The organism is Desulfobacterales bacterium (assembly GCA_034520365.1).
Lineage (GTDB): Bacteria > Desulfobacterota > Desulfobacteria > Desulfobacterales > Desulfosalsimonadaceae > M55B175.
Genome location: JAXHNP010000006.1, coordinates 1 through 50000 on the forward strand (window position 1 = coordinate 1; position 50000 = coordinate 50000).

39 protein-coding genes and 1 pseudogene are annotated in these 50000 nt (G+C 53.0%); 29 read left to right on the forward strand and 11 right to left on the reverse strand.

Going from position 1 to position 50000, the window contains the following annotated elements; all coding sequences use genetic code 11:
- Positions 1–117: 117 nt before the first annotated feature.
- Entirely contained in the window at positions 118–4050 is a 3933-nt protein-coding gene (locus tag U5L07_07930; GenBank protein MDZ7831667.1) for an InlB B-repeat-containing protein, read from the forward strand.
- Between the two features lie 84 nt (positions 4051–4134).
- On the opposite strand, the gene U5L07_07935 is transcribed toward U5L07_07930, so the two are convergent.
- Complete coding sequence (locus U5L07_07935; GenBank protein MDZ7831668.1) at positions 4135–4275, reverse strand: hypothetical protein; 141 nt, start codon at positions 4273–4275, stop codon at positions 4135–4137.
- On the reverse strand, positions 4275–4520 hold the full coding sequence (locus U5L07_07940; GenBank protein MDZ7831669.1) for a hypothetical protein: 246 nt from the start codon (positions 4518–4520) through the stop codon (positions 4275–4277). Before U5L07_07940 ends, U5L07_07935 begins: the two co-directional genes overlap by 1 nt.
- A gap of 1075 nt (positions 4521–5595) precedes the next feature.
- Here U5L07_07940 and U5L07_07945 point away from each other — a divergent pair.
- From U5L07_07945 to U5L07_07985, 9 genes are all read left to right on the forward strand, one after another.
- The gene (locus tag U5L07_07945; GenBank protein MDZ7831670.1) at positions 5596–5721 is read left to right on the forward strand and encodes a hypothetical protein; all 126 of its coding nucleotides are present in this window, start codon (positions 5596–5598) and stop codon (positions 5719–5721) included.
- A gap of 16 nt (positions 5722–5737) precedes the next feature.
- A complete protein-coding gene (locus U5L07_07950) occupies positions 5738–8908 on the forward strand; it encodes a hypothetical protein (GenBank protein MDZ7831671.1) in 3171 nt (1056 codons plus the stop codon).
- Between the two features lie 185 nt (positions 8909–9093).
- The gene (locus tag U5L07_07955) at positions 9094–9861 is read left to right on the forward strand and encodes a DUF3450 family protein (protein MDZ7831672.1); all 768 of its coding nucleotides are present in this window, start codon (positions 9094–9096) and stop codon (positions 9859–9861) included.
- On the forward strand, positions 9858–11189 hold the full coding sequence (locus U5L07_07960; GenBank protein MDZ7831673.1) for a MotA/TolQ/ExbB proton channel family protein: 1332 nt from the start codon (positions 9858–9860) through the stop codon (positions 11187–11189). The genes U5L07_07955 and U5L07_07960 overlap by 4 nt, the downstream gene beginning before the upstream one ends.
- On the forward strand, positions 11186–11812 hold the full coding sequence (locus U5L07_07965; GenBank protein ID MDZ7831674.1) for a MotA/TolQ/ExbB proton channel family protein: 627 nt from the start codon (positions 11186–11188) through the stop codon (positions 11810–11812). Before U5L07_07960 ends, U5L07_07965 begins: the two co-directional genes overlap by 4 nt.
- A complete protein-coding gene (locus U5L07_07970; protein MDZ7831675.1) occupies positions 11802–12209 on the forward strand; it encodes a biopolymer transporter ExbD in 408 nt (135 codons plus the stop codon). The genes U5L07_07965 and U5L07_07970 overlap by 11 nt, the downstream gene beginning before the upstream one ends.
- Positions 12209–12862, forward strand: coding sequence for an energy transducer TonB (locus U5L07_07975; GenBank protein MDZ7831676.1), 654 nt, complete (start codon positions 12209–12211; stop codon positions 12860–12862). The genes U5L07_07970 and U5L07_07975 overlap by 1 nt, the downstream gene beginning before the upstream one ends.
- A gap of 110 nt (positions 12863–12972) precedes the next feature.
- Positions 12973–14250, forward strand: coding sequence for a hypothetical protein (locus U5L07_07980; GenBank protein ID MDZ7831677.1), 1278 nt, complete (start codon positions 12973–12975; stop codon positions 14248–14250).
- Positions 14251–17439, forward strand: a complete 3189-nt coding sequence (locus U5L07_07985; protein MDZ7831678.1) for a carboxypeptidase-like regulatory domain-containing protein — start codon at positions 14251–14253, stop codon at positions 17437–17439.
- Between the two features lie 15 nt (positions 17440–17454).
- Here U5L07_07985 and phoU read toward each other — a convergent pair whose 3' ends face one another.
- The 4 genes from phoU to U5L07_08005 are packed head-to-tail and all read right to left on the reverse strand — an operon-like array spanning position 17455 to position 21430.
- Positions 17455–18144, reverse strand: coding sequence for a phosphate signaling complex protein PhoU (gene phoU, locus U5L07_07990; GenBank protein MDZ7831679.1), 690 nt, complete (start codon positions 18142–18144; stop codon positions 17455–17457).
- Positions 18145–18175: 31 nt separating this feature from the next.
- Positions 18176–18937, reverse strand: a complete 762-nt coding sequence (gene pstB / locus U5L07_07995) for a phosphate ABC transporter ATP-binding protein PstB (GenBank protein ID MDZ7831680.1) — start codon at positions 18935–18937, stop codon at positions 18176–18178.
- Positions 18938–18967: 30 nt separating this feature from the next.
- Positions 18968–20746 carry an ATP-binding protein gene (locus U5L07_08000; protein ID MDZ7831681.1) on the reverse strand — a complete coding sequence of 593 codons (1779 nt, stop codon included), beginning with the start codon at positions 20744–20746 and terminating at the stop codon, positions 18968–18970.
- Positions 20747–21430, reverse strand: coding sequence for a response regulator transcription factor (locus tag U5L07_08005; protein ID MDZ7831682.1), 684 nt, complete (start codon positions 21428–21430; stop codon positions 20747–20749).
- A gap of 370 nt (positions 21431–21800) precedes the next feature.
- Between U5L07_08005 and U5L07_08010 the strand changes: the two genes are divergently transcribed.
- The 4 genes from U5L07_08010 (at position 21801) to U5L07_08025 (ending at position 24935) form a co-directional block, all read left to right on the forward strand.
- Positions 21801–22625: a phosphate ABC transporter substrate-binding protein gene (locus U5L07_08010; GenBank protein ID MDZ7831683.1), complete on the forward strand. Its 825-nt coding sequence runs from the start codon at positions 21801–21803 to the stop codon at positions 22623–22625.
- A 43-nt stretch (positions 22626–22668) separates the two neighbouring features.
- Positions 22669–23559 (forward strand): phosphate ABC transporter permease subunit PstC, encoded by an 891-nt coding sequence (gene pstC / locus U5L07_08015; protein ID MDZ7831684.1) that lies wholly within the window; start codon positions 22669–22671, stop codon positions 23557–23559.
- Positions 23560–23576: 17 nt separating this feature from the next.
- The gene (pstA, locus tag U5L07_08020; protein ID MDZ7831685.1) at positions 23577–24467 is read left to right on the forward strand and encodes a phosphate ABC transporter permease PstA; all 891 of its coding nucleotides are present in this window, start codon (positions 23577–23579) and stop codon (positions 24465–24467) included.
- Between the two features lie 210 nt (positions 24468–24677).
- The gene (locus U5L07_08025; GenBank protein ID MDZ7831686.1) at positions 24678–24935 is read left to right on the forward strand and encodes a hypothetical protein; all 258 of its coding nucleotides are present in this window, start codon (positions 24678–24680) and stop codon (positions 24933–24935) included.
- Here U5L07_08025 and U5L07_08030 read toward each other — a convergent pair.
- The 4 genes from U5L07_08030 to U5L07_08045 all read right to left on the reverse strand — a co-directional run bounded on the left by U5L07_08030 (position 24930) and on the right by U5L07_08045 (position 28533).
- The gene (locus U5L07_08030; GenBank protein MDZ7831687.1) at positions 24930–26198 is read right to left on the reverse strand and encodes a radical SAM domain-containing protein; all 1269 of its coding nucleotides are present in this window, start codon (positions 26196–26198) and stop codon (positions 24930–24932) included. The two genes, U5L07_08025 and U5L07_08030, sit on opposite strands and share 6 nt — an antisense overlap.
- A gap of 30 nt (positions 26199–26228) precedes the next feature.
- Positions 26229–27455, reverse strand: a complete 1227-nt coding sequence (locus U5L07_08035; protein ID MDZ7831688.1) for a U32 family peptidase — start codon at positions 27453–27455, stop codon at positions 26229–26231.
- 151 nt (positions 27456–27606) lie between these two features.
- The gene (locus tag U5L07_08040) at positions 27607–27951 is read right to left on the reverse strand and encodes an Mth938-like domain-containing protein (protein MDZ7831689.1); all 345 of its coding nucleotides are present in this window, start codon (positions 27949–27951) and stop codon (positions 27607–27609) included.
- 27 nt (positions 27952–27978) lie between these two features.
- The gene (locus U5L07_08045) at positions 27979–28533 is read right to left on the reverse strand and encodes a hypothetical protein (GenBank protein ID MDZ7831690.1); all 555 of its coding nucleotides are present in this window, start codon (positions 28531–28533) and stop codon (positions 27979–27981) included.
- A gap of 496 nt (positions 28534–29029) precedes the next feature.
- Here U5L07_08045 and U5L07_08050 point away from each other — a divergent pair, with 496 nt between their 5' ends.
- The 11 genes from U5L07_08050 to sppA all read left to right on the forward strand — a co-directional run bounded on the left by U5L07_08050 (position 29030) and on the right by sppA (position 42390).
- Entirely contained in the window at positions 29030–30151 is a 1122-nt protein-coding gene (locus tag U5L07_08050; protein ID MDZ7831691.1) for a 2-hydroxyacyl-CoA dehydratase family protein, read from the forward strand.
- A gap of 74 nt (positions 30152–30225) precedes the next feature.
- Positions 30226–31464: a 2-hydroxyacyl-CoA dehydratase family protein gene (locus tag U5L07_08055; GenBank protein MDZ7831692.1), complete on the forward strand. Its 1239-nt coding sequence runs from the start codon at positions 30226–30228 to the stop codon at positions 31462–31464.
- A 199-nt stretch (positions 31465–31663) separates the two neighbouring features.
- Entirely contained in the window at positions 31664–32431 is a 768-nt protein-coding gene (locus U5L07_08060) for an acyl-CoA dehydratase activase (GenBank protein MDZ7831693.1), read from the forward strand.
- 20 nt (positions 32432–32451) lie between these two features.
- On the forward strand, positions 32452–33474 hold the full coding sequence (locus U5L07_08065) for a (Fe-S)-binding protein (GenBank protein ID MDZ7831694.1): 1023 nt from the start codon (positions 32452–32454) through the stop codon (positions 33472–33474).
- 5 nt (positions 33475–33479) lie between these two features.
- On the forward strand, positions 33480–34859 hold the full coding sequence (locus U5L07_08070; GenBank protein ID MDZ7831695.1) for an FAD-binding oxidoreductase: 1380 nt from the start codon (positions 33480–33482) through the stop codon (positions 34857–34859).
- A gap of 170 nt (positions 34860–35029) precedes the next feature.
- Complete coding sequence (locus U5L07_08075) at positions 35030–36184, forward strand: (Fe-S)-binding protein (GenBank protein MDZ7831696.1); 1155 nt, start codon at positions 35030–35032, stop codon at positions 36182–36184.
- Positions 36185–36460: 276 nt separating this feature from the next.
- Positions 36461–37345, forward strand: a complete 885-nt coding sequence (locus tag U5L07_08080; GenBank protein ID MDZ7831697.1) for a lysophospholipid acyltransferase family protein — start codon at positions 36461–36463, stop codon at positions 37343–37345.
- 24 nt (positions 37346–37369) lie between these two features.
- Positions 37370–38482 (forward strand): histidinol-phosphate transaminase, encoded by a 1113-nt coding sequence (gene hisC / locus U5L07_08085; protein MDZ7831698.1) that lies wholly within the window; start codon positions 37370–37372, stop codon positions 38480–38482.
- The gene (cmk, locus tag U5L07_08090) at positions 38479–39150 is read left to right on the forward strand and encodes a (d)CMP kinase (GenBank protein ID MDZ7831699.1); all 672 of its coding nucleotides are present in this window, start codon (positions 38479–38481) and stop codon (positions 39148–39150) included. The genes hisC and cmk overlap by 4 nt, the downstream gene beginning before the upstream one ends.
- Before the next feature lie 133 nt (positions 39151–39283).
- Positions 39284–41290, forward strand: a complete 2007-nt coding sequence (locus tag U5L07_08095) for a 30S ribosomal protein S1 (GenBank protein MDZ7831700.1) — start codon at positions 39284–39286, stop codon at positions 41288–41290.
- 203 nt (positions 41291–41493) lie between these two features.
- A complete protein-coding gene (sppA, locus tag U5L07_08100; protein ID MDZ7831701.1) occupies positions 41494–42390 on the forward strand; it encodes a signal peptide peptidase SppA in 897 nt (298 codons plus the stop codon).
- A gap of 98 nt (positions 42391–42488) precedes the next feature.
- Here the strand turns inward: sppA and U5L07_08105 are convergent, their stop codons facing one another.
- Complete coding sequence (locus U5L07_08105; protein MDZ7831702.1) at positions 42489–43097, reverse strand: L-threonylcarbamoyladenylate synthase; 609 nt, start codon at positions 43095–43097, stop codon at positions 42489–42491.
- Positions 43098–43281: 184 nt separating this feature from the next.
- On the opposite strand from U5L07_08105, the pseudogene guaB reads away from it, so the two are divergent.
- From guaB to U5L07_08125, 4 genes and pseudogenes are all read left to right on the forward strand, one after another.
- Positions 43282–44744: pseudogene (guaB, locus tag U5L07_08110) on the forward strand (IMP dehydrogenase).
- 15 nt (positions 44745–44759) lie between these two features.
- The gene (dnaE, locus tag U5L07_08115) at positions 44760–48293 is read left to right on the forward strand and encodes a DNA polymerase III subunit alpha (protein ID MDZ7831703.1); all 3534 of its coding nucleotides are present in this window, start codon (positions 44760–44762) and stop codon (positions 48291–48293) included.
- Between the two features lie 75 nt (positions 48294–48368).
- The gene (locus tag U5L07_08120) at positions 48369–48758 is read left to right on the forward strand and encodes a hypothetical protein (GenBank protein MDZ7831704.1); all 390 of its coding nucleotides are present in this window, start codon (positions 48369–48371) and stop codon (positions 48756–48758) included.
- A gap of 74 nt (positions 48759–48832) precedes the next feature.
- On the forward strand, positions 48833–49966 hold the full coding sequence (locus U5L07_08125) for a DegT/DnrJ/EryC1/StrS family aminotransferase (GenBank protein ID MDZ7831705.1): 1134 nt from the start codon (positions 48833–48835) through the stop codon (positions 49964–49966).
- Positions 49967–50000 lie beyond the last annotated feature (34 nt).

Genomic DNA, 50000 nt, shown 5'->3' on the forward strand with positions numbered 1-50000 from the left:
TCTGGTCAGTGAACCGAAAGATCACATTAGGTGGATGACATGAGACATTCTTCAATCCGTTCTGCATTGGTGGGAGCATGCTGTTTTGTTGTTCTTTTTGTTTTTTCGAAGGCTGTCATGGGAGAGGCTCCCATCGAGTGCCTTGGTTGTTCCCTCCCCGCGGAACAGGCAGAAATACAGCAGTTCAAGACAGACGGTCATGTCCTGGGTTTCGGCTCCGACAGGGTCTACATGGTTGGACTCGGCTACGCCCTGATAGAGGAGTTTGTAGGTGCCTCCGGAGTGAGGCCCGTTGCAGGTAACTCTAAAAAGCCGCAGCCGTTGCGTGATTCCGACGCAAAGGATATGGGGGCTCCGGCCTTCCAGGGTGTTACGTATCCGGAGCTCTGGGAAGGGATCACCCTGCGGTATGACCGGGCCGCAGGTGGCCTTGCGGAAAGTGTGTACGTGGTCCAGCCGGGAGCGGATGCTGGAAATATCAGGATCCGGTACAATGCTGACTTTGAGATTGAGAAGGACGGCGGGCTTCGATTTCAGCATCCGACCCAAAAAGGCTATTTCAGGCTGACCAGGCCCATAGCCTGGCAGGAGGTTGAGGGCAGGCGAGTGCCTGTGGAGGTTGCCTTTAAAGATCATGGAGACCGCACCCTCGGATTCACCCTGAGAAATTGGAATTCGGACTATGCCCTGATCATTGATCCGGTTTACCAGTGGCACACCTTCTACGGATCAGCAAGCAATGATGAGGGTTATGGTATAGCCGTCACGGCGGATGCAGTGTACATAACAGGCATCAGCGCCGCTACTTGGAACGGGGAGGAGGGACAAACTCCGAAGCATCCCCATAGCGGCGGCTTTACAGACATTGTAATCGTGAAGCTCAACCTTGCTGGTGCCTACCAGTGGCACACCTTCTACGGGGCTGCATCGAGTAGTCACAATGGCCGTGGCATAGCCGCCACAGGAGATGCGGTGTATGTGACCGGCATGAGCCAGGCCACCTGGAACGGGGACGATGAGCAAGCTCCGAAGCATCCCCATAGCGGCGAATATTTTGACATCGTTGTCCTAAAGCTAAATAGCGCCGGCGCCTACCAGTGGCACACCTTTTACGGAGCTTCAGACCATGGCTATGACATAAAAGTCTCGGGAGATGCGGTGTATGTGGCTGGCTACAGCGGTTTAACATGGAATGGAGACGGCGCGACAGCTCCGAAACATGCCCATAGCGGCGGGTATTATGACATTGTGGTCTTGAAGTTAACCAGCGATGGGGCATACCAGTGGCACACCTTCTATGGCTCTGACGACCGTGACTATGGCTATGGCATCGCAATCACGGGGGATGCGGTGTATGTGACGGGCTCTAGCACACAATCCTGGGACGGGGACGGGTCAACAGTTCCGAAGCATGCCCATAGCGGGAGCAGCGACATCATAGTCCTGAAGCTAACCAGCGATGGCGTCTACCAATGGCACACCTTCTATGGGTCCGCAAGCGGTGACAATGGCAACAGCATCGCAGTCACAGGGGATGCGGTATATGTGACGGGCCTTAGCGTGGCCACCTGGGACGGCGACGGTTCAACAGTTCCGAAGCATGCCCATAGCGGGGGCAGCGACATCATGGTCCTGAAGCTAACCAGCGATGGCGTCTACCAGTGGCACACCTTCTATGGGTCTGCAAACGATGACTATGGCTATGGCATCGCAGTTACGGAAGATACAGTTTATATGACAGGCTTTAGCAAAGCTGCCTGGGACGGGGACGGGCCAACAGGTCCAATCCATGGCTACACCGGTTCGTATGACATCGCAGTCCTGAAGCTTGACACCGCTGGCGCTTACCAGTCCCATACCTTTTACGGATCTGCAGACAGTGACTGGGGCCATAGCATAGCAGCCACAGGGGATGGGGTATTTGTGGCGGGCAAAAGCGGTAGTACGTGGAATGGGGATGAGGATGAAGAACCGATTCATTCCCATAGCGGGAGTTATGACATTGCGGTCATGAAATTATCCAATTTGCCATATTATATGGCCAAGAACAACGGCAACTGGAGCACCTTTGGGACCGTCTGGTTCACCAGCGCCACCGGCGGCACAAACCCTGCCGACTACACCACCCCGGCCGCTGCACCCCCCAATGCGGCCAACAGTTCAGGAATCATCGTCAATGCCGATGTGATCGTGGATGAGCCGGTGACCATCGACCAGACCACGGTCAACGTTGATAATACGCTGACCGTGAGTGACGCAGTGACCCTGATCGTAAATGATGGAGCGGAAACAGACCTGGATGTAAACGGAACTCTCACCATTGCCGGCGGAGGGTCTGTTGACTGCCAGGGGAGCTTTGACGCCACGGGCGGAGCTATAGCCTTTACAGGTCCTGGAGAGCTGTACCTGAGCGGCGATGTGGTCAGTCTGGGGGCACTGACTGCGGGCGAGGGGACCGTTGGTTTTGCCGGCGCAACCGCCCAGATCATCACCGGGGCCAATACGTTCTACAACCTGGTTATCGACAAGGACAACCCAACCGACACGGTTAACGCCACGGGGAGCACCCTGGTCGTGGCCAATGCCCTGTCGGTCACCCAGGGCGTCTTCACCAGCGCCTCAACATTCAAGGACGTGGTGATCTCTGCGCCCGGGACCCTCAATCTGTCCGGCGATATCACGGTGAGCGGAGACTGGATGGTCTCGTTGTCCGGAACATTTAATCACAACAACCACACGGTCGTCCTGAATGGAGCTGACCAGTATCTGTCCGGGACCACCACCTTTTACAATCTGACCAAGGAGATTGACACTGCCGCCACCCTGGAGTTCGAATCGGAAAGCACCACCACCATAACTAACGCCCTGACCCTCAATGGCGCGGACGGACAGTTGCTCTTCCTGCGCAGCGATGGTCCTGGAACTCAATGGGACATCGATGCCCAAGGCGGAAGGGATATAGCTTATGTAGACGTCCAGGATTCGAATAACACCAACGGCACGGTCATCAATGCTCAGGGGACAAACAGTGTAGATTCAGGCAACAATTTAAACTGGCTTTTCGATCCCACGGTGGCCTACGACGGCAACGGCAATACCGGGGGCGCGCCCCCTGTGGATCCGAACAATCCTTATGCGCCGGGCGCTATTGTCACCGTGCTCGGAAACACTGGCGACCTGGTCAAGACCGGCTACACCTTTATCGACTGGAACACTCTGGCAGGAGGCGGCGGCTCAGTCTATAATCCGGGCGATACCTTTGCCATGCCCACGACCGACGTGACCCTCTACGCCCAGTGGGCCCTCAACACCTATGCGGTGACCTACAACGGCAATGGCGCCACCAGCGGAACGGCCCCGGCCGATCAAATCAAGACCCACGGAGTGGACCTGACCCTGGCTGAGAACACCGGCAACCTGGCCCGGACTGGCTACACCTTTGCCGGCTGGAACACCCAGGCCGACGGGTTGGGCACGGACTATGCGGAAGGCGCTCTATACACGGTAAACGAGGCGGTGACCCTCTATGCCAAGTGGATCAGCAACCACACCATAACCGTATCCGCCGCCCCCACGGACGGGGGCACGGTCACCGGAAGCGGCACCTATGTTGATGGTTCAACCGTTACAGTGAATGCATCAGCCGAGTCCGGATATGTCTTCGTCCATTGGACCGAGGGGAATACCGTTGTCTCCTGCAGCCAGCAGTATATGTTCACGGTCACGGGCAACCGCACTCTGCAGGCAAATTTCAGCCAGATGCAAAACAGTTACGACATTACAGGGTCTGCCAGACCATCAAACTACGGAACGGTCACAGGTTCTGGATCCTACAATCACGGGGCGGCCGTGACCATGACCGCCTTGCCGAACCAGGGCTTTGTCATGACCAATTGGATCGAGACCTGGCCTGGGCTGGCGGGATATTGCGTGGTTTCAACCGATGAGCAGTATTCCTTTTCGGCAACCAGAAACCGTAACCTTACGGCCGATTTCCGTCCCAAGGCCCTGCCCGGAGTGCTCATGCTGTTGCTTCTGGATGATGAGTAAGGTGGATATGTCTGGATATGGGGTCACCCATTAAAAGGCCGGGGTCACCTTTAATCTTGATAATGTGTCGGCCATATCCTCAAACTACTGGTTTAAAGCGGCATCCGATTCCATTCTGAGGCGTAACCGCTTTCGGGCGACGCTCACGGCGCTGTAGTCAATTCCAACGGCAAGCCTTACCACCTCAGCCTGGGTAATATCGCAAAACCGGTATAAAAGCTCCATTAAAATGGCGCGATCCTTGGCGTTTTTACCCCGCCGGCAAATTTCATCTTCGTCTTTTCCGAGAATTTGAGAAACTTTTTGATCAGATCTTCCGGCATCCAATAATTTCTGGCAACTTTTAACTGGGGTGGCTCCCTGTGAGATTTTCCGGAATCCTTTTCCAGATAGGTTTGCCGGATATGTTCCACAAAATCCGAATCGCCGATGATTCCCATTTTGTTTACCAGAGCCGAAATTCCTTCCATGTTGTCTCCTTAAACGCAAAATAAAAGTTATTGGTAGAGTTCGGTTAGTTTCAGCGAGCAATTACGTTCCGGTTTTATTAATCTGTCATCTCTCCGTGACCTTTCCGTTTAGAAATCGTCAGCTACTTATCATTTCAATGCAATCAAACCGTCACAATTATCCTTCCTGCTTTATAAAATTTCCGGTGAGCAGATTTCCGAGCTGGGCACCTTCGGCCGGGCGGATATCTACCAGCAGCCGGTGTCCCGTCTGGATTTCGTGTATCGCCAGGAGGTTGGCAAAAACTGGAGCAAAGAGATTGAATCTCAGGCGCAATGCCGCAGGTTTGATCAGATTGATAATTTTGGCGGTATTTTAGGGGGGAGCTTTGACGATTCCATGACAATTGCATGATTAATTGTCAAAGATACAAAAACAATCCGGTGACAATGAACTCGAACGAATCATGGGTTTCAGGTGTCAGGTTTCAGGTGTCAGGAAATATTATGCGAGCGAGCTAAAATTTTTAAAAGCCTGAACACTGAACACTGAAACCTGAACCCTCGCTGATTCGTACTCGTGCTCGTACTCGTACTCGTCATCGACTTTTGATTTTTTCGAGTACGATTAAGTTACTTAGAAGAAGTATTCCCCCCGGGCCGTTTGCCCGGGACCGAGCCTAAAAATAACTTTAAAAGCACTGAGGCACGGTAAATTTGTTCTATCTATTTTTCAGGCGGGCACGGTGGCCCGCCCTACGAATGGGGAAAAACCCGATTCATCGTAGGGTCGGCCACCGTGCCGACCATAAATCATTGATTTCATTAACCTAATACATAATACCCAAAACCTAATACCCGTGAAGTTACTTAGAAGTATTCCCCCCGGCCCGGTGCTGCCAGTTTTGACCCCCTGTCTCATATCCTGAATTCTTTTGTCACCTCTTCGTAAAGAAATCGTCGGTTATTTATTATTTTGTTGTAATCAAACCGTCACAATTTTTCTTCATATAATGAAACTTTCTAAGAAGCGATTGTATCGGATTGATTACATTAACTGGATGTCTAAACGGATTTTAAAACGGAAGTTCGAAAAATGAAGATCAAGCGTAAATTTGTTCAATTAACCATCATGGCGCTCCCTGTCGTTATGCTATCTGGCTGCAATGGCGGATCGAGCGGCAATGGTTCGGATGAAGCCAACAACAACGAAGGATTTTAAAATGGAGGTTCAAGGTATGAAGATCAAGCGTAAATTTATTCAATTCACAATCATGGCACTCACTGTCATTATGCTATTTGGCTGTAATGGCGGATCGAGCAGCAGTGGTTCGGATGACGACAACAACGGGGGAACGGAGCCGGTGGATTCGGTCCTGTCAGGCGATATCACCAGTGACATGACCCTGACGGCGGACACGTTGTGGGAGCTTTCCGGCCTGGTCGTTGTTAAAGACGGGGCAACCCTGACCATCGAGCCGGGCACCACCATTATCGGCCAGAGCGGTACCGGCACAAACACCAGCTACATGATCATCGACAAGGGGGCCCGGATCATTGCGGACGGCACGGCCGCCAACCCCATTGTCTTTACATCAAAAATCGCCCATGACGGCGGCGCAGAGGCGCCCGGCCAGTGGGGCGGTTTGACGATTATCGGTAATGCGGCTGATGTCGGTGTTTCAGCCGGCGAGGCACAGGTTCAACCCTATGAAGTCAACACCGAGTTTGTGCCCGGCAGCACGGATGCCGCGGATAATTCCGGTGTGCTGCGCTATGTCGAGATCCTGAACTCCGGTATCACCATGGAGCAGGACAAGGAGATCAACGGGCTCTCCTTGGTGGGTGTGGGCAGCGGCACCACAGTCGACCATGTCACCGTAAAACGCAGTGATGACGACGGCATCGAAATCTGGGGCGGTACGGTCAATCTGAGCAACTGCACGGTAGAGTACACGACGGATGACCAGTTTGACATTGACGACGGCTACTCCGGAACGGTCACCAACCTGACCATCAATCAGGTGACAGACGGCAATGCCGGCATTGAAATGTCGGGTACCACGGCCGCCACCTTCAAAGGGTTAAAGCTCACCCAGAACTTTTCAGACAAGGAAGGGGCCATCTTCTTTAAGAAGGACGGGATCGGCGGTCATTTTGAGAATTGTCAGATTATCGACAACGTGGATGACGGCCAAACCATCGTATCCCAGGGAGCCGCGGATGAGTTCAACATCTCCTTTGAAAATGTGACCATCACCAGTCCGGATGCCGCCACCAACTTTGCCGATCTGGAGGGCGGCACCGGCAGCGCCGACATAATTGAAGCCCGTTTTGATGCCGGAGTCGGCAATGAGGAGATCAGCAATAAAACCGAACCGTCTGACCTTGAGATCCTGGCGGGCGACATCATTGATGACATGACCCTGACGGCGGACACGGTGTGGCAGCTCTCCGGTCTGGTCGTGGTGACAAACGGCGCAACCCTGACCATCGAGCCGGGCACCACCATTATCGGCGAGAGCGGCACCGGGGTTAACACCAGCTACATGATCATCGACAAGGATGGGCAGATCATGGCCGACGGCACGGCCGCCAACCCCATTGTCTTTACATCAAAAATCGCCCATGACGGCGGCGCAGAGGCGCCCGGCCAGTGGGGCGGTTTGACGATTATCGGTAATGCGGCTGATGTCGGTGTTTCAGCCGGCGAGGCACAGGTTCAACCCTATGAAGTCAACACCGAGTTTGTGCCCGGCAGCACGGATGCCGCGGATAATTCCGGTGTGCTGCGCTATGTCGAGATCCTGAACTCCGGTATCACCATGGAGCAGGACAAGGAGATCAACGGGCTCTCCTTGGTGGGTGTGGGCAGCGGCACCACAGTCGACCATGTCACCGTAAAACGCAGTGATGACGACGGCATCGAAATCTGGGGCGGTACGGTCAATCTGAGCAACTGCACGGTAGAGTACACGACGGATGACCAGTTTGACATTGACGACGGCTACTCCGGAACGGTCACCAACCTGACCATCAATCAGGTGACAGACGGCAATGCCGGCATTGAAATGTCGGGTACCACGGCCGCCACCTTCAAAGGGTTAAAGCTCACCCAGAACTTTTCAGACAAGGAAGGGGCCATCTTCTTTAAGAAGGACGGGATCGGCGGTCATTTTGAGAATTGTCAGATTATCGACAACGTGGATGACGGCCAAACCATCGTATCCCAGGGAGCCGCGGATGAGTTCAACATCTCCTTTGAAAATGTGACCATCACCAGTCCGGATGCCGCCACCAACTTTGCCGATCTGGAGGGCGGCACCGGCAGCGCCGACATAATTGAAGCCCGTTTTGATGCCGGAGTCGGCAATGAGGAGATCAGCAATAAAACCGAACCGCTTGATATCGAGATCCTGGCGGGCGACATCATTGATGACACGACCCTGACGGCGGACACGGTGTGGCAGCTCTCCGGTCTGGTCGTGGTGACAAACGGCGCAACCCTGACCATCGAGCCGGGCACCACCATTATCGGCGAGAGCGGCACCGGGGTTAACACCAGCTACATGATCATCGACAAGGATGGGCAGATCATGGCCGACGGCACGGCCGCCAACCCCATCGTTTTTACGTCAAAGACGGCCTATGACGGCGGCGCGGAAGCTCCGGGCCAGTGGGGCGGGCTGACGATAATCGGTAACGCCGCTGATGTGGGGGTGGCGCCCGGTGATGAGCAGGTTGAGCCCTATGAGGTCAACACGCTCTTTGTGCCCGGAAACACCGATGCCGCGGACAACTCCGGTATCCTGCGCCATGTTCATATCGTAAACTCCGGCATCACCATGGAACAGGACAAGGAGATCAACGGCCTTTCCTGTGTGGGTGTTGGCAGCGGCACGGTTATTGATCATGTCAGCGTAATACGCAGCGACGATGACGGCATCGAGCTCTGGGGCGGCACCGTGGATGTGAGCAACGCCTACATCGAGTACACCACGGACGACTATTTTGACATTGACGACGGCTACTCCGGAACGGTTACCAACCTGACAATTAACCAGCACACGGACGGCAATGCCGGCATTGAAATGTCCGGCTCCACGGCCGCTACCTTTGAAGGTTTAGAGCTCACCCAGAACTTTTCAGACAAGGAAGGGGCCATCTTCTTTAAGAAGGACGGGATCGGCGGCCATTTTATCGATTGTGAGATTATCGATAATGTGGATGACGGTGTGACCATCTATTCCCAGGGAGATGCGGATGAGGCCAACATCTCTTTTGAAAATGTGACCATCACCAGCCCGGATATCGCCGCCAACTTCGCGGATGCAGACAGCGGCGGCAGTGCGGCGGATATTGAAGCGGCTTTTGATGACGGCGTGGGAAATAGCGAAAATCTCAATTAATTTGGCTTTTTATGAAATACCCGCGGGCAATGACCCGCGGGTAAGATTTTCCCGATACGCGTGGGGCGAAAGATGTGTGCAAAGTATCAGTTGCCAGCGGCTGTTTGCACTGACAACTGATACTTTTTTGACTAAAATCAACGATAATTAAGTGATGACAGCTATTTGAGGTATCGATTGTGAGAATGCATATCAAAATTTTTACCGCTTTTGTGTGCTTAACGGCCTTGCTCTCCCCCGCTTTGGGGCTGGCCGATGATGCGGAAATGGTTAAATCCATCATGGCATTGCGGGCTGATGTGGAAGCGCTTTATACAAAGATAGACGGGAATAAGCAAGATTATAAGGCGCAGATGAGATCGCTTTCCCTGCAGATTTCAGACACTGAAGCACAGATTAACCGGCTTGAAACATCAATTAAACTAAAAGCGCAGGAACTTCAGAAGATTCAGGACAAAATCGCGAACAAGTCAACAGATAATGTTGAGTTGAAGCCGGTGTTAAATGACGCGTTTGCCATGCTGGAAAAAAACATCAGGGAAGGACTTCCCTTTAAGGTGCCGGAAAGGCTGGCTGCGCTAAAAAAGATCAAAACAGACCTTAAGACGGGAACCATAACGGATGAGAGGGCACTGGCGCTGCTCTGGTCAAACTATGCGGATAATATCCGGCTGACCAGTGAAATCGGGCTGTTTAAGCAGAAAATAGAAATCGACGGGGAAAACGTGTTGGCGCAGGTCGCCAAAGTGGGTACCGTCATGCTTTTCTTCTCCACCCCGGATAACCGCGTTGGATATGTGACCGAAGACGGCGCCGGATACACCTATAAAACCGTCAATAACGAAAAGAAAAAAGAATCGATTGCGGCGCTTTTTGATGCCCTCAATAAGCAGATACGAACGGGATACTTCACGATTCCGAATGCGCTCGTTTTGACAGGAGGTGCCCGATGAGATCGCTTATCACCCCTTTCATCATTTCGCTCATGATCTTTTCCATAACGGGTCCAGCCGCTGCAGAGGCGCTTTCGGATCCCTACATGAAGGAGTATACGTTCCTGAAAGCCCAGAAAGAGGAACTTGCCCAGAGACTGGAAAAAGAAAAGGCCCAACAGGCAGAAGAGATCGCTAAGGCCAGGAGGGAAGTTCAGAGCCTTCAGGACCGTCAGGTGGCGTTATCAAATCAGCTGCAGCAAAAAGAGCTTGCGATAGAAAAAGCGCAGCAAAAGCTCCAGGACACCACCAGCAACAAGGAAATTATCAACAGCGTTATTGTCCAGGCAAAGGCGGGGCTCGAGAAGTACGGCATCGAGGTTGATGATACCGCCGAATCCAAAGTAGACACCATGAACCGGGCGTTTCTGGACTCAGCAAACCTCTATCAGAATCTTTCCTCAATTCACGCGGAAAACGGCCGGTTTTATCTTCTCGACGGCACGTCCACAAGCGGTGAAATTGTCAAGATCGGCAACATTGCCGCTTATGGTATATCCGCAAAGCAGAGCGGCGCCCTGGCGCCGGCCGGAAACGGCGAATACAAACTATGGAACCAGCCCGGAAGCAGCGATGATGCCAAGGCGTTGTATGGCCGGGAAATGCCGGAAATGCTGGATATCTTTGTGTATGAAAATATGGACCAGGATGTTGCGTATCAAGAAGAAAAAACGGTAGCAGACACCATGGAAAGCGGCGGGGTCATCGGCTACATTATCCTGGGACTCGGGATATCCGGCCTGTTGCTGATCCTTGCCCGGGTGCTTTTCCTGCTGAGGGCCGGAAGCCGGGTGAAGCGGATTACCCGGATTGTCTACAAGGAGATCGAAAACGGCAAAGGGGCGCATGCCTATGACGCCGTAAAGGATTTCAAAGGCTCCACCGCGCGGGTGATCCGGGCGACGCTCAGAAACATCACCGCCGACAGAGAACATATAGAGGATATCATTACTGAAAGTATCTTGAATGAAAATAGGGCGCTTGACCGGTTTTCGAATTTTATTCTGGTTATCGCCGCCGTGGCCCCGCTTCTGGGTCTGTTAGGGACGGTGACGGGGATGATCAACACCTTTGATATCATCACCGTTTACGGCACGGGTGATCCCAAACTGTTGAGCGGCGGCATCTCCGAGGCCCTGGTCACCACCATGCTCGGGCTGATGGTCGCCATCCCCCTGCTGCTCCTGGGCAACCTTTCCAATGGTTGGGCTGAAAACATCAAAGACTCGATGGAGCAAAGCGCCCTTCATGTCGTCAACCTATATGAAAAGTATTCAACTGCATCATGATTGAAAGCATAACGACAAACCTGGAAATGTTTGCCGCCATCATGAACAATGGCGGCCTGGCCATGTGGGTACTCTTTTTTTTAAACCTGATGCTCTGGTATGGCCTTGGATACCGTCGATTGACCCTGCGCAGAAGGTCCCTGGATAGCGTCCGGCGAATGGTCAGCAAGCATATGAAAGACCGCGATAAAATCAAATGCCGGAGTATCATGGATTTTGCCATTGCGGAGGCCATTCAGGCCGCTTCCGAGGCCCGGGCCGTGGGTGAAAGGCCGCGGAAATTTATTCAGGACGCCTTGTGGCCCTATTTTAGGAGCATCAAAAGATATTCGGTCCTGGTTAAAACGATCGTCGTTTTAGCGCCCCTTATCGGCCTGCTGGGCACGGTGATCGGCATGATCGAGACATTTGACGCCCTTCAAACCAACGCCATGTTTTCCCAGGGTGTTAGTATCTCCGGGGGCATTTCCAAAGCCTTGTTCACGACCGAGCTGGGCCTGATCGTCGCCGTCCCGGGGATGATTATCGGGAGATCGCTGGATAAGCAGCAGCAGCAGCTGGCCCTGGCGTTTGAGCAGATTAAAGATATTATTAGCGCAAAGGAATCAATAGATGAGGCTTAAGAGAAAAGATCAGACCGTCGACCATATTGATATTTCACCGCTCATCGACATGGTTTTTATCCTTCTGATTTTTTTCATGGTCACCACGACATTTGTTAAGGATATGAAACTGGACCTGAACCGGCCGAGTGCGGCGTCATCATCAATTGTGAATGACGAAGTGATCCGGGTCCATATAGACAAAGACCGCCAGGTCTACATCGATAACCAGCCGATCAAGATATGGGCCATACAGAGCAAATTACGGGACCTTCTCAGAAGTTCCACGAATAAGGCTGTTCTTGTGGTAACCGACTCGGCGATACCCGTTGAATCAGTTATCGACGTGATCGATGAGTGTAAAATGAGCGGCGCCAATGATGTTGCCGTATCCACGACCAAGGAGCTGGGGGGATAATGCTGACCACCGGTATTTACAGTTCTAAGTCCCGTATTATCGGTGCGTTTCTTTACATGCTGTTGGGCGGCATGTTGATGGTTCTGCTAATCGTCGCCCTTAATAAGTCGGTGGATAAAGAAGAGGATGCTTTAAAAAAGCAGACACGCATCGTTAAGGTGAATAAGACCGAGAAAAAGGTTGTTAAAAAGGAAAAACCAAAAACAAAAAAGAATGTACGACGCACAAAAGCCACATCCAAAGCCCCGCCTCCGGATTTGAGCGCCATGATCGGCGGGATCGAAATGAATATCCCCGAGTTCGAAACCGCCGCCGTCATGGAAGGTGACTCAAGGGAACTGCTTGATGATATCGCCGAAGATACCGTTATGAGTGAGGGCACTGTTGACAGCAAACCCCGGGTGACGCACCGGGCAGACATTGCGTATCCGGCCGATGCCGCAGAAGAAGGTATCGAGGGGTATGTGGTTGTCCATCTTCTGATTACAAAGGATGGGCGTGTACAGCTTGCCAAGGTGCTGGAAGCGGAACCCCGGGGTGTTTTTGAAAAAAACGTATTAGACGGTGTAAGGGATTGGCGATTTATGCCGGCCAGATATAAGGGGGAACCGGTGCAGGTATGGGTGAAGCAGAAAATCCGTTTTAATGCGTGATTCCCTCCTTTATTCCCCATGACGCGGAACTCGATAGCGATAGCGAAGCCATGGCGAGAGGTTCGGGGCAAACCGTTTTTACGACTTTATCAAGAATAGAGAGTTGATCAATGAAAAAAATCATATCAATAAGCATGCTGTTCATCGCATTCATGGTTGTTGCCGGGCATGCTCAGGATGCCGAAGAAGCTGTAGAAATTGATCATCTGGCGCTGGCCAGCCTCATGGTATATGACGGCCGGCTGGAGAAGGCGGAGGCTGAACTCGCCAAGGTGGATAAGGCCGGCGAAACATTTGACGCGGCTAAGTATTACACCATACGCGGGGTGCTGGCCGCCAAAAAGGAAAACTATGAAAAAGCTATTGAAAATTACCTGATGGCCCTTGATGCCACAAAAGCCAAAACCTTTGAAGCACCCAAGGTGGAGAAAAAGAAAAAATACCTTTTTTCTCTGGGAAAAGGCAGGGAGGTGAAAGATGAACCGGCACCTGAGTTTGACGCTGAAAAAGTAAAAAAGGAGAAGCTGGAGAAACTTCACATGCAGCTTTCCCAGGCATATTATCAGCTGGCGGATTATGCCCATACCGTCAAACATCTTGATCTGGCGGGAGATCGCGGAAAAGAACGGCCTGCGCTTTTTGCCATTCGCGCCGAATGTTACTGGAAGACTGAAAAGACGGATGATGCCATAGGAGCGCTGAACCGGGGTCTGGACCTTTTTGCCGAAGAAGCCATGCTTCTGAAGCAGAAATACCATTATTTCGCAGAACTTGGGCTTTATCAGGCCGCAATTGAAAATGCCAAAAAATATATGACGGTAATCGACGCCGATGCCAATGAGTATATCCTTCTGGCGCAGCTCCTGATCGAGGCGGATCAGTCGGATGAGGCCGCTAAAATTCTTGAACTGGCCAGGGGAAAATTTCCGCAAAAGGCAAAGATCAAGATGTTGCTCGGTCATATTTATATGGAAAAAGATATGAATTTCACCGCGGCCCGCCTATTCAAGGAGGCGGCCTATACGGATAAAAAATACCTCAAGGATGCGGTGGAAATACACAGAAGGGTAAAAAATTTTTCCCATGCCATCTATTTGAACACCCAAATGAGTGACAAGGTCGAGAAGCTGAAACAGAGAGTGGCGATTTATCTGGACCGCGGCGAGTTCGAAAAGGTGATCGGCTTAAAGGACGGCCTGAAGCGGTATAACCTCCTGGAGGATGACAATCTGCGCTATGCGCTCGCCTATTGCTACTATATGGCCAAAGATTATCCAAAAGCCGAAATGCATGTGCAAAAAATACAAGATAATGACATTTTTGCCAAAGGGACCGTGATACTTAAAAATATTGAAAAGTGCCGGGAAAACAGTACGGAGTGCTTCTAAATGAAACGAATATGCAGGCGTTGTTGGTGGGTATTGATCGTTTTGATGCTTACGCCGTCCGTTCTATCCGCAAGCGAAGGAACGGGCAGCTTAAGCGTATTTGCGTTTTCAGAGGGCAGGCCTTTGGCAAATATTGAAATCGTTATTGACGGGAAATCCGCTTACCGGACCGATTCAGATGGTTCCCGGAAAATTATCCTGACCGTCGGCCGCCATCAGGTTCAGGTGGTGGGAAAAAGTGAAGACGGGCAAAACTTAGGCTATGTCAAATCCCCCGTTGAAATCAAGAATGGCAGGGACACCCTGTTTGCGGCAAGGTTTGTATCTGATGATGACGATCTCATCATGATCGACACCCCCCTTGAAGGCCGGGAGACGGTAAAAAAAAAGACCTTTAAAAAAGGAAAGGCCTATCTGCACGGGACGATCCTCTCCAGCGAGACAAACCGGCCGATTCGAAATGCCCGGGTTTTTGTCAAGGGCACTTCGGTGGATGCCCGCACCAACGAAGACGGCTATTTTATGGTTGAGGTACCGGCCCATATCCCCATAACCATTTCCCTGGTGCATTCGGAATACGCCTCCCATACGCTGACTGATATTTATTTGCTGAAAAATGAACATGTGTCAAAGGAGTTTAAGCTCGCCCCCGCCAGTATGGAGCTGGAGGAGTATGTCGTCCTGGCCCCGGAAGTGAAGGGAAGTATCGCCAGTATCGTGGTCGAGGAGAAAGAGGCCCATTCCATTTCCAATATTTTGGGCGCCGAGGAGTTCGGTAAAAAAGGGGACAGCTCGGCGGCCAGCGCATTGAAGCGGGTCACCGGCGTCACCCTTATCGATGGCGAGGACGTGTATGTGCGGGGTCTGGGTGAGCGCTACGCCAACATTGAGATGAACTCCATGCCCTTGCCCTCCCCGAATCCCCTTCAAAGGGCTGTGCCCTTAGATATTTTTCCGGCCGGGGCCATCAGCTCCATGAAGGTTCAGAAAAGCGCCACGGCGGATATTCCCAGCAATTTCGGGGGCGGATATATCAACATCCGCACAAAGGAAAGTTCAAAAAAGACGGATGATTATTTAAAACTATCGGTTGAAGCCAAAGCCAATACCAACACCGGGGATGATTTTTATACCTATGAAGGCAGCGATACGGACGTCTTCGGTTTTGACGACGGCTACCGGGAAATTGATGCCGACATCCGGGAAAAGTCCAGGGTGAGCGTGGGGGAACGGGTTACCGGGTTTACAAGGGATAACTTCACCGACGAGGAGTTGTCGCAGTTCACGCAGGATTATGTAGATAGAGACTATAATGTGGAAAAAGAAGAGCAGCCTTTCGGCGGCGGATTCGGCATTGAGGGGGCCAAAGCGGCGGAGCTGGCGGATACGCATCATCTTACGTTTTTCGGTAAATATGGATATGAGACGGATTCTGAATCCAGAACCGAAACCTACAACCGATACGACATGGAAAAAAGTACCGGAAAACTGTATCAGGACCCCACCCAAACCGGAACGATAGACCGGTCCTTGACCGGGTATGAACACAACGCATTGTTAAATATCGGTTATAATCATGCCGATGTCTTTAAACTGAAATACACAAAACTTTTTACCCATAATGCCGAGGATGTCACCCGGGTGGTGGACGGCATCATGGGATCAAACGACGAGGACATGACCAAGTACTATCTGGACTGGGAAGAACGGACGTTAAATGTCGACCAGATCAACGGCGCCTTTGACTACGCGCTGTTCGGCAATGAAAGCAATTTCCGGTACGGTATTGAAAAAGCAACGGCCGAGCTCTACCAGCCCAACAACTTTCAATACACGTTCAGAAATGAGGGGGAGCCGTTTCTGGACAATAAAATATCCAACAGTATTGCCAAAAATCTCGAGTCAGACGACGACTTGACGGCGTTTTATGTAAAAAACAAGTTCAATTTTGACCTGCTGAGCGAAGCGGACTATATCGATATCGGCCTGTCCATGAGTTCAAAAGAGCGGGAATCCAGGCAAAACAAGTTTTTTCTCCAGAAGCAGGGCGCCGGGACCATCGTGGATGACAGTAAGTTTACGGGCACCATCGAGGAGATTTATGATGAATATGTCCGGGCGGATATCCCCTATGATGAGAGAAGTTTAGTGGTTAATCAACTGTTTTCTCCTGCGGACCACTATGATGCCGAGGTTGAGGAAACCAATTTCTACATCAATACCTTTTTTAAACCCGGGGAAAAAGTGGAAGTGCTTCTGGGCGCCCGGGCGGTTGATTTTTCCCAGACGATTTATCAGTTCGTCGAGGATCGCGACAATCCGGATATGTCTAAAAGACGGCTGATTACCCGGGTACCCGAAGAGCTGGCCGTCAATGAAATTTTCCCGAGTATCGGGGTTAAATATCTTTTCAACAAGGATAATATCGTCGATATCGCCGCCTCGAAAACCTACATTGCCCCGGATTTGCGGGAGTTCACCAGCGGTGAATATTTTCATCCCTATGAAGTGGCAACCATCCTGGGCAATCCCGGGCTGGTCAATACAGAGGTCTACAGTTTTGACCTGAAATACGGCCATTATTTTTCCGATACGCAGAATATCAAGTTCGGGCTGTTTTACAAGCACCTGGATAAGCCGATTGAAGATGTCATGATACCGTCTTCTTCCCTTCCCGTTTACGGATTTGATAATGCGGACAAGGCCGTCCTGTATGGCCTTGAGATAGACGGCCGCAAGAGTTTTTCATTTATCAGCGAATCATTGAAAAATTATTACATCTCCGGAAACGTCTCATTTACGGAATCCGAGGTCACCCTTACCGGGGAACAGGAAACCATATACAGCACGAATGACCGGGAATTGCAGGGATTGTCCCCCGTTGTCGTGAATGTCACACTGGGCTATGATACCAAAAGAAGAAGTGTGACCCTTTCCTATAACAAGATGGGAGAGCGGATACGGAAAGTCGGCATGATTGATGACGGGGATTTCTATCCGGATCACTATGAAGATCCGGCCGCCACGCTGGACTTTGTCTGGATTGAGGCGTTCAGAAACGGGATCGAGGTAAAAGGGGAAATCGGCAATATTTTACAGGAAGAAACCATTTGGACCCAAGGGGCCAGAGTCACCCAGAAATATGAGGAACCCATGACGTTCAGTCTGGGTTTATCTTACAAGTGGTAAGCTCTCTTTATATTTTTATTCTTTCCCGCCCATATACTGATGCTTGATGTTAATGCCTTCGGTGATAAAAGCGACATGTTCGCCGATGTTGGTGGACAGATCGCAGACCCGTTCCAGGCAGCGGGAGATAATGATGGTCTGAATGGAGCGCCGGGTGTTTAAACGCCTGCGCTCGCTTTCCGGGGTGTTTTCCACCATGTATTCCACCAGGGTGTGCAGCACCTCCAGGGTGTATTCATCGGCCCGGTCATCCATTTTCCGGATTTCATAGGCGGATTGGGTATCCTCATTGACAAAACAGGATACGGCCTTTTTAAACATGGCCAGGCTCACATCGATTAGCTGGTCCATGGCCGGGATGGTCTCAAGCGGCGGATATTTGCAGAGGAATTGACTCCGCTCACTGACATTGACCGCCTGGTCGGCGATGCGTTCGAGCTCATTGCTGATTTTGGCGATTCCCATGATGGTCCGCAGATCCTTGGCCATGGGCTGCTCAAGGGCCACCAGCTTGAGTGTGTATTGATCCACCTGGACTTCGAGGGCATTGATCTCTTTGTCCCCGGCAATCACCGTCTGCGCCAGCTTGTCATCCCTTTCCAGGTAGGCGGTGGTGGCTTTCTCCAGGGCGCGCTGGGTCAGCGCGGCCATATTGAGAATGGTCATTTTGAGGTTTTCAAGCTCTTTCAGGAAATGGCGTTCCATATTATATCCTTATTATATCCTTCTGGCAATATCAGCCGAAGCGGCCGGTAATATAGTCTTCTGTCTGTTTCAGTTTGGGCCGGGTAAACATGGTTTCCGTTTCCCCGGTCTCAATGAGTTTGCCCATGTAAAAAAACGCCGTGATGTCCGAAACGCGGGCAGCCTGCTGCATGTTATGGGTGACAATGATGATGGTAAAATTCTTTTTCAGTTCATGGACCAGATCCTCAATTTTTTGGGTTGCAATCGGGTCCAGCGCGGAGGCGGGTTCATCCATTAAAATGACTTCAGGTCCCACCGAAAGCGCCCGGGCAATGCAGAGCCGCTGCTGCTGGCCGCCGGACAGGCCTAAGGCGGAGGCGTTCAGCCGGTCTTTGACCTCCTCCCATAGGGCGGCCTGTTTCAGGCTTTTCTCAACCCGTTCGGCAACGGTTTTTTTCTTCTTGATGCCGTTTACCCGCAGTCCGTAGGCCACATTGTCAAAAATGGTTTTGGGAAAGGGGTTGGGTTTTTGAAAGACCATGCCCACGCGACGGCGCAGATGCACCACATCAATATTCTGCCCGTAGATATTTTCGCCGTCAATATGGATTTCGCCTTCTACCGCCGTGCCGGGGATTAAATCGTTCATCCGGTTCAGGCACCTGAGGAACGTGCTTTTGCCGCACCCCGAAGGGCCGATCAGGGCAGATACCTGGTTTTTTTTGAATCCAACGGTAATATCTTCAAGCGCCTTGAAATCGCCGTAAAAGAAATTTAGCTGCGTGGTGACAATTTTATCCGGTTTTTCCATTTATGCTATCCTTAATGCCGTCCGGTCCAATCAGATGTTTTTGGTCTGAGCTTTGTTCAGGGTAAAATAGAATACAGAGCCTTTGGATCGGCCATCCGGCGGGCTCTGCACCCAGATATCGCCGCCCATGCTCTTGACCGCATGGCGGCATATGGCCAATCCTAAGCCGGTTCCGCCGGATGCGCGGCTCCGCTCCTTATCCACCCGGTAAAACCGTTCGAATATCCGTTTCTGATGCCGCTGGGCAATGCCCGGCCCCTCATCCTGAACACCGAAAAGGAAATGATCGGATTTGTCAATGGTAAAAACCGTCACCGTTGTATTTTCAAAGGTGTGGCGGATGGCATTGTCCAGAAGGTTTCGAAATACCTGGGTCAGCGTATTGGCCTCTCCGTATACGGTGAGCGGGGTGGGGAGCTGGTTGACCACTTCTATCTTTTTTTCCTTAGCCATGGGCATGCAGGTCTCCCAGGCATTGGCCAGGCAGTCGGCCGCATCCACCGGCGCCAGTTCCAGCCACTCCGCCTGCTTTTGCTGCTGTTTGGTCAGTTCCAGCAGGTCGTTGACGATGTTGGCCATCTGGTTGGCGTTTTTCAGGATGGTTTGAATAAAGGTTTCCGCATCAGGTGAGGCCCTTAGCTTCTTATCCATGAGGGTTTCCGCATAGCCCTTGATAGAGGTGAGCGGCGTGCGGAGTTCATGGGACACATTGGCCACAAAATCCTGCCTTGCTTTTTCGAGCCGGACCAGTTCGCTGATATCGTGGAACACCACCACGGCCCCGCCGTCCGGGATTTTCACCAGGTTGACCTCATAAATAATATCATGGTCAATGGGCACCCTGAGACTTGGCGGCTCCCTGCCCGCGAGCACATCGCTGCATGCGGCCTGGATTTCCGGGTTTAAGAAAACCTCCATGGGCCGGTAGCCGATGCAGGAGGGCACGCATCGGGCGATTTTAGTCAGGGCCCGGTTGGTGGATTTAATCCGGCCGTTTTTATCAAGCAGCATCACCCCCTCCTGCATGCCCTCAAAAACCGCCTCCAGTTCCTGTTTCTGGGCGGTAATGGTGTCAATGTTATGCTGAATTTTATCCGCCATTTGATTGATGCCGGCCGAGAGTTCTTTAAATTCCGGGCTCTGCTCAATTTCCAGCCGGCGGTCCAGGTTTCCCTCCCCGATTTCTTTCGTGGCCTGGATGACTTGGTCAATGGGATTTTTAAGGCGCCTGGCCAGGATGACGCTGGCGATTAATGTCAGGATGAAAATCGCGCCCAAAGACCACCAGAACCGGCTGGCATAAAAAGAAAGCCGGGATTCGATGTTTGACATGGGAATGGCCACCCGGACGAAGGCATCCGGATGATTCGGCAGGGCCAGGGGCTTGGCCGCATAAATGAGCCTTCGCTTGAGGGTGATGCTGTAGCGGATACTTTGGCCGAGGCCTTTTTTTCGGGCGTCCACGATTTCGTCCCGATAGATATGGTTGTCCATGTCCGCAACGTCGGCAAACGGTACCGCGGAATCGGCCATCACCCGGCCGCTTTTTCCCACCAGGGTGATTCGGTAGCCCAGTTTCTCGCCCAGCTCGGTAATCCATTGATCCATTCCCTGCGGGTCTTCAAACGGGGCGCTTTGTTTGACCAGCCAGCGGCAGAGCGCCAGCTGGTTAAACGCATTGGATTTGGTCTCAGAGAGGATTTCCGCTTCCAGGGTTTTACAAATATAGAAGGCCGGAATGCAGACCGCGGGGATAATGATCAGCCAAAAGGCGATTAACAGGCGGGTGCGAAAGTGAATGGATTGCATTTACGCTTCCTTGAACCGGTAGCCGATGCCGCGGACGGTTTCGATGGATTCCGCATAGGGGCCGATTTTCTGGCGCAGCCGGCGGATATGGGTATCCACGGTGCGGGCATACCCGTCAAACTGGTAGCCCCAGACCCGGTCCAGGAGCTGATCCCGGGTCCGGACTTTGCCCTGGTTCTGAATCAGTTCCATCAGGAGGTTAAGCTCCGTGACGGTCAGCTTTAATTCTTCGTCTTTGAGCCATACCCGGTAGCTTTCCAGGTCAATTTGAAGATCCTGGTAGGTGAGCAGGCTTTCCTCAGCGGGGTCTTTTTCCTGGCGCCGTAAAATCGCCCGGAGCCGAAGGATCAATTCCCGCGGACTGAAGGGCTTGACAATATAGTCATCCGCACCGAGCTCAAAGCCCACAATCCGGTCGACCTCTTCGCCTTTTGCGGTGAGCATAACCACTGGAATGTTTTGGGTCTTTGAGCTGCGCTTGAGCGATTTGCAGATTTCAAGGCCGTCCATGCCGGGCAGGATCAGGTCTAAGAGAATGAGATCCGGCGTTTTTGCTTCCGCCATGTCAAGCCCTTTGTTTCCGTCTGCCGCTTTGAACGTGGTATATCCTTCGGATCGTAAATGCCAGTCGATCAATTGCATGATGTCGGTTTCATCTTCGACAATAAGTATGGATTTTGTCATTGGCTCACCTGTTATAAAAAAGTGAAGAAATACGTCTTGTCAACGATTTGTCGATCAAATGAAGTTAAACAAGAATTATCGCAAAATTATGAAGTGATTGTGACAATTATGTGACAAGTCCCAAAAACTTATTGTCATTATTATTTCGTCATTTTGTCACATAAATGTCAAATTTAAAAATTATGATTGTAACAAATTTTTGGTTGTTGGGTATTAGGTATTAGGTATTAGGTATTAGGTGTTAGGTGTTAGGTATTAGGTGTTAGGTGTTAGGTGTTAGGTGTTGGGTGTTAGGTGTTGGGTGTTGGGTAAAAGAGTCGGTTGAAGAGAACTGGTTTGACACAAAATAAAAATTGAAGGAGAAAATGGTATGAAGACAAAATCAATGATGAAGGGGTTAAAAACAGGGGTTATCCTGGTATTGGTCTTGTGCTTTGCCGCTGCGGCATGGGCGGAGAAGCTCTCGATTAAAGGCTCCACGACGGTGCTGCCCATTGCGCAGAAGGCAGCCGAGGAATTTATGAAGATTTATCCGGATATCAACGTGTCCGTATCCGGCGGAGGCTCCGGCAACGGGATCAAGGCAATCATCGATGGGACAACCGATGTTGCTGACAGCTCCCGGTTTATCAAGCAGGAAGAAGTGAAGATGGCGGTTGAAAACGGTACCTATCCGGTCCCCTTTGCCGTGGCCCGGGACTGCATCGTACCGGTTGTCCATCCGTCAAACAATATTAGTGACTTGAGCCTGGCCCAGCTTAAGAAAATATACGAGGGCAAGATTACTAACTGGAAGGAAGTCGGCGGACCGGATCTCGAAATTGTGGTGATATCCCGGGATACCTCCTCCGGGACCTATGAAGTCTGGGAAGACATTGTCATGGAAGGCGCACGGGTCTATCCGGGGGCGCTGTTGCAGGCGTCAAATGGGGCCGTAGCCCAGGCGGTGGCCAAAAATAAATACGCCATCGGCTATGTTGGTCTGAGTTATTTGAATAAAGACTTGAAAACACTCACCGTGGACGGTGAGGAAGCCAGTATTGAAAATGCCGTCGCATATCCGGTCAGCCGAGAATTGTTCATGTTTACCCGCGGCTGGCCAACCGGCAAGGTTATGAAATTTATCAATTATATGCTGCATCCGAGCAAAGGGCAGAAAATCGCTGCCGAGGTCGGATACGTTCCGCTTTATTAGTGCTTTAGGTGCTGGGGAATAATATCAGGCGGTTTAAAATATTATGAAGTCGAGAGTTATCAAAGATACGCTGATTCGCTATATTTTTTTTCTGCTGGCGTTTATTTCCATCGCGATTCTGGCCATGATCCTGTTTTTCCTGGTCAGGGAGGGGGTGCCGGTATTTAAAGAGGTCTCGGTTAAGGACTTTTTGTTCGGCCAGTACTGGTATCCCACTGCCGATCCACCGGATTTCGGGATACTGCCGCTGATTTTAGCGTCTTTGATGGTAACCGGCCTGTCTGCGGCCATTTCCATACCGCTGGGCGTGATGACGGCGATTTATCTGGCGGAAATCGCCACGCCCCGGGTCAAAGAAATCGCCAAACCCATGGTTGAAATGCTGGCATCGCTGCCCTCGGTGGTGATCGGGTTTTTCGGGATGGTGGTGGTGGCCCCGTTTCTCCAGGAGGTGTTTGAACTTCCCACGGGGCTAAACCTTTTTAATGCCTCGCTAATGCTGGCGTTTATGTCCGTGCCCACCATCACAACCATTGCTGAGGATGCCATCACCAGTGTGCCGGCGGAGCTGAAGGAGGCCTCTTTGGCACTGGGGGCCACCCATTGGGAAAGCATCGTTCGGGTGATTATGCCGGCGTCTTTGTCCGGGGTGAGCACCGGCATCATCCTCGGTATGTCCCGGGCCATCGGTGAGACCATGGTCGTATTGATGGTTGCCGGCGGGGCGGCCATGATTCCGGGCTCGCTTTTTGATCCCGTCCGGCCCATGCCGGCCAGCATTGCCGCGGAAATGGCGGAGGCCCCGTTTCGCAGCGAGCATTACCACGCCCTGTTTGCCATCGGATTGGTGTTATTTATTTTTACCCTGATGTTTAACTTCATCGCAGACTATATTTCGCACAAGCACCGGCAGGTGGGCGCGGCCACGCTATAGAAAGATATTATACGCATATGACGAACCAGGCATCCCATACCAATATGGCGGAAAAGACCTCAGCGCGCCGGAAATTTTCCCAGTCCGGGTTTTTCCTGATGTTCCGCGGGGCGGCGTTGATTAATGCCTTTGCGCTGGTGATTGTGGTTTTCTTTCTGGTCAAAAACGGCTGGCAGGCCATCAACTGGACGTTTTTGACCCAGGTGCCCACCGATTCCATGACAAAGGGCGGGATTTTTCCGTGCATCGTCGGAACTGTTTACCTGAGTGTCGGGGCCATGCTGTTTGCCTTTCCCCTGGGCGTGGCCTCGGCCATCTATTTGAATGAATATGCCCGGCAGGGGGCGCTTATGCGGGCGATCCGGTTTGGCATCAATAATCTGGCCGGTGTGCCCTCCATTGTATTCGGGCTTTTCGGCCTGGCGTTTTTTGTAACCTGGATGAAGCTTGAGGTGAGTGTCCTGTCCGGGGCGCTGACACTGGGGATTTTGTCTCTGCCGGTGATTATCGGCACCTCGGAGGAGGCCCTGCGGGCGGTGCCGGATACCTATCGGGAGGCCTCGCTAGGCCTTGGCGCCACCAAATGGCAGACCATTTCGCGAGTCGTTATGCCCGCGGCTCTGCCATCGATGATCACCGGCGGTATCCTGGCCTTAAGCCGGGCCGCCGGAGAAACCGCGGCGATCATGTTTACGGCCGCGGTCTATTACACCACCCAGATGCCCTCCTCCGTATTCGATCCGGTAATGGCGCTTCCCTATCATATCTATGTGCTGGCCACGGCCGGTACCAATATCGAACAGACCCGGGGGCTTCAATACGGCACCGCCCTGGTGCTCATTGCCCTGGTGCTGGGCATGAACCTGATTGCCATCATCTACCGGGCCCGGCTGCGCAGAAAGCGGTAGGGGCTTCCAAGGAACTTCACGGTTTAAGGTATAGGGTGTAAGGTGTAAGGTAAATGAAACCAAGAATTTATGGTCGGCACGGTGGCCGACCCTACGATGAATCGGGTTTTTCCCCATTCGTAGGGCGGGCCACCGTGCCCGCCTGAAAAATAGATAGAACAAATTTTTAATCAAAAATTCTGTCTAAGCAATTGCCGGAAAGGATACATCATGACACATCACGATCATTCGCATGACCATGACCACAGCCATGAGCAAAGCGCGGAAATGCCGTTTGAAGAGAAGCTCGGAAAAATTCTGGACCATTGGATCAAGCACAACCTGGATCATGCGGAGACTTATAAGGACTGGGCGGAGCGGGCCCGAAAGGCCAATATGGACGAAGTGGCGGATCTGCTCAAAGAGGCCGCGGAGCTTAACATCACCATGAACGAGAAGTTCGAAGCCGCCAAAAAGCAGATTTCATAGGCGCTGGATCAAATAGATGTAGCAGGGCAGCCGGCACAATTTTTTAAATTCCGTGAATTCGTGCAGCATTTTTTCTTTTGAACCGATATTTTCCAAAGGCGAGATGTAAATCGTGCCTTTGCTGTGAAAATGATCCAGGTGGTTGCGGGTCAGATCGATAATTGAGGGCAGGTGGGTTTCCGGAAGCCCCGCGCCATAGACGAAGTTGGCGGTCACCTCAATGTTGCTGTAGGTCCGGTTCACGGCCATCATGCGGTTAAACGCCTTTTCCACCTTTTTGGGCGTAAGCGGCTTTTGGATGACTTTGAAGGTCTCCGCATCCGCGGATTCAAGCCCCAGGTTGATATACGTATAAAAGGGCAGCCGGTTTAAAGCGTCGAACACGTCCTCATCCGAGCGGAGCATGGAGTCCACGCTGCCGAACAGAAAAAGCCGGGGGTCCTTCATTTTCGACTGGTCAATGGCAAGGCCCTCGTAAGTTTTTCGGGCTGCAAAATCCAGGACCTCTTTTCCGGCAAACAGGGCATCGTGCTGGCCCAGAAAAATGCTGTTGTAGTTGATGAGATCCTGGTCGTAGAATGCGCTAAGGGCCCGGATCTGCGATTCGATATCATCATAGGGGCGCAGGGCGAAGCCTTTGCCGGATTTTACCCGGCAGAATCCGCAGTTGTAGAGACAGCCGTCCGCCACAATGACCGGAATGACGTCATACTCCACATGCCGGGCATCCGGCGGGAGTACCGAGACCTCACCGCCGATAATCTCGTGGAATTTTCGGCCCCGCTCCGCCAGCCGTTCCGGTCCCAGTTCCGCCACCCGGCGGAGGAACCCGGAGAGATTTGGCGCACAGACGGACAAATCCATCCGCGCAATCCGCTCTCTCAGTTGGTGCCAGGCCGCAAAGGCATCCGCCACATCCTCACTGTTAAACCGGTCACTGAACAGCACCGCATTGGTATCATAGGAAAGGCAGGGCACGTAATATTCGCCGGTAAAATCAATGGCCCCGGTATAGCCGCCGGCTGAGAAATAGGCCCAGTCGTTTCCCGCCGTGCGTTTGAGCCATTCGGAGGCATCCAGCCAACCCCGGCCCCGGCCCTGGATGGTTTTAATCTCGCCGTTTAAATTGAACTGAAAGGTATAATCCCGGGTTTTGATTTCCGAGAAAATGCCGTATCGGACCGGATAGCTGATTTTGATATACCGGTCCGCCCCCTTTTTCTCAAGGGTGATGGTCATGTCTTCAACTGTATGGGGTTCCATGATGCATCTGATCTTTTAACGTATTGGTGTTTATCCGGTTTTCCGGATCAACTCGTCCGGCTGCAGCATATCCGGTTTCCCCAGGCGGATCTTGACCCGGCTGCCGGATTGTGCCGTGTCCACGGCCGCGCCCTCAAGGGTTCGGATCTCTTGAATGGTGTTTATCGTGTTTTTCCCGCGGGTTTTTAGAATGTCTATATGATCGCCGGTCTGGATTTTGTTTCGCACGGCCAGTTCAATGGCGGTCTCGCTGTAGATCCGCCCGACTTTGCCCACAAACCGGACAGACGCGTCGGGTGCGGCATTTTCGTATCCGGGCCGGACGGCTTCCGGATCATTTAAATAAAACCCCGTGCCGTAGCTTCTCGGGCTGATCCGGTCGAGTTCCAGGGCCCATTCGGATAAAACCTGATAATCGGACGGGTTTTGATAATAGGCGTCAATGGCCGCGCGATAGGTTTTAACCGCCGTGGCCAGGTAGTTCAGTCCCTTTAGCCGGCCTTCGATTTTCAGGGAACAAATGCCGGCCTCGATCATTTTCGGCAGGTGTGCGATCATGCAGAGGTCCTTGGAATTGAATATATAGGTTCCGGTTTCATCCTCTGCCACCGGCATGTACTGCCCCGGCCGCAGTTCTTCAACCACCGCGTATTTCCATCGGCAGGGGTGGGCGCACTGGCCGCGGTTGCTGTCGCGCCGGGCCATGAAGCTGCTTAACAGGCAGCGTCCGGAATAGGCGATACACATGGCGCCGTGCACAAAGGCCTCAACTTCAAGCCCTTCGGTATGGCTGATCGCCTTGATTTCATCCAGGGTCAGTTCCCGGGCCGCATTGACCCGGGCCACCCCGGCGGCCTGCCAGAAACGGGCGCTGTGCGGGTTGGTGGTGTTGGCCTGGGTGCTCAGGTGGATCGGGATGCCGGGGGCTGTTTGGCCGGCCAGGCGGATGACGCCGGGATCGGCGATGATCAGCGCATCCGGCCCGATATGGGAAAGCTCTTTCAGGCAGGCTTCAACATCAGCCATTTCCCCGGGCCGCGGAAACGCATTTACCGCTACATAAACGCGCACGCCGGCGTCATGGGCAATCCGAATCCCTTCGGCCATCTCTTCTGCGGTAAAATTGCCGGCATAGTTTCTCAGACTGTGCGCCTTTCCGGATAGATACACCGCATCCGCCCCGTAGTGGATGGCAGTGGCTAATTTCTCCGGATTGCCGGCCGGGGCCAGCAGTTCTATTTTTTTGTTACGGGTCATCTGCGGTGTCCTAAAAAATCGTTTTCCGCAGCGCAAAGGTGCCGGGAAACGATCCTTATACACCTTGGCGCCTGATTATGCCAAAAGATTTTTTACAAGGTGGATTTAATGCCCGGTGGGCGGTCGTGGCGGGATATCCGCCCGCCGGCTTTCAGCAGGTCAGGTGAAAGCCGGCGGCGATATTTTTACCGTTTTGGTGCAGTTTATTAAATGTAGCCGCCGCTTTTTGGGTCGGTTGTTCGATCAATTCAATGTTTTTTTCTTTCAGCAGATCAATGAGCTGCTTACTGGGTTTCATCTGGCCGGGTTCGCCCGTGCCGAGGATAATAATATCCGGCCCGGCTGCCAGGATATCCGAAATATCCGCCGGTTCCACCCGGTGCCCGGATTTTCGCCACCAGTCCGGCACAACCGTTTTGCCGATGATTTTGATGTCATCGGTGTAGTGAATGCCGTTGATCACGATATTTCCGAACGAATAGCGTTGAATCTCCATAAGCCCAGTTTTTTCGCTTTTTTTTGATCAGCCGCTGAGGCCTTTGAAATTGACCGTCAGGTTGACGTTAATGTTTAAGCCGCCCTGATCGGTAATTTCTTTGACCAGCTCGCCAAGCAGATCTGTCAAAGATTCCCCGGAAATTTCCCGGCTATGGCTCGATGCAGCGGTTGATGCGCGCTTGGCGGTACGGACCTCCGGCTGTTTTGAAGGTTTTTTGGTTCGTGTGGACTTGACATATTTTTTCAGGCTCGGATATTTGCGAACCGCCTCTTCCATGGTAAACCGGTTTTTCCCGGTTTTTCGGGTCAGGTCGTATGTCTGCTCAGGGGTGAGATTAAATGCTTCCTTCACCAGACTGTAGACATATCCGCGGTCGGTTTTCTGTTTTTTGATCAGGTAGCCCAGGTCGCACTTGTCGCTGCTGCTGAGTTTGGCCAGGATGCTGGCCACGTCCTGAATTTTGATGTCTTTTCCGGAGCTTTCAGCCACCATGGCGGTAATATCCGGTGAGCGGAGCGCCTTGCCGCTTCTTAGCGTGTCGATAATCAGCTCGCTGTTGGTTTTTTTTTCTTTGCTCATTATTATATCTCCTCTCTTTATGATGTAATGCAGTCCGGTTCTTTTGGAAAGGACTGGTTTACAGGGCTTGAGCGCGCTATAAACCAAACTATTCTGTACCCTAAATTGGGAATCCCGGAGGGTTTAAGATTTTTAAATATAAGGTGCTATAATCCTTTACAAAATCATGTTGTTAAAAATCTGAAACGCTCAATTTAGGTGTAAGTTAGATTAAACTATATATCTAGATAAATACTTAATACGCCAAAGCGGTTTGTCAAGAAATTAATTTATTTTATTTGCTTAGCTAATTTCCCCAAACACTTCGAACGATTCATAAACAAGCTTCTAATCATTGCACAGGTTTCCGCCGCATCAGCGAATCGGCAAAACCGGGAGGCTGTTAAAAAAACGAGCGTTCGCTCTTTATTCTTGACACCTTTCCGGCGGCTGCGCTACTGTAACTGCACCTGAAAAACGGTCTCCGCTTTAACAATCAAGCTGTCAGGATAGAGACATGGAGCCTCTGGAAAAACTAAGCGCCGTGGCGCATGATCCATTTGCCTATGCCCAGGCCATCCAGCCCGCCCTCGAAAAGCCAGTCATCGGCTATTTTTGTTCATACACCCCGGAAGAAATGCTGACCGCCGCCGGCGCAGTGCCGTTTCGCATCTTCGGCACGCGCGGTGATATTTCCCTGGCTGATGCGCATCTACAGTCCTACTGCTGCTCCCTGGTCCGGGGCGGCCTGGAGGATGTGTTAAAAGGCCGGCTGTCCTTTTTAAAGGGAGCGGTTTTTCCGCATACCTGCGATTCGATTCAGCGGCTGTCCGATATCTGGCGGTTAAACGCCGGCCTGGATACCCATTTTGACCTGGTGCTGCCGGTCAAGCTCACCACCCAAAGCGCAAGGACCTATATGATTTCGGTCTTAAATACCTTCCGCGCGGAGCTCGAACAGGGCCTTAATGTGTCCATTTCTGATGAAGCGCTGCACCAGGCCATTTACACCCACAACTGTATCCGAGACCGGCTTGGCCGGATTTACCGGCTAAAGAGCCAAAATCCCGGCAAGCTGGCCGCTGCGGATATGTATGCGATCATGAAGGCCGCCATGGTGATGGATCGGGCGGAGCTGCTCGAACATCTGGACGCCCTGTGGGCGGATCTCTCGGCCGGGGCATCAGAAGGCGCATCCACCGGCCGCAAACGGATTCTGATGAGCGGGGGGATCTGCAACCATCCGGATATCTATCATTTTATCGAGGAGGCGGGCGGGGATGTGGTCTGGGATGACCTCTGCACCGGCACCCGGTATTTTGAGGGCAGCGTCGAGGAAACCGGAGATCCTGTTGAGGCCATTGCCGACAGGTATCTCGACCGGATGGTATGCCCGGCCAAGCATATGGGCGTCACCGCCCGGGGCGAGCATTTAAAACAGCTTGTCCGAACGCACCGGATCGACGGGGTGATTTTTTTGTTCTTAAAATTCTGCGACCCCCATGGGTTCGACTACCCGTATCTAAAAGAATGCATGGATCAGGCCGGGGTCCCCACGCTGCTGCTGGAGGTTGAGGAGCAGCTGCCGGGCGAGGGCCAGTTCAGAACCCGGTTTGAGACGTTTATCGATATGCTATAAACAGTGTTCCGTGTTCAAAGTTCACGGTTCATAGTTCAGGATTCACAGAATCCTTTACCCAGCTGGAGAGAAAAATGTCAGATTCTTCCAAACGAACGGATCCGGAAAAAGAGAAGCGCAAAATCAAATCCGTTCAAAAAATGAAAGAAATCATGACCAACTACTATATCGAGGCCAAGGGCGCGGCGGACACGGGTAAGAAGGTTGCCTGGATCACCAGCGGCGGCCCGGTGGAGCCACTGATCGCCATGGATGTGATTCCGGTTTATCCGGAAAACCACGGGGCCATGATCGGCGCGTCTAAAATGGGGATCGAGCTCTGTGAAAAAGCCGAGGAAATGGGCTATCCCCGCGAACTCTGCTCATATGCCCGGGCGGATATCGGATGCGCGGTAACCGACGGCGGCCCCATCGGGGGCCTGCCCAGGCCGGATTTTCTGGTCTGCTGCAACAACATCTGCGGGACCGTCATGAAGTGGTATGAAGTGGCGGCCCGGTACTATAACGTGCCGCTCTTTATTCTGGACACCCCCTTTACCCACCGGGAATTTCCGCCGGCCGCCAAGCAGTATGTGATCGACCAGATCTATGAGTATATTGCCTTTCTTGAAGAAAATTGCGGCAAAAAGATGGATTATGACCGGATGCAGGAAGTCGGCCGCCTATCGGTTGAGGGCTTGCGTCTCTGGCAGGCGGTTCTGGATTCAGGCGCCCATAAGCCGGCGCCCATGACCGCATTTGATGCATTTTTTCACCTGGCCCTGATCGTCACCCTGCGCGGCACTCAAGAGGCGGTGGATTACTACCGCCAGCTCCGGGATGAGATGCAGGAGCGGATCAATCAGGGTATCGGTATGGTCCCGAACGAAAAATACCGACTCCTGTGGGACAACCTCCCGGTCTGGTACCGGACCAAATGGCTGTCCGAGAAATTCGCCAGCCATGATGCCTGCCTGGTGGCGGACACCTATACCTCTGCCTGGAGCGGGGTGCTGCCCTACATAGACGAGAACAATTTTCTGGAAACCATGGCCGTGGCCTACTCCCAGGTCTATATCAATGTCTCGCTCGATATCATGATCGACACCCTGCGCCGGCTGATCAAAAAATACGATGTGGACGGGCTGGTCATGCATTCCAACCGCAGCTGCAAGCCTTACTCATTAGGTCAGTATGATCTGCAGAAGATTGTGATGGAAGAGCTCAAAATCCCCACCCTGATCCTGGAAGCGGATATGGTGGATGAGCGGAGTTTTTCGGAAAGCCAGATTGAGACCCGGATCGATGCGTTCATGGAAACGCTGAAATCGTGATGGCTTCGCAAAAAGTCCAATATCTTTGTTGCGCTTCATCCCTCGGAATTTCACGTACTCCTATGTACGCTGCATTCCTCGGGATTTGCGCGCCTCGATCTTGAACTTTTTGCTTTGCCATCTCAAAATTGACTTTTTATGAAATCGTTAAACTTAAACCATAAAATGGTTAATATCACTTTAAACAAGGTTTAATTATATGATTACTGCCGGCATTGATATCGGCTCAATTACCGCCAAGGCGGCACTTTTAAAGGAAGGCCATATTCTGGGCTCCCGGGTGATTTTTACCGGGTATAACGCCAAAAAAGCCGGGCGCACGGTTCTGGATGAAACGCTTTCCGCGCTTAACATGGCGGCATCGGATATTCAAACCATTGTGTCCACCGGCTATGGCCGGAACACGGTGGATTTTGCGGATAAGGCGATCACGGAAATTACCTGCCACGGCGCGGGCGCGCATTTTATCGACCCCGAGGTGCGCACGATCATCGATGTGGGCGGCCAGGACAGCAAGGTGGTGCGGATCAACGAAGCCGGAAAAGTCGTTGATTTTGCCATGAATGATAAATGCGCGGCCGGCACGGGGCGCTTCCTTGAGGTCATGGCCCGGGCCATGGAGGTGGATCTGGACAAATTCGGCGATATTTTTTTACAATCCCAGAATCCGGCGAAAATCAGCAGTATCTGTACGGTTTTTGCCGAGTCCGAGGTGATTTCCCTGATTGCCAAGGGCGAGACCCGGGACAATATCATCGCCGGTATCCATGAGTCCGTTGCCGCCCGGGTATCCGCCCTGGCCAAGCGGGTCGGCGTGGTGGAGCCCGTGATGATGACCGGCGGGGTGGCAAAAAATATCGGCGCGGTGCGTGCGCTTGAAAAAAAGCTTGAGACAAAGATCCGGGTATCCGAATACGCCCAGTTAAACGGGGCCATCGGGGCGGCGATTCTGGCGCGAAATCTTTAAATAAATATTGGGGGAAAACTTTGGAAGCCATCCAATTTGATCCGGAAATCTGCAACCAGTGCGAAACCGTGGATTGCCTCATGAAATGCCAGTACATCGATTTTAGGGATGTGGCCGAGGCAAAAACGGAAAAGCTTAAAATCAATGCCGGCGAACACAGCCGGGTGCTGGATGAATGCCTGACCTGCTATGCCTGCCAGGAGTACTGTCCCTATGACAACAATCCGTTTTACCTCTTGGTGGAGCGGCAGGAGCAGCTGGGGCTTTTGCCCGCCCCGCGGCCGATTGTGGCTGAGCAGCTTAAAATGATGGGGCCCAGGGGCCGCATCCAGAAGGAGACGGTGTCTACGCCGGTGGTTAATATGTGTGCCTTTCCCATGTTAACCGGCTGCGTGCGGGGAACGCTCTTCGATGGCGCGTCGGTGATCGTCGGCACGGATATATTCTGCAATATCATGTGGCTGCATTTTGCCAAAAATTCGGCCATCAAAGAGCGCGTGCCGCAGATGATCGATAACATTATGACCTACTACCTCAAGGATGCCGGTGTTGAGGAGATGATCTGTTTCCATGATGAATGCTACGGCACCTACACCAGCGTGGCACCGGCCTATGGCATTGAGGTGCCGTTTAAGCCGGTCCATCTGTTTGACTACATCAATCATCGGCTGGATGAGCTGGCTGACCGCATCACCCCGCTCAATGTAAAGATCGCCTATCAGCGCCCTTGTTCCAACCGCCTGATCCCCCAGACCGACCTGGTGCTGGATGAAATATTTGAAAAAATCGGCGCCGACCGGGTCCCCCGGAAATACGACCGGGAAAATACACTTTGCTGCGGCGGCGTGCCCCGCGCCCAGCAGCGGGATAACCTGGCGGATGAACTGGTGGCAAACAACATCAGGGATATGCAGGCGGTGGGGGCGAGCTACTGCGTTTTCAACTGTCCGTTCTGCATGGCCACCCTTGGCCAGGAGGCGGCGGAAAACGGACTCATGCCCATTCTGGTAAGCGATTTGGTTCAAATGGCATTGGGAGAATAGTGACCATGACGGAAGTAATAAAGCGATTAAAAGCGATTGTCGGCGACCGGTTTGTATCGGCGGAGCCGGAAGAGCGGTATCTGTATTCCATGGACCAGGGCACCATGCCGCCGGCAGAGCCGGACATGGTGGTCATGCCGGGAAGCACCGAAGAGGTCTCAGAGATCATGCGGCTGGCAAACGAATATCAGGTGCCGGTGGTGCCCATGGGCGGCGGACTGGTACTCTCCGGACTTACCCGGGCCTTAAAAGGCGGCATGATTCTGGATATGAAGCGGATGAACCGCATCACCGAGGTGAACCCCAAAAGCCGGTACGCGGTGGTCGAGGGCGGCACCTCCCAGGGGATGCTCCAGGCCTATCTCAAGAAACATCACCCGGAGCTCAAGCACTCCATGCCGGATGCCCCGCCCATTGCCACACTTGCCGGCAATGTCTGTATTCACGGCTCCGGCCATTTGTCCGTGCTGGGCGGATTCCATTCGGACATGCTGACCGGCATGGAGGTGGTTTTGCCCACCGGTGAAATTGTGCGCACCGGCTCGTGCAGCGTCTCCGCGGATTGGTTCGGCAAGGCGCCGCTGCCGGATCTGTCGGGTTTGTTCATGGGCTGGTCGGGCACCACCGGCATTGTCACCCGGCTTGGGATCAAGCTCTTTCCCAACTACCGGCACAATGACTTATTGATTTTTGTCACCGAAGACCCCCGGGATATGCCGGATGTGATCGCCAGGCTCACCAGCACCCAGGTGGCCGAGGACATGACCCCCTGGATGACGCCCAAGCCGGAATGGGCCCGGGGCTTTATGCACATCAATATCGCCTACGGCGCCCACAGCAAAGAGGAGCTGACCTTTAAGCGAAACCTTTTGCAGATCTCGGTAAAAGACTATATCGACAATAAAAGCGGGGGGTTCCTCCCCATGCCGCCGCCCCAGAAGGGCCGGTTCATGCAGCTGCCCTCCCCGGATCTGGCCCGCTTCGCCGATGTCCGCAAGGGCGGGGGCTTCGAATACGTCGGGGCGATCATGGCGATCGAGCATTTCCCCGAGGCCTATCAGGCAGGCGTTAGAATCGCTGAGAAGCATGATGTGAGCTACTCCATGGGCGCCCGGATTGTCGGGGCCGGCCATGCGATGATGTTTTTTTACGCCTATGCCTTTAACCGGGCCGATCCCGAGGATATGGCCCGGGCCCAGCATGCGCTGGAGGAAACCAACTCTGCGGCCCTGGACATGGGAGGGATCCCCTGGAAGGCGGAGCTGCCGGCCCAGCAGAAAATCATTGAAAAAATGGCCCCTGAGACCTTTGCCCTCATGAACCGGATCCGCCATACCCTGGATCCCAATCATATTATGAACCCGGGCAACTGGGAGCGGGCATGATGGCTTCCTAAAAAGTCCAATATCTGCGTTGCGCTGCATCCCTCGGAATTTCACGTACTCCTTTGTACTCTGCATTCCTCGGGATTTGCGGCGCCTTGATCTTGAACTTTTTATTTTGCCATCCTCAATCGGCTTTTTATGAGACTGTCAAAATGTAAGGAATTAGCGTCATGAAACATGAAGAAATCCTCCACCGATGTTTCCGGTGCGGCTACTGCAAGCTGCCTTCAAACTACACGGATATCAACTGTCCGGCCTATCAGGCGTTTCGGTTTGAAACCTATTCGCCCGGCGGCCGGATGTGGCTCTTGCGGGCGTGGCTGAACAATGAGATATCCAACAGCCGGCGGTTTTCGGAAATCATGTTCTCCTGCGCCACCTGCGGCAACTGCGTGGAGCAGTGCGCATTCCCCAACTTCAAGGATCTGCTGCTTGAGGCGTTTGCCGCGGGCAAGGAGGCCTTTCTGGATGCCGGGCAGGTGCCCGCCCCGGTCCGCGATTATCTCACCAAGGTGCAGCTTCACGGCAACCCCTATGGCAAGCCGGGCAAAAAACGGCCGGAATGGGCGGCGGATCTGGATATCCCGGTCTATTCGGATCAGGACCACCTGTTTTTTGTCGATGATGTGGGTGCATTCGACACCCGGGGACAGGAAATCGCCCGCTCGGTTGCGAAAATGCTTCAGCAGGCCGGTATCTCCTTTGGCATCGGCTCCGGAGAAGAGGTATCAGACGGCAATGACGTCCATGAAATGGGCGAGACGCCGCTGTTTGAGGAGCTTGCCGGAAAAAATATCGAGGCCTTTAATCAGAAGGGCGTGCAAAAAATTATCACGCTTTCACCCCATTCCCTGCATGCGATCAAAAATTATTACCCGGCCCTGGGCGGAAACTATCAGACGGCCCATTATACCCAGATTCTGGCCTTTTCCCTGGGCAGCCTGAAGTTCCAATCAAATGGAAACAATCAGCGCATCACGTTTCATGATCCCTGCTACCTGGGCCGGCGGAACTGGGATTACCAGTCCCCGCGCATGCTTCTGAAAGCGCTGCCGGATGTGCATGTGCTTGAAATGGACCGGAACCAGAAAAATGCCTTCTGCTGCGGCGGCGGAGGCGGCAACTTTTTTACCGACCTTTTATCCGCGGAAGCGGACTCGCCCGGCCGGGTGCGGGTAAGAGAAGCCGCTCAGACCGGGGCGGAGATTCTTGCGGTGGCCTGTCCGCTTTGTGCGGGGATGCTGGAGGATGCCGTCAAGGTCGAAAGCCTTGAAGGCCGGCTTCAGGTCAGGGAAATAACCGAAATAATGGCCGAATATCTTTAGCCCGTCTTAATCTTACTTACCGTTTTACTCTTACTCTTACTCTACGAGAATGTCCGGCCGTAAATGAGCTGTTCATATTCATGCTGGCCAGACACGATAAGCCACCAAACTAACTTTTTCCCGCCAAGCCGCCAAGCGCGCAAAGGGTTTTTCTTTCTTTGCGGGCTTGGCGGCTCTGCGATAGAATCGGTTGAATTTATTCGGCTGATGCATAAATGGGTTTAATTTTATCCGGTTTTGTACTAATTGCAATGGCAATGGACGAAGAAGAAGGCGATGGAGCAATTTTTATTTCATATCATTTCAGCGGTTTTTCGGGTCATCGGCCTGGTGCCGCTTCATACGGCGGAAAAACTGAGTCGGTGCTTGGGCCGTCTGTGGTTTCTGCTGGATCGCCGGCACCGGCAGGTGGCGATAAATAATTTGACTTATGTGTTCGGATATGAAAAAAGCCCGGGCCAAATCCGGCAGATGGCCCGGCGGATATTTGGCAACCTCATCATGATTTTGTTTGAGGTCGGCTGGTCATATCGCGCCGCACCTGAAGAAATTGCCCGGCATATTCGCTTTGACGGGGTCAGGCATCTGCACGCGGCTCATCGCAAGGGCTTCGGCGTGTTGGTGCTCACCGGCCATGTGGGCTCCTGGGAGCTGCTTGCCGATGCCGCGGGAATGCTGGGATATCCGATTAACGTGGTCTACCGGCCCTTTGATTTTAAGCCGCTGGATAAGTTTTTTGAGCGGTTTCGGGGCCGCTCCGGGGCGCAGCTTTTTTCCAAGGCGCGCTCCATGCGAAAGATCCTGCGGAGCCTTAAAAAAAATGAGCTGGTCGGCATCCTGCTGGATCAGAATACCCCCCGCCGGGCCGGCGTGTTTGTTGATTTTTTCGGCAAACCCGCATCCACCAATAAGGGACTGGCGCTGATTGCCCAGAAAACAAGGGCGCCGGTGGTGCCGATTTTTCTGGTCCGGGAGGCGGATGCCTACCGCATGACGGTGGGCCCGGAAATTCCGCTGATTGAAACCGGGGACAAGCACCGGGACTTGCTGGAGAGTACCCGGCAATACAACCGGGTGCTGGAAGCCATGATATACCGCTATCCGGAGCAGTGGTTCTGGGTGCACCGCAGGTGGAAGACCCGGCCTAAGAATGAAGATTAAAGCGGCAGTATAGGAAAACAAGCCATGGAATTAAAGATTCCGAAACATATCTTATCCATAAAGCCTTACAAACCCGGAAAGCCGATTGAGGAACTGGAACGGGAATACGGCATTTCAGATTCCGTTAAACTCGCCTCAAACGAAAATCCCTTAGGGCCTGCGCCCGGGGCGGTGGCGGCCATGCAGGCGGCAATGGACAATCTCCACCGGTATCCGGATGGAAGCGGGTACTATCTGACCCGAAAGCTCGCCGAAAAACTGGGGGTGCAGCCGGAATCCATCGTGTTGGGAAACGGTTCCGATGATGTGATCGGCATGCTGGCCCGGGCGCTGCTTGAGCCCGGTGATGAGGCGGTCATGACCGCGCCCTCCTTTTTAATGTATGAGATTCTGGTGCAAAGCGTGGGCGCCAGGCCGGTGTTTGTGCCGCTAAAAAATCTGGCGGTGGATCTTTCGGCCATGCTTTCCGCTGTCACGGACAGAACCCGGATCGTTTTTATCAATAATCCCAATAACCCCACAGGCAGTTTTATCCGTCAGGCCGAGTTTCTGGCCTTTCTGGAAAAACTCCCGCCATCCGTGACCGTGGTGCTGGATGAGGCCTATATTGAGTTTGCCCGTGATCCGGAATGCTTAAACGGGCTCTCCGTGATGGGTGAAACCCCGCCGGTTGCGGTTTTGCGGACATTTTCAAAAATTTATGGCCTGGCCGGGGTCCGGATCGGCTACGGGGTGATGCCGCCGGAACTCGCCGGGCTTCTCCATCGGGTGCGCCAGCCGTTCAATGCCAGTTCACTGGCCCAGGCCGCGGCCGTGGGCGCGCTCGATGATGACCCATTTGTGCAGAAAACCATTGAGCTGGTGGCCACCGAACTTGATTTCCTGCAAACCGCGCTAAAAGAGATGAAGATTCCCAGTTTTCCGACCCAGGCCAATTTTTTTCTGGTTGATGTGAAGGAGGATGCGGACCGCGTGTTTCAGGAAATGCTGAAGGAGGGCGTGATCATTCGGTCCATGGTGTCCTATGGGTATCCGCAGTATATCCGGGTCAATGTCGGCACGCGAAAGGAAAACGAGCGGTTTCTGGCGGCTTTTAAAAAAGTGATGCATCGCCTGGCAGAGGATAAAAACGTATGAAAGATCTGCTTATTACCATTGACGGTCCGGCCGGTTCGGGAAAGACCACCGTCAGCCGGAATCTGGCGGACAGACTGGGCTATGCCTATGTGGATACCGGCTCCCTGTACCGGGGTGTGGCCTATGAGGCCAAAAAACAGGGCATTGCCGCAGACGATGATGCGGCCTTAGAGCGATTGTGCGCCGGGATTGAGCTGCGGATGGTGAATACAGCGGCCGGTACCCGGCTTTTTTCAGGGGATGAGGATATCACCGACAAGCTTCGGACCCCGGAGATGTCCATGATGGCATCTGCCGTATCCGCCCGCCCGGTGGTGCGCCAGGCGCTTTTGGGGATTCAGCGGCAGCTGGGGGCGCAAAAACGGGCGGTTTTCGAAGGCCGGGACATGGGGACAGTGGTGTTTCCGGATGCGGATTTCAAATTTTTTCTGATGGCGGATTTAAATACCCGCGCCATGCGCCGCTATAAGGAGATTTTGGAGAAATCCGCTCAGTCGTTTGAAGCAGTGGCCGCGGATATGAAAAAGCGGGATGAAAATGATGCGGCCCGGGATGCGGCGCCGCTAAAACCGGCGGCGGATGCGGTGGTTATCGATTCGACGGATCTGTCGGTCGACGCCGTGGTAGGGGAGATGATAAGGCGGGTGGCCGGGCAGACGCATCCATAAGGACGCTTCAATCTTAGGAAAAATCAAATTAATCATTGAGTTTTAAAATAAGCTCTGTTAAACACACAGATTTATATTAGCCTGTAAAAAAATCAGCAGGCAAGAGACTATGGCAAAGGGGGACAAAACATCAATGGACAACATTATGAACAATTCTGAAAACCAGCAGTCCGATCAGGCGGACCTCGAGTTCACCGAGCGGACGGCGCAAACTTCACCCGACGAAATGGCCGCGAATGAATCGGCCGACAATCCGCAGGGCGCTTCTGACGTCGGGATGGACCAGCTCATGGAGATGTATGAGGAGAGCCTGAAGCAGTTTCAGGAAGGCGAACTGGTCAACGGCATCGTTATCTCCATGGACAAGGACTACGTGTTGGTGGATGTCGGCTACAAATCCGAGGGTCAGATTCCCATTCACGAATTCCGGGACGACCATGGCAATCTGGATGTGAATTTAAACGATGAAGTCGAGGTCATGGTGGAATGGTGGGATGAGGAAGAGGAACGCGTCATCCTGTCCAAAGAAAAGGCGGCCAAGGTAAAAGTCTGGGAAGCCATTCGGGAGGTTTACGAATCCGGCGGCACCATCGAGGGAGTTATTACCAATCGGGTGAAAGGCGGTTTTTCCGTTGATGTGGGGGTCCAGGCCTTTTTACCCGGGTCCCAGGCCGACCTGCGACCCATCCGGAACCTGGATGAAATGGTCGGGCAGACCTTTTCATTCAAGGTGTTAAAATTCAACCGGAAACGCAACAATATCGTGCTCTCGCGCCGGGCCATTCTTGAAGAGGAGCGGGAGAGCAAGCGGGCGGCTACATTGGCGGCCATTGAAGTAGGTAATGTCATGGAGGGGGTTGTCAAAAATATCACCGAATACGGCATCTTCGTGGATCTCGGCGGTGTGGACGGCCTGCTCCATATTACCGATATTTCCTGGGGCCGGGTCAAGCACCCCTCCGAGCTTTATGCCATCGGGGATCCGATCAATGTGAAGGTGCTGTCATTTGATTCGGAAAATGAGCGGGTTTCACTTGGCATGAAGCAGCTGGTGCCGGATCCCTGGTCCTTTGCCGAAGAAACATATCCCGTGGGCACCAAGGTTACCGGCCGGGTGGTCAGTCTGGCCGATTACGGCGCATTCGTTGAGGTGGAAGAGGGGATCGAGGGATTGATCCATGTCTCCGAGATGTCATGGACCCGAAAAGTCCGGCATCCCTCCAAGATCGTCAGTGTGGGCGAAGAAGTGGACGCCGTGGTGCTGGATATCAAACCGGAAAGCCGGCGGATATCGCTCGGCATGAAGCAGACGGTGCCGAATCCCTGGGAGGTGATCAGCGAGAAGTACCCCGTGGGCTCGACCATTGAGGGCAAGATCAAAAATATCACGGACTTCGGGATGTTCATCGGCATTGATGATGATATCGACGGGCTGGTCCATATATCGGATATTTCCTGGACCAAGCGGATCAAGCATCCGTCTGAGCTGTACAAGAAGGGGGATACGGTCCAGGCCAAGGTCCTGGATATTGATAAGGATAATGAACGATTTTCTTTGGGGATCAAGCAGCTGGCCGAAGATCCCTGGAAAACCGTGGCGGACCGCTACCCCGTGGGTACGGAAATCAGCGGCAACATCACCAATGTCACGGATTTTGGCATTTTTGTGGAGCTTGAAGAGGGTATTGAGGGTTTGGTGCATGTTTCCGAAATCAGCAAGGAGAAGATCAAAACCCCGGTCGGCCAATACCATGTCGGTAACAGCCTAAACGCCAAGGTGATCAATATCAACACCGAGGAGCGCCGCATCGGACTTTCCATTAAGCAGTTAGAAATGGAAGATGATCAATCCATACTTGAGGACTACGTCAACCAGATGAAGCCGGCGCCGTCAAGCCTGGGTGAAATCCTGAAAGAAAATCTTCAGGAAAAATTTAACAGCGAAAACAGTGCGGCTGCCGAAGCGCAGGAAGCGGCTGACTCTGCCGCGGAGGGCGAGCCGGCTGAAGATGCCGAGCCAGCGGTTGCTGAAGATACCTCTTTTGCCGCTCCCGCTGACGCACCGGAAGAGAACGATATTAGCCAGGCGGCGTCCGACGCTGAAGAACCGCCGGAAAAAGATCCGGAAGAGGATGTGTAACCACACCGCATGCCGGTTTTTCGGATAAGTAAATAAGAGCAAAATCGTGCAGACGGCTCGGCAGTGCCGCGTCGTCTGCCGCTGCCCTCCTCCTAAATTGAGCGTTTCAAATTTTTGAAAAGCACCTCAGTGCCTTCGAATATGCAATAAACACTGCTTATAGTTCCGATTGATTCAAATACGTGTAGGGGGTTATTAGGCCCATGTTTTCCCGCAGGCATCCGTTTCTGTTTTTTATTCTCATTTTCACCGCCATTGTGGCTGCCGCCACGGTGTTGACCTCTCTTATGGGCCTGATTGACAAGGATAAAAGAGAGCTCAGGTTTGGGGAAAAGGTCGGGGTGATTGAAATTGAGGGCATGATCACCGATGCCCGGGAGGTTATCGAGCAGATAAAAGCCTTCCGGGAACAGGAGAGCATAAAGGCCATTGTCCTGCGAATCAATTCCCCGGGCGGCCCCGTGGGTCCGGCCCAGGAGATTTATCGGGAGATTGAGAAAACCGTTAAGGAAAAAAAGGTGGTCGCGTCCCTGGGCACCATTGCCGCCTCGGGCGGCTATTATGTGGCCTCTTCAGCCGACCGGATCATGGCCAATCCGGGCACGATCACCGGCAGCCTCGGGGTGATCATGGGCTACACCAATTTCCAGGAGCTGTTTAAAAAAATCGGGCTGAGTCCGGTGGTGATAAAAAGCGGTGAATATAAGGATCTCGCCTCGCCGGTCCGGGAGATGTCGGATAAGGAGCGGGAGCTGCTCCAGGCATTTACAGACAACATTCACACCCAGTTTATCGCGGATGTGGCCAAAGGCCGGGGCGAGTCTCCGGAGGCCATCCGAAAGATCGCCGATGGCCGCATTTTTTCGGGCGAGACCGCCATGGAATACGGGCTGGTGGACCGGCTCGGCAACCTGGCGGATGCCGTGGAATGGGCCGGCCGCCTGGGCGGTATTGAGGGCAGAATAAAAACCGTTTACCCGCCGGAAAAAAAGCTGCCCATCCTGGACTATCTGATGGATATGGCGGCGGCTAAACTAAAGGCGACAATAGAAGAGATGACCACAGCAACGCCCGGATACATTTATGAGCCGGGGAAATAGGTAGCCTAATACCTAACACCTAACACCCAACTTTTTACCGTTCTCAAAAAAAGAGCGGTTTTTTTGTTGGTCCGGTTATAACCCGGCGGGTTGGCTGTTTATTCAAAAACGCTGATATCGCCCCGTCCCTCCCGGATGACTTCCGGTTCATCGTCGATCAGGGAGATAATGCTGGATGGCTCAGCAGGTACCGGCCCGCCGTCGATCACCAGATCCAGGTGCGGGGCGAAGTAATCCTGGATCAGAGACGGGTCATTGATGATTTCGCCGTCCGGGTGGCTGGCGCTGGTGGAGATAATGGGGTGGTCCAGGCCCTCAACCAGCCGGATGCAGATGGGATGATCCGGTACGCGGATACCGACGGTTTTTCGCTTGGTCAGCATGATTTTGGGCACCATTTTGGAGCCCTCAAGCAGAAAGGTGTATGGCCCGGGCAAAAGGCGCTTCATGGTTTTATAGGCATAATTAGTGACCTTGGCGTACTGGCTGATGTTCTTGAGATCCGAGCAGACAAAGCTGAACGGTTCTCGCTTGTCGCGCTGCTTTAACCAGTAGATTTTTTCGATCGCCTTTTTATTCATGATATCGCAGCCGATGCCGTAATAGGTATCCGTCGGATAGGCAATGATGCCGCCCTGGTTTAACACCTCCACGGCTTTATTAATCAGGCGTTTCTGCGGAATTTCCGGATTTATATGAATCAGCATGGGTTTTTCAATCACTTAAATGGCTTATATAAATGGCTGCATGGCCCGTACTGCCGGCTATTTCATGCAGCCTGTTAATTTTCGGTGGCCGGGAAATTTGTTTTGTATTATGATAATATTTATTGGCCTGTCAAGCGCTCTGTTTGACAAATAGCCCGGCAAAAAGGATTTTTGGAGGCATTATATGAGTAAGATACCACCTGAAGAAGCCTATTCTTTTGATGATGTGCTGCTGCTGCCGAATTATTCGGATGTGCTGCCCAGTGAGGTTAATACAAGTACCCGCTTGACCCGGAACCTGAATTTAAATATCCCGCTGGTCAGTGCGGCCATGGATACGGTGACCGAAGCCCGAACCGCCATCAGTATGGCCCGGGCCGGCGGCATCGGATTTATCCATCGGAACATGAACATTAAGGATCAGTGCAGGGCAGTCGAGCACGTCAAAAAATCAGAGAGCGGAATGATCATCGATCCGGTGACCACCGAGCCGGACGCCCCGATCAGCAGCGTTTTAAAGCTGATGGAGCAGTACCATATTTCCGGGGTGCCGGTCACCCGGGCGAGAAGCTTGTAGGCATCGTCACCAACCGGGACCTGCGATTTGAAACCAATCTGGAAAAACCCGTATCCAAAGTGATGACCAGGGAAAATCTGGTGACGGTGATGGAGGGCATTGATCTCGATGAATCCAAAAAGCTCCTGCACCAGCACCGGATTGAAAAATTGCTGGTTGTGAATAAGGAGGGCCGGTTAACGGGTCTGATTACCATAAAAGACATTGAAAAAATCAGAAAATACCCCGATGCCTGCAAAGACGGACTTGGCCGGCTGCGGGTGGGCGCGGCCATCGGCGTGGGCCAGGACATGGAGGCCCGGGCGGAGGCCCTGATCCAGGCCGGGGCCGATGTGATTGTGATTGACACCTCGCACGGCCATTCCGCCAATGTGATCAATGCCCTTAAAATCCTGAAGGGGAACTTCCCGGATGTTGATCTGGTGGCCGGTAATGTGGGCACCGGCAAGGGGGCGGAGGATCTGATCAATGCCGGCGCGGATGGGATCAAGGTCGGCATCGGGCCGGGCTCGATCTGCACCACCCGGGTCGTGGCCGGCATCGGGGTGCCGCAGCTTACCGCTATTATGAACTGCCGCTCGATTTCCAATAAAACGGGTATTCCCTTGATCGCCGACGGCGGGGTGAAGTATTCCGGGGATCTGACCAAAGCCCTGGGCTCAGGCGCCCATTCGGTAATGATCGGCGGGCTGTTTGCCGGAACCGAGGAAAGTCCGGGGGAAAAGATCATTTTTCAGGGCAGAAGCTATAAAGCCTACCGCGGCATGGGGTCGGTGGAGGCCATGCAGCAGGGCAGCAAGGATCGCTATTACCAGACGGACGAAGAGAGCAACGACAAACTGGTGCCTGAAGGCATCGTGGGCCGGGTGCCGTATCGGGGCACTCTGGCGGAAAATATTTTTCAGATGATCGGCGGATTAAAGTCCGGCATGGGGTATGTGGGGTGCCGTACCATTGAGGAATTGCGGGAAAAAGCCCGGTTTATCAAGATCAGCCCGGCCGGCCTCAAGGAAAGCCACGCCCATGACGTGATTATCACCAAGGAGGCGCCCAATTACAGTATTGATTAATAATGAGGAAGTTTAATGGCGACACCGGCGCATAACTTTGTTCATCTCCATGTGCACACCGAGTACAGCCTGCTGGACGGGGCCATCCGTATCAATCAGCTGCTTGAGCGGGCAAAGCAGTATAACATGCCCGCGGTGGGCATTACCGATCACGGCACCATGTTCGGGGTGGTCGATTTTTATGAAAAATCGACCAAGGCCGGTATAAAGCCGATTATCGGCTGCGAGTCCTATGTGGCCCCGAGAACCATGCGGGATAAAACCCCGATGGACCATAAAGGCATGTCCCACCTGGTGCTTCTGGCAAAAAATCAGACCGGCTATCAGAACCTCTGCCAGCTGGCCACCCAGGCAAGTCTTACGGGATTTTATCACAAGCCCCGCATCGACAAGGAGATCTTGCGGGCGCATGCGGAGGGATTGATCGGGCTGTCCGCCTGTCTGAAAGGCGAAATTCCGTCTTTGATCCAGGCCGGCCGTATCAATGAGGCGGATGAAGCGGCCCGGTTCTATAATGAGCTGTTCGGCGAGGGCAATTTCTACCTCGAAGTCCAGAACAACGGGATTGATGTACAGGCCAAAGTCAACGAGGGGCTTCTGGATATGAGCCGGCGGCTCTCTATCCCTCTGGTGGCCACCAATGACTGCCATTACCTGGATCAGAAAGATGTGCGGGCCCATGATGTGCTGCTCTGCATTCAGACCGGAAAGACGGTCAATGAAACCGAGCGGTTGAAGTTCGGCACTGAGGAGCTTTATTTTAAGCCGGCCGGGGAAATGATCGCGGCATTCGGCCAATATCCGGGGGCCATTGAAAATAGCGCTGAAATCGCGGAGCGCTGCAATGTGGAGTTTGTTTTTGGCGTCCACCATTTTCCGCACTTTGATCTTAATGCCGATAAGTCCGAGGCGGAAATTTTTGAGGAGAAGACCCGCAGCGGATTTGAAATGCGGCTTGAACGGATTCTCGCCAAAAATCCGGATATCGATGTCTCGGCCTATAGAAAGCGGCTGGACTATGAAATTTCGGTCATCAATAATATGGGGTTTCCCGGCTACTTCCTGATCGTGGCCGACTTTATTGAATATGCCAAGAAAAACCATATTCCGGTGGGCCCGGGGCGGGGCTCGGCCGCCGGGAGCCTTGTGGCCTATGCCCTGGGGATTACCGATATTGACCCCCTGGTGCATGGGCTTTTGTTTGAACGGTTTTTAAATCCCGACCGCATCAGCATGCCGGATATTGACGTGGACTTCTGCATGAACGGCCGGGAGGATGTGTTCCACTACGTGGTTGACCGCTATGGCGGCGGGGATTACGTGGCCCAGATCATCACCTATGGAAAGATGAAGGCCCGGGCCGTGATCCGGGATGTGGGCCGGGCACTGGATATCCCGTTAAACGAAGTGGATGCCATTGCCAAGCTCGTACCGGAGGATCCCAATATCAGCCTGGAGAAAGCCATTGAAAAAGAGCTGCGGCTGGCGGAAAAGGCTAATACCAACCCGGACTATGCCGAACTGCTGGAAATCTCCAAATCCCTTGAAGGCTTGAACCGCCACGTTTCCACCCATGCGGCCGGCGTGGTAATCGGTGACAAGCCCCTGGTGGCGTATCTGCCGCTTTATCGCGGGAAAAAGGGAGAGGTCCTGACCCAGTTTGACATGAACATGGTGGAGAAAATCGGGCTGGTCAAATTCGATTTTCTGGGGCTGCGGAACTTAACCATCATGGCCGATACCCTGCGCATTATCGCGGATCAGGGCAAAACCCCGCCGGATCTCATTAATCTCGACACAGCGGACCCCGATACCTACCGGCTTCTCTCATCCGGCGACACCACCGCCGTGTTCCAGCTGGAAAGCACCGGGATGAAGGATCTGATGATCCGATTAAAGCCGGAGAAATTCGCGGATGTAACGGCGCTTGTGGCGCTTTACCGGCCCGGGCCGATTGAGTCCGGGATGGTAAACGACTTTGTGGAGAGAAAGCACGGCCGCAAAGCCGTTGAGAACCTGGTCCCGGAGCTGGAGCCCATACTGGCGGAGACCTACGGGGTCATTCTTTACCAGGAACAGGTCATGAAAATCGCCGGCGAGCTGGCCGACTATTCCATGGCCGAAGCGGACGGCCTGCGCAAGGCCATGGGCAAAAAGATTGCCGACAAGCTGGCCAAGGAGCGGGAGCGGTTTGTGGAGGGGGCGACCAACAACAATATCCCCAGGGACAAGGCGATACAGCTCTTCGAGCTGATCGAAAAATTTGCCGGATACGGGTTTAACAAGTCCCACAGCGCCGCTTATGCCATGATCGCCTATCAGACGGCCTATCTGAAGTCCCATTTTCCGGTGGAATACATGGCCGCGGTCCTGACCAGTGAAATGAACAACTCCGATAACGTGGTCAAGTACATCGCTGAATGCCGGAATCAGAACATACCGGTGCTGCCGCCGGATATCAACGAGAGCAACCGCGAGTTTACTGTGACCGGAGAAGCCATCCGCTTCGGGCTGGCAGCGGTCAAAAACGTCGGGGATTCCGCCATTGAATCGATTATTAACACCCGGGCTGACGGCCATTATTCATCTGTGTTCGAATTCTGTCAACGGGTGGACATCCGGAAAGTCAACAAACGGGTGCTGGAGAGCCTGATTCAATGCGGCGCGTTTGATTCCACCGGGTATAACCGCGCCCAGATGATGGCGGCGGTGGAAGATGCCCTGGATTACGGACAAAAAATTCAAAAGGAGGCGGCAGACCCGCAGCTTCAGTTGTTCGGCAATGGAGCGGCCGCCCAGTCCATCAATCCGCCGGTCATGCCGGAGATCTCTGAGTGGGACAAGCGCAAAAAGCTTGAACTTGAAAAAGAGGCCATCGGTTTCTACATCACAGGCCACCCCCTGGATGAATATCAGGATCTGATCGAAAAATTTGCCTCCACCAATGCCATTGCATTAAAGGAGGACGGCGTGGTAGATGGAAAAATGATTCGGATCGGCGGCATCATTCGGAGCTTAAAGACCATTACCACCAAGCGGGGGGAGAATATGGCCTTTGTGTATCTCGAGGATATGAAGGGCGCGGTCGAGGTTACGGTATTTCCTTCCGTTTATCAGGCGGTACGCGACATATTGGCCGAAGATGCGCCGGTTTTTGTCCAGGGCCAGGTACAGAAGAATGAGCAGGCGGTCAAGCTATTGGCCGATACCCTGATCCCGATCGAAAAAGCGGAAGAAACCTGGGCGGCCAGTGTCCATTTGACGGTTGATACCGGCATCTGCGAAGAAAAGACCCTGACCCGGCTCTATGAAGTGCTGAACAAATATCCCGGCCAATGCAAAGGCTATCTCCATCTGGTTATTCCGGAAAAAACCGAAACCATCATTGAGCTGCCGGAGCATATGAAGCTCCGGGTCGGGGTCGGGCTTGCCCGCGAGGTCAACAATCTGCTCGGCTACCCGGCCATTCAGACCCATTGCGCGCCCATTCCGGCCGCGCAGAAGAAAAATGGAAATGGCAAGCCGCGGAAGAAGGCAAAATATCATTGATCTAGCGGACAATTTCCGGATCGGTTGGATATTTTCAAAATTTTAAAATTTAAGCATGCAGAAAAGGGAGGCCTTATGAAAAATCATGTTCTGAAATTCTGTATCATCGGAGTTATTGCCGTGTCTCTCTTGATGGTCTCCGGTTGCGCGGGGTATATGGAGTATCTCAGCCGGAGTTCCCGGCCGGGTATCAATGCTACCAGCACCGTAACCCGGTATGAGTCCACGGATTATGACGTTTTGGGCATTGTTTCCGCCAAGGGCGAATCCAGGTGTATTTTAGGCATCATCGTCGAAGGCACCGAGGGCGAAGCGCTGTTGTGGGATGCGGCAAAAAGCCAGTTCGGGGACCGGGTGACCGGCGTTAAAGACATTAACAAGAGCTATGAGTATCAAAGCGTTTTGCCGCCCATATTCTGCGAAATCAAAACCACTTATGTGGGCACCGCCGTTCATGAACGGTAATGAAGGCCAGTGTTTTTGAGAACAAGCCCAATCGATCCGGAATTGTAATTTTTTCAAGGCAAAAAGGATAGTGAATGAATGTTCCCCTGCTTGATCTAAAACGACAATACCAGCAAATTAAGGATGCGTGTCTGCGGGTAACTACGGAGATTTATGATTCCCAGCACTTTATCCTGGGCCCCTATGTAGAAACTTTGGAGCGGGAAATCAGCGCGTACTGCCAAACCGACTATGCCGTTGGCGTCTCCTCAGGCACGGATGCCCTGCTGATTGCGCTGATGGCGGCGGATATAGGCGTCGGCGATCGGGTGCTTACCACGCCCTATACTTTTTTCGCCACTGCCGGCTCCATCCGCCGGCTGGGGGCGATTCCGGTGTTCGCAGACATTGAAGCGGATACCTATAACATTGATCCCCATGCCCTTGAATCAGTGCTGACAAAAATGCCGCCGGAAGAAAAACAGACGGTAAAAGCGATCATGCCGGTCCATCTCTATGGACAGTGCGCGGAGATGGCGCCGATTTTGGAGATCGCCGGCTCCCTTGGGCTTTCTGTAATAGAGGATGCGGCCCAGGCCATCGGGTCCGAATATCAGGGCAAGCGGGCGGGCGCGCTGGGCGATTTCGGCTGTTTTTCGTTTTTCCCGTCCAAAAACTTAGGCGGATTCGGAGACGGGGGGATTGTCACCACCCAATCGGTGGATTTATATGATAAGCTAAAGATCCTCCGGGTCCACGGCGGACACCCCAAGTACTATCATCAGGTCATCGGCGGCAACTTCCGCCTGGATGCCCTGCAGGCGGCCATCGTTTCCATAAAGCTTTCCTATCTGGATCAATGGACGCGTGCCCGTCAGGAAAACGCCGAAAAATACCGGGCGTTGTTCAAAGCCGCGGGGTTGGATACGGTCATCGGGCTGCCGGTTGAAAAACAGGATCGGCATATATACAATCAGTTTGTGATCCGGGTGCCGGAAAAACGCGATGCGCTCCGGGCTTGGCTGAATGAATCCGGCGTGGGCAATGAAATCTATTATCCGGTTCCGCTGCATTTGCAGGCCTGTTTTGCGGATCTGGGCTACAGAGAGGGGGATATGCCGGTATCGGAAAAAGCCGCGGCCGAAACCCTTGCCCTGCCCATATTCCCGGAACTTACGGATGAAGAGCTTGAATACGTGGTGGATCGGATTCGGGTCTTCTATTCATAATTGATAAGGTCGGAGATTTTATCTTGTGAATGTC

Coding starts and splice junctions, on each gene's coding strand:
- U5L07_08045 (MDZ7831690.1), bottom strand. CDS start 28,533: ATGAGCAAAGAAAAAAAAACCAACAGCGAGCTGATTATCGACACGCTA.
- U5L07_08035 (MDZ7831688.1), bottom strand. CDS start 27,455: ATGACCCGTAACAAAAAAATAGAACTGCTGGCCCCGGCCGGCAATCCG.
- U5L07_08005 (MDZ7831682.1), bottom strand. CDS start 21,430: ATGACAAAATCCATACTTATTGTCGAAGATGAAACCGACATCATGCAA.
- U5L07_08010 (MDZ7831683.1), top strand. CDS start 21,801: ATGAAGACAAAATCAATGATGAAGGGGTTAAAAACAGGGGTTATCCTG.
- U5L07_08000 (MDZ7831681.1), bottom strand. CDS start 20,746: ATGCAATCCATTCACTTTCGCACCCGCCTGTTAATCGCCTTTTGGCTG.
- U5L07_08075 (MDZ7831696.1), top strand. CDS start 35,030: ATGAAACATGAAGAAATCCTCCACCGATGTTTCCGGTGCGGCTACTGC.
- U5L07_07940 (MDZ7831669.1), bottom strand. CDS start 4,520: ATGGAAGGAATTTCGGCTCTGGTAAACAAAATGGGAATCATCGGCGAT.
- U5L07_07965 (MDZ7831674.1), top strand. CDS start 11,186: ATGATTGAAAGCATAACGACAAACCTGGAAATGTTTGCCGCCATCATG.
- U5L07_08060 (MDZ7831693.1), top strand. CDS start 31,664: ATGATTACTGCCGGCATTGATATCGGCTCAATTACCGCCAAGGCGGCA.
- U5L07_08070 (MDZ7831695.1), top strand. CDS start 33,480: ATGACGGAAGTAATAAAGCGATTAAAAGCGATTGTCGGCGACCGGTTT.
- phoU (MDZ7831679.1), bottom strand. CDS start 18,144: ATGGAACGCCATTTCCTGAAAGAGCTTGAAAACCTCAAAATGACCATT.
- U5L07_08055 (MDZ7831692.1), top strand. CDS start 30,226: ATGTCAGATTCTTCCAAACGAACGGATCCGGAAAAAGAGAAGCGCAAA.
- U5L07_07980 (MDZ7831677.1), top strand. CDS start 12,973: ATGAAAAAAATCATATCAATAAGCATGCTGTTCATCGCATTCATGGTT.
- U5L07_08095 (MDZ7831700.1), top strand. CDS start 39,284: ATGGACAACATTATGAACAATTCTGAAAACCAGCAGTCCGATCAGGCG.
- U5L07_08030 (MDZ7831687.1), bottom strand. CDS start 26,198: ATGGAACCCCATACAGTTGAAGACATGACCATCACCCTTGAGAAAAAG.
- U5L07_07955 (MDZ7831672.1), top strand. CDS start 9,094: ATGCATATCAAAATTTTTACCGCTTTTGTGTGCTTAACGGCCTTGCTC.
- U5L07_08080 (MDZ7831697.1), top strand. CDS start 36,461: ATGGAGCAATTTTTATTTCATATCATTTCAGCGGTTTTTCGGGTCATC.
- U5L07_07960 (MDZ7831673.1), top strand. CDS start 9,858: ATGAGATCGCTTATCACCCCTTTCATCATTTCGCTCATGATCTTTTCC.
- pstB (MDZ7831680.1), bottom strand. CDS start 18,937: ATGGAAAAACCGGATAAAATTGTCACCACGCAGCTAAATTTCTTTTAC.
- U5L07_08025 (MDZ7831686.1), top strand. CDS start 24,678: ATGACACATCACGATCATTCGCATGACCATGACCACAGCCATGAGCAA.
- hisC (MDZ7831698.1), top strand. CDS start 37,370: ATGGAATTAAAGATTCCGAAACATATCTTATCCATAAAGCCTTACAAA.
- cmk (MDZ7831699.1), top strand. CDS start 38,479: ATGAAAGATCTGCTTATTACCATTGACGGTCCGGCCGGTTCGGGAAAG.
- U5L07_08120 (MDZ7831704.1), top strand. CDS start 48,369: ATGAAAAATCATGTTCTGAAATTCTGTATCATCGGAGTTATTGCCGTG.
- U5L07_08125 (MDZ7831705.1), top strand. CDS start 48,833: ATGAATGTTCCCCTGCTTGATCTAAAACGACAATACCAGCAAATTAAG.
- dnaE (MDZ7831703.1), top strand. CDS start 44,760: ATGGCGACACCGGCGCATAACTTTGTTCATCTCCATGTGCACACCGAG.
- sppA (MDZ7831701.1), top strand. CDS start 41,494: ATGTTTTCCCGCAGGCATCCGTTTCTGTTTTTTATTCTCATTTTCACC.
- pstC (MDZ7831684.1), top strand. CDS start 22,669: ATGAAGTCGAGAGTTATCAAAGATACGCTGATTCGCTATATTTTTTTT.
- U5L07_07945 (MDZ7831670.1), top strand. CDS start 5,596: ATGAAGATCAAGCGTAAATTTGTTCAATTAACCATCATGGCGCTCCCT.
- U5L07_08040 (MDZ7831689.1), bottom strand. CDS start 27,951: ATGGAGATTCAACGCTATTCGTTCGGAAATATCGTGATCAACGGCATT.
- U5L07_07935 (MDZ7831668.1), bottom strand. CDS start 4,275: ATGGAGCTTTTATACCGGTTTTGCGATATTACCCAGGCTGAGGTGGTA.
- U5L07_07950 (MDZ7831671.1), top strand. CDS start 5,738: ATGAAGATCAAGCGTAAATTTATTCAATTCACAATCATGGCACTCACT.
- U5L07_07985 (MDZ7831678.1), top strand. CDS start 14,251: ATGAAACGAATATGCAGGCGTTGTTGGTGGGTATTGATCGTTTTGATG.
- U5L07_08050 (MDZ7831691.1), top strand. CDS start 29,030: ATGGAGCCTCTGGAAAAACTAAGCGCCGTGGCGCATGATCCATTTGCC.
- U5L07_07930 (MDZ7831667.1), top strand. CDS start 118: ATGGGAGAGGCTCCCATCGAGTGCCTTGGTTGTTCCCTCCCCGCGGAA.
- U5L07_07975 (MDZ7831676.1), top strand. CDS start 12,209: ATGCTGACCACCGGTATTTACAGTTCTAAGTCCCGTATTATCGGTGCG.
- pstA (MDZ7831685.1), top strand. CDS start 23,577: ATGACGAACCAGGCATCCCATACCAATATGGCGGAAAAGACCTCAGCG.
- U5L07_07970 (MDZ7831675.1), top strand. CDS start 11,802: ATGAGGCTTAAGAGAAAAGATCAGACCGTCGACCATATTGATATTTCA.
- U5L07_08105 (MDZ7831702.1), bottom strand. CDS start 43,097: ATGCTGATTCATATAAATCCGGAAATTCCGCAGAAACGCCTGATTAAT.